Consider the following 51032-nt stretch of genomic DNA (forward strand, 5'->3'; position numbering starts at 1 on the left):
GGCTGCGACTGTGCAGAAGCGTTGCTACCGCCATGATGGTAGTTATTGCTGCCGCCACCAGCATTGTTGCTGTGGTGAGAAACCGGGCGTGATGGAACCACGGTAGAAATGGCGTGCTTGTAAACCATCTGGCTTACCGTGTTCTTCAACAAAATCACGAATTGATCGAAAGACTCAATTTGTCCCTGCAGCTTGATACCGTTGACCAAATAAATCGAAACCGGAACACGTTCACGACGCAGTGCGTTCAAAAACGGGTCTTGTAATGATTGCCCCTTAGCCATTCTATCTTTTCCTTATATGCTTGTTGTTTATTACTTGTAGAACCGAAGTCCTGAAAATACTGCGTAAAAATTTGCGCACGATAACCAGCCAATTGTACACAATCACCCATGCTTCGCACTAAGAACCTGAAGCACCTCGTTACGCGCGGATTCTGGGCTGTCGCTGTCAAGCCAGCGGACATTTTCCCAGCCGCGTAACCAGGTCATCTGGCGTTTAGCGAGCTGCCGGGTCGCGCAAATTCCTCGATAAACCATCTCGTCGTAATCGATCTCGCCAGCCAGATATGACCACATCTGACGATAACCGACACAGCGAATGGAAGGCATATCCGTATGCAAATCACCTCGTGCAAACAGGGCCCGAACCTCCGCTTCAAATCCCGACGCCAGCATCTGCTGAAAGCGCAGTGCGATACGCTGATGCAGCAGTTCACGGGTCGCGGGGGCGATGGCGAACTGATACACATCGTAGGGTAACGCTTCGCCGGATGTTTTTGTCAGTTCCGTTAAAGTTTTACCCGAAATAAAAAAAACTTCCAGTGCTCGCGAAAGTCTCTGCGGATCATTCGGATGAATACGCCCCCCGGCCACCGGGTCGATTTCACACAGCTGACGATGCAGCTCATCCCACCCTTTTTCACGCGCCATTTGCTCTATGCGCTGACGCACCTCCGGATCGGCCGAGGGGAGCGGCGACAATCCTTCCAGTAATGCCTTGAAATAGAGCATAGTTCCGCCAACAAGCAGCGGTATACGGCCGTTCTGAACGATCTCCTCCATGGCCGCCAGCGCATCGCGACGAAAGTCGGCGGCTGAATAGGCTTCCGACGGATCGCGAATGTCCAGCAGGCGATGGGGCGCCTGGGCCAGCTCTTCAGCCGAGGGTTTAGCCGTGCCGATATCCATCCCGCGATAGATTAAGGCAGAGTCAACGCTGATAAGTTCCACCGGCAGCTGCTTTCTTAATGCAATTGCCAGCGCGGTTTTGCCCGAGGCGGTTGGCCCCATCAAAAATATAGCCTTCGGTCGGCCAGCCTGGTTTTGTTCACTCATGCTTAAATGCGGCAAGCGCGCTCTCAATATCTATAGTCTGAATCAGGCCTGAAGGCGGCGATTTTAACAATTGCGGACAGAGCCTTTCGAGATCTGTCAGCAGCGCAATCGCCTGCGAGTGATTCCAGAGGGAGGTTTCCGTCTCGCAACGTCGCGCCAGCCAGTGAGCCAGCTGCGGGGCATCGCTCTCCGGCTGCTGTGCAAGGTAGCCTAACAGCTCTGGGATCAGGATTTGTAAATTTTGCGTGCGTAAGGGTAAAGGCACCGCGCGCAGCGTAACGTGATCGCCTTCCGGCTGCAGATCGATGCCCATCTCCTGCAGCAGGCCCTGCTTATCTGCGGCGATCTGGCGCTCCGGCCGGGCAACCTTCATGCGCACCGGGATCAGCAGCGGCTGCGGCTTCAATCCCGTCTCGCCTGGCTGTAGCTGCGCATGCCGTACCCAGCGCGCCGCCACCGGCAGCGAAAGCAGCTGCAGTCGCTGCTCCTGTTCCAGCAGCGCATAACGCTCCCGCACCACCGTCAATACGCGGCCGAAGCTCTGGGCATGCGACGTCAGCGGCGCGTCGACAGGCTGCGCGCGCGGCGCGACAGGCGGCGCGACAGGCGGCGCGACCGGTTCAGCCGGTGTGCGCTGGCCCGACGCCGGCGTTTTCAGCAGCTGCTGATAGACCGCGCCTTCGCGCTTGCTGTAGCTGTTCTCTTTATTTTGCCAGCCCGGCTGCGCATTTCCGCCGCCGCCTCCGCTTCCACTCCCGCTTCCGCCTTCGCTGCGGCGCGGCGCGGCGGGCTGAGAAAAGTGGTTGCCGCCTGCCGCCTGACGATTCTCCGGCTGCCAGCGCGGCGCAGGCTCTTGCGTCTCTACCGCTGGCAGGGTCGGCGCGCTGCTCGCCTGCAGGACGCTCATTACGCCCTGGAAGATAAAGTCGTGCACCAGCCGTGACTGATGAAAGCGCACCTCATGCTTGGCGGGATGGACGTTGACGTCTACCTGATGCGGATCGATTTCCAGATAGAGCACGTAAGCAGGCTGCTGGTCGGCCTGAAGCTGGGTCTGAAAAGCCTGGCGTATCGCATGGTTGATCAGCTTGTCACGCATCATACGGCCGTTGACGTAGCAATACTGAATATCGGTCAGCTGGCGCGATCCGGCCGGATCGGCCACCCAGCCGCGCAGCAGCAAATCGTCGTGCTGCCAGTCGATGCGCAGCGCATGCTGCATAAAGGTCGCGCCGCAAATCGCGCCCAGCCGCCGCTCGCGCTGCGCCTCGTCGCTGACCGCGCGGTACTGCCGCATCAGCTTGCCGTTGTGGCTGAGCGAGATCGAAACGTCAAAACGCGCCAGCGCGATACGACGGATGACCTCGTCGATATGGCCGAACTCGGTTTTCTCGGTGCGCATGAATTTTCGGCGCGCGGGCGTGTTGTAGAAGAGATCGAGCACTTCCAGCGTGGTACCGCACGGGTGCGCCGCGGGTTTAACCGTCACCTCCATCTCGCGGCCTTCGGCGTAAGCCTGCCAGGCTTCGCTCTGTGCCTGGGTGCGCGAGGTTAAGGTTAAGCGTGAAACCGAGCTGATGCTGGCGAGCGCTTCGCCGCGAAAACCCAGGCTCATAATGGCCTCAAGATCGTCGAGCGAGGCGATTTTACTGGTGGCGTGACGCGCCAGCGCCATCGCCAGCTCCTCTTTACTGATGCCGCAGCCGTTATCGCGAATGCGGATGAGTTTCGCGCCGCCTTTTTCAATATCGATGTCGATACGCGTCGCGCCGGCGTCAAGACTGTTCTCCACCAGCTCTTTTACCACCGAGGCCGGGCGCTCGACGACTTCGCCCGCCGCAATCTGGTTAGCCAGCTGCGGCGGTAAAATTTGAATGGGCATGGTGATTATCCTTGTTGAGCTGGCCCGGCGCCTGGCCGGGCTGACCGTCAGGAGGCGGGGATTTTCAGGGTTTGCCCCAACATAACATTCGAGGACTTCATATTGTTCGCCTGGATGATCGCCTGCGGGCTGACGCCGTAATGCGCGGCGATTGCCGTCAGCGAGTCGCCCCGCACCACTTTATGACGCGTCGGCGCGCGCGCGGCCACGCTGTTGCTGGCCGGCACCTTCAGGCGCTGTCCGACCCAGACCACATCGCGCTTAAGCCGGTTCATGTCGCGCAGCGTGCCCATGCTGACGCCATACTTCGCGGCGATGCCGGAGAGCGTTTCGCCGCGGGTCACCGTATGACGCTGCACCGCGCCGGTATACTGCGTGGTGCCGGTCGCCGGATTACTGGCGACGCTCACCGTCGGCGATGAGCCGAGCGGACGGTTTTCCTCCTTTGGGAGCGATTGTAGCGGGTGCGCCAGGAAATAATTGCGCAGGCCTTTGTAGATAGCCATCGCAATTTTATCCTGGTAAGCGCTACTGCCGAGCAGTCGCTCCTCCGAAGCATTACTGATAAAGCCGGTTTCTACTAACAGCGAGGGAATATCCGGCGAACGCAGCACGCCGAGGCTGGCGTGCTCCGGCAAACGTTTATGCAGCGGCGAAACGCCGCGCAGCTGTTGCAGCACCTTCACCGCGACGTCATAGCCGACGCGCTGCGAGTGGCCAAACTGGAGATCAAGCACCGCCTGGCTGAGATAGGGATCCGCCTGGCTGTTCGCCAGCAGATCCCCGGCGCCGCCCAATAGTTCGGACTGTTTCTCGCGCTGCTCCAGCCAGTTCGCCATTTCGCTGTTGGCGCGGCGGTTAGAGAGCACCCATACTGAGGCGCCGGTAGCGCTGTGGCTCGGCGCCGAGTCGGCGTGAATAGAGACCAGCAGGTTGGCATTCTCTTTACGCGCTACCTCGGAACGGCCCATCACCGAAATAAAGTAGTCGCCGTCGCGCGTCAGCACCCCTTTGAACATCGGATCGTTGTTCAGCAGCACCTTCAGCTTGCGCGCGATAGCGATAGTCACGTTCTTTTCATGCAGGCCGCGCTGTCCGGTCGCGCCGGGATCCTGGCCGCCGTGGCCCGCGTCGATCGCGACAATCACCGTATCGTTACTGGTGGGCATCGCATTGCCTGGACGCGTCGTGGTGTTGGAATTGCTGACCGCGGTGACCTGGTTGGCGTTAAACGGGTTAGCGGCGCCCTGGCGCGGCGTTACGCGGCCCGGCGTCTCCGTTGCTGCGGTCGACACGGGCGCGGCGCGGGTGACACGCTGCCTGCCCTGAATGGTAAACACCACGTTATAGCTGCTGCCGTTACGCTGGGTGACCGCGCGGGTTTTGCCCGGCTGCGTCAGTTCAAAGACCAGCCGAATGCTCTGCTTATCTTTTGGCGTGCTGGTGCGAATGCGCCTGACGATATTTTCGCCGCTGAAGTTCAGCGGCAATCCCTGAATCACGCCGCTCTGGCGAATATCCAGCACCACGCGATCCGGATTGCGCAGCGGAAAGTAGCCGTATACCGGCTGTCCGGCGAAGCTCAGGGTAACCGTCGCCTGACTGTCGCCGTTCTCCACTTTAATATCGGAAAGGCTGGCGGCCAGCGCAGGCGCCGCAGCCAGACAGAGTAGCAGCAGCAGCGCGCTTTTCATCCTTGCGATCATGCCTGCGCCACCTGCTCTGTCAGGGTCTCACCCAGCGCAGAGTGCGCTTCAAGACGCGCCTCGCGCGCAGCGCCGACGTAGCTCAGCGTCAGCGCCAGATCGGGCGGGGGCAAGACGCCAGCGCCCTGCTGCGGCCACTCGACCAGACAGATTGCGTCACCGGTGAAGTAGTCGCGGATGCCCATAAATTCCAGCTCTTCCGGATCGGCCAGCCGATAGAGATCGAAGTGATAAAGCGCGCGCTCACCGAGCTGATAGGGTTCTACCAGCGTGTAGGTCGGGCTTTTAACGTTGCCCTGGTGGCCGAGCGCCTGCAAAAATCCACGGCTGAAGGTCGTTTTACCCGCGCCCAGGTCGCCATAGAGATAGATTACCGCCGCGCCGGTACAGGCGCGGGCCAGCTGAGCGCCCAGATCGAGGGTCGCCGCCTCATCGGGCAAGGAAATAACACAGGTCTTCATGCTTTATTATTGGGTCATCTCTGGATTAACAAACTGCCAAAGCAGCTCGAATAAATCTGTTGCCAACATGCCGCGCGTACCACGTCGCGCCGCCACTGCGTCCGCTGCCGCGCCGTGCGCCACGCAGCCTGCGCAGGCCGCATCGAACAGCGCAAGCTGCTGCCCCATCATCGAGGCGATAATACCACTCAATACGTCACCCATGCCGCCGGAGGCCATGCCGGCATTGCCGACGTCGGCGAAGGCCATTTCGCCCTGCTCGCTGGCGATAATCGTGCCAGCGCCTTTTAACACCACTACCCCGCCGTAGCGCATCGTTAACTTCTGCGCGGCAAGAAGGCGATCGCTCTCGACTTCGCTGGTCTTAATACCCAGCAGTCGCGCCGCTTCGCCTGGGTGTGGCGTAATGATGCGATTCTGACGTTTCTGCGCATTTATTGCCAGCAGGTTAAGCGCATCCGCGTCCCAAAGCATCGGCTTTTCACTGGCTTCGACTGCTTTCAGCGCATTCTGTCCCCATTCGCGCTGGCCCAGTCCCGGGCCAATGGCGATAACATCCGCCCACTCCAGCCCGCTTTGCAGCGCCTCGTTGGTCAGTTCGTCCACCATGATTTCCGGACGCGCCGTCAATATCGGCGCAATATTATCGCGATGCGTCAGTACGCGCACCAGCCCCGATCCGCTGCGCAGCGCCGCTTCCGCCGTCATGCGAATTGCGCCTGCGGTGCCGGTATCGCCGCCCACTACCAGCAGACGGCCATGATTGCCTTTATGCGACGTGGGCTTTCGCGGCTTTAGCCAGTGCGACAAAAAGCTGGCGTCGAAGCGCGCCATGGGGGCGTTTTCACCGGCAAGAAAAGCGCCTAATCCGAGATCGGCATAGCGCAGCTCGCCGATAAGATCGCGCGCTTTGCCGGTAATCTGGCCAGGCTTAAGCGCAATGACGCTTAGCGTCTGCGTGGCGTTAATCGCCTCGCCCGGCGCGCAGCCGGTCGCCGCCGACAGCCCCGACGGCATATCGATCGCCAGCACTGGCGCGGCGTGCGCGTTCGCCAGCTTGATCAGACTGAGGTAAGGTTCGGCAGGCGCGCGATTAATGCCGGTGCCGAGCAGCGCATCGATAATGAGATCAACCTCTTCCGGCCAGGCGGCGTCAGCGGCATGAATATCGCCTCCCGCTTCGAGCCAGGCTTCGCGCGCGCGCTGCGCCTCATCCGGCAGCGGCTTATCGCTTTCGCACGCCAGCAGCGTCACCGCACAGCCCGCCGCCTGCGCCAGCCGCGCTACCACATAGCCATCGCCGCCGTTATTGCCGTGACCGCAGAGGATTAACCAGTTGCTCGCCTGCGGCCACTGCGCGCGCGCCAGCCCGAACGCCGCCTGCCCCGCGCGCTGCATCAGCTCGTACAGAGTAATGCCCAGCGCGTCGGCGCCATCGCGCTCCAGCTGGCGCAGAGCCTGCGCAGGCCAGACGGAATATGGTAAACTGCGGCCGTTTGCTTTCGATTCCTGGTTACTCATGTCATACCCTCTCGATCTTCATCAGCTTGCTCAACAGATTAAACAGTGGGGCAAGGATCTCGGCTTTCAGCAGGTCGGCATCACCGACACCGATCTCAGCGCGGAAGAACCGCGTCTGCAGGCGTGGCTGGACAAACAGTATCACGGCGAAATGGAGTGGATGGCGCGCCACGGCATGATGCGTGCGCGTCCACATGAACTGCTGCCCGGCACGCTGCGCGTGATCAGCGTACGCATGAACTACCTTCCGGCGAAAGCCGCCTTTGCCAGCACGCTGAAAAACCCGCAACTCGGCTATGTCAGCCGCTACGCTCTGGGACGTGATTACCACAAAGTATTGCGCAATCGTCTGAAAAAGCTCGGAGAAATGATTCAGGAAAAGTGCGGCGAGCTCAATTTTCGCCCCTTTGTCGACTCTGCGCCGGTGCTGGAACGGCCTCTGGCGGCCAAAGCGGGCCTGGGCTGGACCGGCAAACATTCGCTGATCCTGAACCGCGAAGCAGGCTCATGGTTTTTTCTCGGCGAGCTGCTGATCGATCTGCCGCTGCCGATTGACGCGCCGCAGGAAGAGCAGTGCGGCCGCTGCGTCGCCTGTATGACGATTTGCCCGACCAACGCTATCGTCGAACCCTACGTGGTAGACGCGCGCCGCTGCATCTCCTATCTCACCATTGAGCTTGAAGGGGCCATTCCGGAAGCGCTGCGTCCGCTTATGGGTAACCGTATTTACGGCTGCGACGACTGTCAGCTGATCTGCCCGTGGAATCGCTACGGGCAACTCAGCGATGAAACGGACTTCTCGCCGCGCGCTGCGCTGCATGCGCCGGAGCTGATGACGCTATTCCAGTGGGATGAAAAAACCTTTTTACGCGTGACGGAAGGCTCGGCGATACGCCGTATCGGCCATCTGCGCTGGCTGCGCAATATCGCCGTGGCGCTGGGCAATGCGCCCTGGCGTGCGGAAATCGCAGAGGTGCTGAAGAAGCGGCTGGGCGAAAACCCGCTGCTTGATGAACATATTGAGTGGGCGCTGGTTCAGCAGCAGGAGAAACGGCAGGCGCTGTCGATTGATGTGCAGCCCGCGCAGCAAAAACGGCTGGTACGCGCCATTGAGAAGGGTTTGCCGCGCGATGCATGATTAATCAATGCAAATCGTCAGCTACTTTTCCACAAGCTGTGTATAAAAATAAAAAGCTGTTGTCATTCAACTGACACAGAGCGAGTCAAGGCTGATTTTAACAAAATGAAATATACTCATTACATGATAATTCAATGAGTTAAATAGAGAATGTGTATAAATGATAATGTGGATAGCGCAGCAGAGCGCAGGGCAACTTGTGGATAACTCTGTTTAAAATAGTTTTACAGATCGCCCAGAGCAGCGGAAAAACACGGCTGAAGCGCTGTGGATAACCTGATAAGCGCAGCGTTACGCGGCGATCATCAACGGCTTAAGCTAAGCGTATGATTTTTAGCGATGTAAAATTTGGAGCGGGAAACGAGACTCGAACTCGCGACCCCGACCTTGGCAAGGTCGTGCTCTACCAACTGAGCTATTCCCGCACAGGAAAGGTACTGCTAAACACATTTTGGAGCGGGAAACGAGACTCGAACTCGCGACCCCGACCTTGGCAAGGTCGTGCTCTACCAACTGAGCTATTCCCGCTTAGGAAAGGTACTGCAAACAAATTTTGGAGCGGGAAACGAGACTCGAACTCGCGACCCCGACCTTGGCAAGGTCGTGCTCTACCAACTGAGCTATTCCCGCGCCTTGTACCGTTGCATAAATTCTTCATCGGTACGGGGTGCGCATTATACGAGAAATTATTGCTGCTGCAAGAGTCTAAAAGCAAAATTTTGCGCTTTCGATTCGTTTGCCGATTAAAGCAGCAACCTGCTGTTTTCCTGCGCACCTTTCAACGCTAAAGCTGCAAAAAGTGCTCGCGATAGTATGCCAGCTCGGCGACAGATTCGCGAATATCATCCAGCGCCTGATGCGTGCCCGCCTTTTTAAAGCCTGGCAGAATCTCCGGCTTCCAGCGACGCGCCAGCTCTTTTAAGGTGCTGACGTCCAGATAGCGATAGTGAAAATAGGCTTCCAGCTCCGGCATGTATTTGAAAAGGAAGCGGCGATCCTGACCAATGCTGTTGCCGCAAATCGGCGAACTGTTGGCGGGCACCCACTGCTTGAGAAATTCAATCGTCGCCAGTTCGGCGCGGCGATCGTCGAATTCGCTGGCCTTCACGCGCTCGACCAGCCCGCTGGCGGTATGGGTACGTACGTTCCACTCATCCATCAGCGCCAGCTGCGCGTCGGACTGATGCACTGCCATCACCGGCCCTTCCGCCAGGATATTTAAATTCGCGTCGGTCACCAGCGTGGCTATCTCAATAATGCGGTCGCGCTCCGGATCCAGCCCGGTCATCTCCAGATCGATCCAAATCAGATTATTTTCATTTCCTGTTGCCATGCTGTTTCCCGCCGTAGCCGTAGTCGTCATCAATAGTGAATAAGGTGTATCATAGACGTTTTGCCCAGCCGGGCGAAGTCTGGCGAAAGCCTGAGAGGATGCGTGAGCAAAAATAAACTGTCGAAAGGTCAACAACGTCGCGTCAGCGCTAACCATCAGCGTCGTCTGAACCCGCGCGAAGCGCCGGAAGCTGACGATAATCTGTTTGGTGAAGCGGCGGAAGGCGTAGTGATCAGCCGCTTCGGCATGCACGCAGACGTTGAAGACCGCGAGGGCGAGGTGCATCGCTGCAACCTGCGCCGCACTATCCGTTCGCTGGTTACCGGCGACCGCGTTGTCTGGCGTCCGGCGCTCGGCGGCGGCAAAGGCATTGTCGAAGCGGTTCATGAGCGCAGCAGCGTGCTGACGCGCCCTGATTACTACGACGGGCTGAAGCCTATCGCCGCTAATATCGATCAGATTATTATCGTGTCGGCGATTTTACCCGAGCTGTCGCTCAATATTATCGACCGCTATCTGGTAGCGAGCGAAACCCTGGGCATCGAACCGCTGCTGGTGCTGAACAAGACCGATCTGCTGGATGACAAGGCGCGCGCGTTCGTCGATGAGCAGATGGATATCTATCGCCGTATCGGCTATCGCGTGCTGATGGTCTCCAGCCATGCGAAAGCGGGTCTGGCGGAGCTGGAAGCTGCTCTGACCGATCGTATCAGCATTTTTGCCGGACAGTCCGGCGTCGGTAAGTCGAGCCTGTTGAACGCCCTGCTCGGCCTTGACGCGACGGCGGCAACCGCCATTGTCACCAATGATGTTTCCGACGTTTCCGGTCTGGGCCAGCACACCACTACCGCGTCGCGCCTGTACCACTTCCCTCACGGCGGCGATGTAATCGATTCGCCGGGGGTGCGCGAGTTCGGCTTATGGCATCTCGAACCGGAACAAATTACGCGCGGATTTGTCGAATTCCGTGAATTTCTCGGCAGTTGTAAGTTCCGCGACTGTAAGCATGGCAGCGATCCCGGCTGCGCCATCCGCGCCGCCGTTGAAGCGGGCCAGATAGACATTTCGCGCTTCGACAACTATCACCGTATTCTGGAGAGCATGGCGCAGGTAAAAACGCGCAAAAATTTCTCCTCCAGCGAGTGATGATCGCTTCTTATCACGGCATTGACCCTGCATCGCCTTTATAACGGAAGGGATCACGGGGAAATTCGCCATCTGACCGGGGCGCTGATATGATTCGCCCCCTTTTGATTGACGCGAAACAAAGCCAGGAGGCTAAGGTGTTTGATCGTGTAAAACTCGGCCTGAATCATGTACTGCCGAAAAAATGGTTAACGGAACTTGCGGGTTGGGGTGCCAGCCGTCGTGGCGGCTGGTTGACCAAACTGGTGATTGATATCTTCGTCTGGTTCTACAAGGTGGATATGTCGGAAGCCCGTAAGTCCGATACCGCCAGCTATCGCACCTTCAACGACTTCTTTGTCCGTCCGCTGAAGGACGACGCGCGTCCGGTCGATCCCGACGCGAATCTGATCGTGCTGCCTGCCGATGGCGCCATCAGCCAGCTGGGCCGCATCGAAGGCGACCAGATTTTCCAGGCGAAAGGCCACCATTATACGCTGGATGCGCTGCTGGCCGGTCAGGAAGAGATGGCGGCACAGTTCCGCGACGGCCATTTCGTCACCACTTACCTTGCGCCGCGCGACTACCATCGCGTGCATATGCCGTGTAACGGTATTTTGCGTGAGATGATCTATGTGCCGGGCGATCTCTACTCGGTGAACCCGCTGACGGCGCGCAATATTCCCAACCTGTTTGCGCGCAACGAACGCGTCATCTGCTATTTCGATACCGATATCGGACCGATGGTGCAGATTCTCGTGGGCGCCACCATCGTCGGCAGCATCGAAACCAGCTGGGCTGGCACCGTTACGCCGCCGCGTGAAGGGGTGATTAAACGCTGGCACTACCCGGCAGCGGAGAGTGAAGGCGCGATCGTGCTGCTGAAAGGCCAGGAGATGGGGCGCTTTAAGCTGGGCTCCACCGTTATCAATCTGTTCGCGCCGGGACGCGTCAAGCTGGCGGAGAGTCTGGAAGCCGAAAGCAAAACCCGTCTTGGCCAGCCGCTGGCGATGGCGCTGCCGCAGACTGACCCCGTCGACGTTATCGCCGACTAACCGCTGAGAGTGTTTTTGCTGTGCGATCGTTTCTCATCCTGGTGCTGAGCCTCTGGCTCAGCACCTCAGCGCTGGCGGCCACCGTGCCGGATACCAGCCAAATCAAACAGGCGCTGGACGAAGCGAAAGCGGCAAAAAGCACGCCTGCGCAGGCGGAACAGGTGCAGTCCCTTGAAGCCGCCCTCAATTATCTTTCCGAACGCGATGAGTCGCTGGAGCGCGCAAAGCAGTATCAACAGGTCATCGATGACTTTCCCCGCCTCGCGCGCGAACTGCGCCAGCAAATCACCTCAATAGACGACAACAGCAAAAGCGTACGCAGCAGCATGAGCAGCGCCCAGCTCGATCAGGAGATCCTGCAGGTCAGCAGCCAGCTGCTGGAGGAAGGCCGTCAGGCGCAGCAGGAGCAGGATCGCGCCCGCGAGATCAGCGATTCCCTGTCGCAGCTTCCGCAGCAGCAAACCGAGGCACGCCGGGCGATGACCGAAAGCGATCGCCGTCTGCAGAACGGAACCACCGCCGCTTCGCCGCAGACGCAGGCGCAGCTGTGGGCGCGCCAGGCGGAAAACGCGGTGAATAAAGCGCGCGTTGATGAGCTGGAGCTGGCGCAACTCTCTGCCAACAATCGTCAGGAGCTGGCGCGCATGCGCGCCGATCTTCATCAGCGCAAGGCGACGCAGCTCGATAATTACTTACAGGCTCTGCGCAACCAGCTCAATGAACAGCGTCAGCGCGAAGCGGAACTGGCGCTGGCGCGCACTGAGCAGCTGGCGGAAAACAGCGGCGACCTGCCGCCCGTTATCAGCAAACAGTTTCACATCAACCGCGAGCTTTCCGGCGCGTTGAACCAGCAGGCGCAGCGCATGGATCTGGTCGCCTCCCAGCAGCGGCTGGCGACCAATCAAATTATCCAGGTCCGCCAGGCGCTGGGCACGTTGCGCGAACAGTCGCAGTGGCTCGGCGCGTCGAATCTGCTCGGCGAAGCGCTGCGCGCGCAGGTGGCGCGCCTGCCTGAAATGCCTAAATCGCAGCAGATTGATAATGAGATGGCGCAGCTGCGCGTACAGCGCCTGCACTTCGAAGATCTGCTGCAAATGCAGGATACGCTGCGCAAGGAGCATCAGCCCGACGGGCAGCCTTTTACCGCGGAACAGCGCCGTATTCTGGATGCGCAGCTCAAAACCCAGCGCGAGCTGCTTAATTCGCTGATTTCCGGTTGCGATACGCTGATTCTGGAGATCACCAAACTCAAGGTCGCCAATACCCAGCTGCAGGATGCGCTGACCGACGTAAAAGATGCCACCCATCGCTATCTTTTCTGGACGGCAGATATCACGCCCATCGGCCTCAATTATCCGGTCGAAGTGGCGCGCGATCTGACGCGTCTGCTGTCGCTCAATACTCTGGGCCAGTTGGGCAAAGCGCTGGCGATGATGGTTACCAGCCGCGAGACCGTCCTGCCGCTGCTCGGCGCGGTGCTGCTGGTCGGCTTTAGCATCAGAACGCGTCGTCACTTCAACGCTTTCCTGGCGCGCTCGGCGAGCAAGGTGGGCAAAGTGACGCAGGATCGCTTCCGCCTGACGGTGCGCACCGTTTTCTGGTCGATTCTGGTGGCGCTGCCGCTGCCGGTATTATGGGCCGCGCTCGGCTATGGGCTGCAGCACGCCTGGCCCTACCCGATAGCGGTGGCCTTCGGCGACGGCATTACGGCGACACTGCCGCTGCTGTGGGCCTTTATGATCAGCGCGGCGTTCGCCCGCCCAAACGGCCTGTTTGTGGTGCATTTTCGCTGGCCGCAAACCCGCGTAGCGCGCGCAACCCGTTACTACACGCTGACTATTGGTCTGATTGTGCCGCTGATTATGCTGCTGATCGCCTTCGCCAATATGGAAGATCGCCAGTTTTCCGCTTCGCTCGGCCGGCTCTGTTTTATCTTGATCTGCGGCGCGCTGTCGATTGTCACCGTCAGCCTGAAACGCGCCGGTATCCCGCTCTATCTGGATAAAGAGGGCAACGGCGATAACCTCGTGAACCGCGTGCTGTGGAACCTGATGATCGCTATTCCGCTGGCGGCCGCCCTCGCCGCGGCGATCGGCTATCTGGCAACCGCGCAGGCGCTGCTGGCGCGGCTGGAAACCTCTGTCGCCATCTGGTTCCTGCTGCTGGTGATTTACCACATCATCCGGCGCTGGATGCTGATTCAGCGCCGCCGCATCGCCTTTGACCGCGCGCGTCAGCGCCGTGCCGATATGCTGGCGAACCGCGCGCGTCACGAAGATGAGAAAGACTCGGCCGCGCAGAACGGCGAGGTCGAGGTAGATGAGCCGATTATCGACCTCGACGCCATCAGCGCGCAGTCGCTGCGGCTGGTGCGCTCTATCCTCACCCTGATTGCGCTGGTGTCGGTGATTGTGCTCTGGTCGGAGATTCACTCCGCGTTCGGCTTCCTGGAGAACATTCGCCTGTGGGACGTCAGCACCACGGTACAGGGCGTTGAGAGCATTCAGCCGATTACGCTGGGCTCGGTACTGATTGCGATTCTGGTGCTGATTATCACCACGCAGCTGGTGCGCAATATGCCGGCGCTGCTGGAGCTGGCGCTGCTGCAGCACCTTAATCTGACGCCGGGCACCGGATACGCCATCACTACCCTGACCAAATATGTACTGATGCTGGTCGGCGGCCTGATTGGCTTCTCAATGCTCGGCATTGAATGGTCGAAGCTGCAGTGGCTGGTCGCCGCGCTTGGTGTGGGACTCGGTTTTGGCCTGCAGGAGATTTTCGCCAACTTTATCTCCGGCCTGATTATTTTGTTTGAAAAGCCGATTCGTATCGGCGATACGGTGACGATCCGCGATCTTACCGGCAGCATTACGCGCATCAATACGCGCGCTACCACCATTATCGACTGGGACCGTAAAGAGATCATTGTTCCGAACAAAGCCTTTATCACCGAACAGTTCGTCAACTGGTCGCTCTCCGACTCGGTGACACGCGTAGTATTGACGATTCCTGCGCCCGCGCATGTGGACAGCGAAGAGGTGACAACGGTACTGAGGCAGGCGTGCGAGCGCTGTAGTTATGTGCTGGATGTGCCGGCCCCGGACGTCTTCCTGGTTGATTTGCAGCAGGGTATCCAGCTGTTCGAGCTGCGTATCCATGCTGCGGAGATGGGTCACCGCATGCCGCTGCGTCATGAGCTGCACCAGCTGATCCTGAAAGGCTTTGCCGAGCACGGCATCGAAATGCCCTTCCCGCCTTTCCAGGTCCGTATGGAGACGCTGGGTAAAAAGTCGCCCGCCAGCAACGGCTCGCCGTCATCGCGTACGTTTAAATCGGGTGGGCTTTAACTGAAACGCCGCGCTACGTCATAACCGCGCGCAGTCAGGCTTATATTCTGCCCGGTAAACAGAGGCCCGCGAATGCGGGCCTCGTCAGAAGAGAAATAGCGCTAAACCGGCACGCTTACTGCTTCACAAACTCTTCGCCCTGCGCGATATCTTTTCTCAGCGTCTCCAGCATGCCGTTTAACGCCTGCTTTTCAAACTCGCTGAGCGAGCCGATAGCGCGTCGCTCCGCAATACCCTTTTTGCCCAACAGCAGCGGCTGCGAGAAGAAGCGGGCATACTCGCCATCTCCTTCTACGTAGGCGCACTCGACGATGTTCGCCTCGCCCTGTAGCGCGCGTACCAGCGATAAGCCGAAGCGCGCCGCCGCCTGGCCCATCGACAGCGTCGCGGAGCCGCCACCCGCTTTCGCCTCAACCACTTCCGTACCAGCATTCTGAATACGTTTTGTCAGGCTGGCGACCTCTTCGTCGCTGAAGCTCACCCCTTTCACCTGTGATAACAGAGGCAGGATAGTGACGCCGGAGTGACCGCCAATCACCGGCACCTCAACCTCATTCGGCTGTTTGCCTTTCAGTTCAGCGACAAAGGTATTCGCGCGGATGATATCCAGCGTTGTGACGCCGAACAGACGATTTTTGTCATACACCCCATGTTTTTTCAGCACGTCAGCCGCGATCGCCACCGTGGTGTTAACCGGGTTAGTGATAATGCCAATAAGCGCTTCAGGCGCGGTTTGTGCCACTTGCTCGATAAGGTTACGCACAATCCCTGCGTTGACGTTAAACAGATCGGCGCGATCCATGCCCGGCTTACGCGCCACGCCCGCCGAGATGAGAATGACGTCCGCGCCATGCAGCGCAGGCGTCGCATCTTCGCCGCTAAAGCCCTGGATTTTGACTGCGGTGGGGATATGGCTGAGATCTACCGCCACGCCAGGCGTTACCGGCGCGATATCATAGAGCGTGAGTTCGGAACCCGCAGGAAGCTGGGTTTTTAACAGAAGGGCGAGCGCCTGACCGATTCCGCCAGCAGCGCCAAGAACGGCAACTTTCATTCTGTACTCCTTATTAAGGTGGGGCAGAGTAGAGCCGAATTTCCATCTGTGTCCAGACCTGAATCAACTTCTCAGACGATGACAAACCCACTGTTCATTATGCGTGCCGCAGCACTTAATCTTATGGGTTGCTACTTTGTCAGCACAACGCGCCTGAATGACCGACAACGATGTCGATAGCAGATAGAGCACGGCCGCGATAGCTATACATTCAGTACACCTCAATTGTATAACAATTCCGCAACCTTCGCTTACCCCGCCCGCACCGTTTTTGGTCTGCGCAGAAAATTTTGTTATCATGAGCGCCCGCAATACGCGGCGCCTGCCTGCTTCATCGACCAATTGCATAAAAATTCATTCATATGCATAATAATTTATCTGCCGTCGGCGGGCGTTCGGCATTTTTCTTTACTGGTAGCTTATGCGAAACCCATCAAAACAAGACGAATTGATCAAAGCGTTTAAAGCCTTATTGAAACAAGAGAAATTCAGTTCTCAAGGCGAGATTGTGCAGGCGCTGCAGGAAGAAGGCTTCGACAATATCAATCAGTCGAAGGTCTCTCGTATGCTGACTAAATTCGGCGCGGTGCGCACGCGCAACGCCAAGATGGAGATGGTTTACTGTCTGCCTGCGGAACTTGGCGTGCCAACCACTACCAGCCCGTTAAAAAACCTGGTGCTGGATATCGACTATAACGATGCGCTGATCGTGATCCGCACCAGCCCTGGCGCAGCGCAGCTGATTGCTCGCCTGCTCGACTCGCTGGGCAAAGCGGAAGGCATTCTCGGCACTATCGCTGGCGACGACACGATTTTTATTACGCCAGCGCGCGCTTTTACCGTCAGGAAGCTGCATAGCGCGCTTCTGACGGTGTTTGAACAGGAACTTTAACCGCTTTACGCGACCGGCACTCCGCGCTGCTGGTCGCTTCTCTGACGACAACATCCCTCTATTCCCTGCTAATTCTGTTAGTTGCCTTATTCATTTCCCTGCTGTTTTCGCTGCTGATGTTGGTCATACCTTTTAGCCTGCTTACCCTTTCGCGCTATTTTACGCTGCTTTACACTACGCAATTAGCGGCAACGCCCAGATCCAAATCAATAACCAGCCACATTCACCACGTTCTTTCGCACAAAAAGATAAAGTCACTTACCATTATGTTTTTAAAGGAATTTAAGGCTGAAAGGCTATTTTTTATCCGTTTTTTATAACTATAAAGAATAAAAATGAGTCATAAGGATAAAGAATAACAACTAAACATTATTAGGCAGGTATTAATTTCAGGCGTTATTAGTTCTATACTTCTTTTCGTGACGCAAATCACATCAAACAAAAAGACAAAAACAGACGACGAGGAAATATATATGAACGTTAAAACTACTATCGCAACCCTGAGTATTCTATCAGCACTGTCATTCGGCGCATTTGCAGCAGAATCTGTTAACTCGCAGCAGGCGCAAAATCTGCAGTCTATCGGTTCAGTAAGCGTAAGCGGCGTAGCCGGTTCTCCTGCACAAATCAATGACGAACTGAATGCGAAAGCAGAGCAGCAGGGTGCCAGCGCGTACCGTGTTATCGAGGCCTATAACAATGGCAACTACCACGCGACTGCTGAGCTTTATAAATAAGTTCGTTAACCAGACAACGTTGTAACGGCGACCTTATTGAAGCGCGCATTGCGCATCGGGTGCCTAATCGATGAATTCAGGAGAGTAGACCATGAAAACCAAATCCATTATCGCCTTAGCAAGTTTAACTGCCGTTCTGTCGTTCGGTGCCAGTGCAGCCAGCCTGGTATCAAATCAACAGGCTGAAACGCTGCAGCCGCTGAACCAGACTATCAGCATCAGCGGCCATGACGGCGACCAGACCAATATTCGTCAGGCGCTTTCTCAGAAAGCCGATGCGCAGGGCGCCAGCCACTATCGCATCATTGAGAATAACCAGGACGATACCTATCACGTCACGGCTGAGCTTTATAAATAATTAACCGATCGGGCGCCCATGCGACGCCTGGCTATATCGACGACCCGCACTCTGATGCCAACCGCAGGTTGTTGATTGTAATGAGGAGATGAATTATGAAAATCAAAACAACCATCGCAACCGTTAGTCTGCTTTCCGTAATCGCATTTGGCGCTCAGGCAGCGCAGCTGATTACTGGCGATCAGGCGCAGACTATGCAGCCTGCGGGAACAGTGACCATCAGCGGTACAGCCGGCTCGCCGATGGATTATCGCGCGCAGCTTTCTCAGAAAGCCGATGAACAAGGCGCCAGCGCCTATAAAGTGATCGAAGCGCGCACCGGCGACAGCTACCACTTCACTGCCGAACTTTATAAGTAATTCCTCGTCAACTACTGACGAACCCCTTGGCCCCGCTTGTCGGGGCCCTTTTTCGGGTTACTTAATATTAAAGCGGAGCTGGCCTTCCAGCTCCTCTTCCGCTTCGTCAAAAAGCAGTATCAGCGCGCCATAGCGCCGCTTCTGCCCCTTTCCAAGATGAATAAATTCAATTTCCAGCGGCATCGGCAGCTCTTCGCCGGTGAGCACGTCCCATAACGCGTCCAGATCGCTGATGCGGTGCGCATTCAGAGCGAAGCGCTCGCTAAACTGACGAAAAAAATGCGACTGGTCGACAATCTCGTTAAAGTCGAAACGCTCGGTTTTCATAGTGAAGGCTCCTGTCCTTCCTTACCGGGCGGCCGGAGCCGCCCGCGCGTTAATTTTCGCTCAGGCCGCCAATATGCAGCGCTTTGACTTCCAGATACTCCTCCAGGCCAAGCACTGACCCTTCTCGTCCCAGCCCCGACTCTTTGACGCCGCCGAACGGCGCCAGCTCGGTCGATACCGCACACTCGTTGATGCCAATCATGCCGCTTTCAAGCGCGGCCGAAACGCGAAAGACGCGCTGCAGGTTTTGGGTATAGAAATAAGCCGCCAGTCCGAATTCCGTATCGTTGGCGCGGCGAATGACCTCCGCCTCATCGCTAAAACGAAAACAGGCCGCTACCGGTCCGAACGTCTCTTCCTGCGCCAGCTTCATCTCTTCGTGCGCGTCGGCAATGACCGTCGGCTGCCAGAAGTTGCCGCCCAGCGCGTGACGCTCACCGCCGGTGACGATCCGGCCGCCTTTGGCTTTCGCGTCTTTAACGTGCTCTTCAACTTTATCCACGGCGGAAGCCTCGATCAGCGGGCCTACCACCACGCCCTCTTCTGCGCCGTTGCCAACCTTAAGCTTTTTCACTTCGTCAGCCAGCTGATTCACGAATCGATCGTAAACGGCATCATGAATATAGAAGCGGTTAACGCTGACGCAGACCTGACCGGCATTGCGAAATTTATTGGCAATCGCGCCTTTCACCGCTGCGTCAATATCCGCATCGTCAAAGACGATATAGGGCGCATTGCCCCCCAGCTCCATCGATACCTTTTTCATCGTCTCGGCGGCGTTGCGCACCAGCGTCTTACCAACCTGGGTCGATCCGGTAAAGGAGATTTTCCGTACCGCCTTGCTCGCCATAATCGCATCGCTGATCGCGTGCGTATCGCCAGCCACCGCGTTAAGCACGCCATCCGGTACGCCTGCCTTTTTCGCCAGCGCCAGCAGGGCGAAGGCGCTCAGCGGAGTGTTGTTGGCTGGTTTGATAATGCCGGTGCAGCCCGCCGCCAGCGCCGGGCCGAGTTTGCGCGTTAACATCGCCATGGGGAAATTCCATGGCGTAATCGCGGCTACCACGCCGATCGGTTCGCGCGTAGCCAGGATGCGCGAGCCGGGTTTGGCGGGTGGGATAATTTCGCCGTTAGCGCGCTTCGCCTGTTCGGCAAACCACTGAATAAAGCTGGCAGCGTATTCCACTTCGCCTTCCGCCTCTTTGAGTGGCTTACCCTGCTCGGCGGTCATCAACTGCGCCAGCCAGGCTTTGTTCTCGATCATCAGTTGATACCAGCGATAAAGGATTTCCGATCGCGCTTTGGCTGTCTGCGCGCGCCAGGCGGGAAAGGCGCGTTCAGCTGCGGCAATCGCCTGCTCGGTTTCGGCTTTTCCCGCTTTCGCGACGGTGGCCAGCACCTCGCCCGTAGCCGGGTTTAACACATCAAAGGTAGCGGCGGTGCGGCGCCACTCGCCGTCGGCCAGATAGCCGGTCTGAAAAAGCTCGCTGTCGTGCAGTGGGGTCGTCATAGGTTCGCTCCTGTCAGTTCTTTTCCTGTCAGAAAAGTATAGATGGCAAAAGCAGGCGTTTTAGTGAAGGCGTGGCATTGAGAGGCCGCTGCGCCGGGCAGCGGCCAGATTCAGATTTGGATGAGGGTGTTCTGGTATTTGCTCAGCATATCGGCGAGACGCTTCACCGGCTCGGTAACGCTAAGCGGCGCGTCATACTGCACCAGCTTCTGCTGATAGACATCGAACTCCGCCAGCAGCTGTTCGAAATAGTGTCGACGTTTCTCATCGCTGCGCGCCGAAATTACCCGATCTGCCGTGTAGCGCAGCTGGCGGTGAAAGGCCGACAGGTCGGCATTGACCGGCACAGCCGCGTTACGCAGCCGCTGGTGGCCGATAATCAGCGTCAGCGCGATGCGATATTTATCGATATCGCCAGGGAACAGGTTCAGCAACATAAACAGCTGCTGATAAAGCGCAGGCAGATGGTTTTCGCGGCGGCGCGCCTGGTTGGTCGTCATCGCCGAAACGGCCGCATACATAAAGCGGTTCAGCAGCTTGCGTCCGGTACGCGCTTTCGATTTGTCGCGGATAAGCAGGATCACCATCATCGCCACGAAGCAGCCGATCACCTGCCCCAGCACGTTGTCGAGAAAAACGTTGAACTGGAATTTCATCGGGTTATCGAGCACCAGCACGTTCAGGGTGCCGATCAGCGCGCCGAGGGTACCGATCTGGCGACGCTGTACGAAAATACCGCCGACAAAACCGAGCAGCCCGATGGCGATACAGAGCAACAGCGCGCTCTGCTGCGTATTCGGCAGCACAAAGATAAAATAGAGCGCGCCGAGCGGCACCGCTACGGTCATGCCGTAGAGAAAGTCTTTTGCCATCATCAGCGGATTGGGCACGCGCATCGCCAGCGCGGTGATCACCGCCAGCATTACCATGCAGCCGCTGCCGGATGTCCAGCCGGTATAGAGCCAGAACAGCGAGCCGAGCGCAGTAGCGACAAAGGTGCGGATGCCGTTAATCATCGCGTGGTGCGTTTCAGCGGAACGCGCCTGAATCACCACTTCGCGCTCAAGAATGCCCTCTTCCAGCGACGTGATGCGGCTGTTGCTTTTAATGCCTTTCAGCAGCAATAAATATTCCGTCGCCGCGCCGACCCAGCTGGCCAGCGTCACGGGCGCTTTGCCGTCGCTGCTGGCGCCGATGACCCGTCGCATGACCTTCATGCGCCTGTGCACGTCGGCGACGTTTTCCACATCCTTTTCTATCAGCAGCCGATACTGAGGCGGAATATATTCCGGGCGCGCGTTCTGGATCAGAAAGGTTTCCGCCGCCTGGGTAATCATGGTCAGCGAAAGCGTGCTGAGCATTTGCAGGCGGCGGTTGGCGTTTTGCCAGCGCGAGGATTCCATCATCAATTGGCCGCGCATGGTGCCAAGCGCCGAGGTGCGACGCACCAGCGCGCTCCACGCCTTGTCGACTTCCTCTTTGTCCTCATGCGCAACGCAGAGCTGCAGCAGGCGGTAATGCGCGACCAGCAGCGAATCGACCTCATTGTCGATCACCTTTTTAATGGAGCGCGGCGAGAAGATCATATCAGCCAGGATGGCGCAGAGGATGCCGAGCACAATCTCGCTACAGCGCTCCACCGCAAACTGCGGCGCCAGCGTCAGCCCGCCGCTGGCGTCTGAGGTCACGACGATAATCAGCGCGGTATAGCCCGCCAGGCCCAGCGCGTAGGAGTTTTCAACTTTGATTAGCGAGGAGAGCCAGACGCAGACGCCCGCCCAGAGACAGCAGAGCAACAGCATGACTACTGGCGCGCGCACGGTGGCGATCATGATGGTCAGCGCAGCGATACAGCCAATAAAGGTGCCGATAATACGCAAAATGCCGCGGTAGCGCAGCGCGCCGGAATAGGGATCGCCGCCGGCGACAAAAGCGGTGCCGCCGGCGACGATGCCAGCGGTCATCACCGCCCAGCGGGGCGTTTCAAGGTTGAGATGAAAGCCGATCAGCAGCGCCGCTACCAGCGCGAAGGTCAGCTTGACCGGGAAACGCAGGAACTCGATCATATCGGCCCCGCTTAACCAAACTCACGCAGGCGATTAAAGAGACGCGCCATTGGCGAAGTCTGCGTATCGGCGCGGTCGTTTTGCCCGGTGATCACTACCGTTGCGGTGGTGCCCGCCGGGAAGCGGTTGCCAGGCTGCTGATCGAGACGGATGCGCACCGGCACACGCTGCGCCAGTCGTACCCACTCCAGATTAGAGTCCACGGTCGCCATGCCTTTGCTGTCGACCGAGCTGCTGCTGTTGGTCACGCCAGCCGCGACGCTGTCGACGGTGCCGCGCAGCACCACATTGCTGCCGAGCGGCGTCACTTCCGCGCGATAGCCAGGCTCGACGCCGTGCAGCTTGGTCTCTTCAAGATAGGCCAGCACATAGAAGGAGTGCTGTTGCACCAGCGCCACCGCGACCGAACCGCGCGTAATGAATTCGCCCTCATAGACGTTGAGGTTGGTCACCCAGCCATCGGATGGCGCGGTGATGGCGGTTCGATCCAGATCGATTTTCGCCAGGTCGCGCGTGGCGATCGATTTCGCCAGTTGATGTTCCGTGGTTTGCAGGTCGTTGTTCGCCTGGTCGATCGCTTCGCGCGACATCGCCGAGGTGCCCAGCTGGTTGCGGCGCGCCGCTTCACGGCGTTTCTCACTTACCAGCGCCTGATAATATTCGACATCGGCCTGCGCCTGATCCAGCGCTTTTTGATAACGCGGACGATCCACCACAAACAGGGTGTCACCCTTCTTCACCAGCTGGTTGTCATGTACAGGCACGTCAGTGATCAGGCCTGTCACATCCGGCGAGATAGCCACGACATCCGCAGCGAATTTAGCGTCACGCGTCCACGGCGACTCGGTGTAAAACACCCAGGCGCGGAAGATGATAACCACAGCGATGATGACCAGCAGGATAGTAATCGCGTAACGCGCGATTTTTCTTATTAGCGATTTCACTTAAACCTCAGACGAATAGACGGGATACCAGGTAAAACACACAGCAATAGAGCGCCGTGTTAAAAAGCGCCGGATGCCAGACGAGATCGTAAATCCCGCTCGGCGTCAACAGGCGTTTCACTAACCAGAACAGCATTAGCGAGACGATTAACTCAATGAAAATGGGCGGGAAAGAGAGCCCAAACACGACAAAAACCGGAAGCACACTCATCAGGGATCCTTAGTACGACCTTGCCGGGATGATCCTTAGCCTGCCCGGCTGCAAGCCGCAACGAGTTGGTGGCGGATGGCAGCATCCGAACCACTGCTGAGTAAATAATAGCGTATCATCGGGCAGCAACAGACGTTTTACAGCAGACCGGCTTAACCCTTCCCGGACAAAAGCGAATCACCGGGAAATACCCGGGCGCGCATATAGTAACGCGCCTGACTATACGTTTTCTACAGAATGTGAGCTAAATCACTTTTTAATCAGAGTAAACAATGGAACGACTGAAGGGCATGTCCATTTTCGCCAAAGTGGTTGAATTAGGGTCTTTTACCGCCGCCGCGCGCCAGCTTCACCTCAGCGTTTCGTCTATCAGTCAGATTGTGGCGAAACTGGAAGATGAGCTACAGGTTAAGCTGCTTAACCGCAGCACGCGCAGTATCGGCCTGACCGAGGCGGGTAAAATCTACTATCAGGGCTGTCGCCGTATGCTGGCTGAAGCCTCGCAGGTGCATGAGCAGCTCTACGCTTTCAACAACACGCCGATTGGCACGCTGCGTATCGGCAGCTCCTCGACGATGGCGCAAAACGTCCTCGCGGAGATGACCAGCAATATGCTGCGTGAGTACCCTGGTCTGAGCGTGAATCTGGTTGCGGGCATCCCGGCGCCGGATCTGATCGCCGACGGGCTGGACCTGGTCATCCGCGTCGGCGCGCTGAAAGACTCCAGCCTGTTTTCTCGCCGCCTCGGCGCGATGCCGATGGTGGTATGCGCGGCGAAAAGCTATCTGCAGCAGCACGGCACGCCGGAGAAACCGGCCGACGTCGATAACTTCGCCTGGCTTGAATATAGCGTTCGTCCGGATAATAACTTTGAGCTGATCGCGCCCGAAGGGCTGGTTACTCGCCTGTCGCCGCAGGGCCGTTTCGTCACCAACGACTCGCTGACGCTGATCCGCTGGCTGAAAGCCGGCAACGGCATCGCCTATGTGCCGATGATGTGGGTGATTGAAGAGATTAATGCGGGCGAAATCGACATCCTTTTCCCGCAGTATCAGTCCGATCCGCGTCCGGTTTATGCGCTCTATACCGAAAAAGATAAGCTGCCGCTTAAGGTACAGGTCTGTATAGACTATCTGACTGAATATTTCCAGCAGGTGGCGGAGCAGTATCAACAGCACCGCGCAAGCTGACAGCCCGCCTGATGGCAGGCTGTCAGGAGTATCAGGCGGTGCCGCCGATAGTAAGCTTATCCAGCTTCAGCGTCGGCTGGCCGACGCCAACCGGCACGCTCTGCCCCTCTTTGCCGCATACGCCGACGCCTTTATCCAGCGCCAGATCGTTGCCAACCATAGAGATTTGCTGCATCGCCTCAATGCCGGAACCGATCAGCGTGGCGCCTTTCACCGGTTTCGTCACTTTGCCGTTCTCAATCAGATAGGCTTCTGAGGTGGAGAAGACAAACTTGCCGGAGGTGATGTCCACCTGGCCGCCGCCAAAGTTAGGCGCGTAAAGGCCATACTCGACGCTTTCAATAATCTCCTGCGGCGTCGATTTGCCTGCCAGCATATAGGTGTTGGTCATACGCGGCATCGGCAGGTGCGCATAGGATTCGCGGCGGCCGTTGCCGGTCGGCGCGACGCCCATCAGACGTGCGTTGAGTTTGTCCTGCATATAGCCTTTCAACACGCCGTTTTCGATCAGTACGTTGTACTGGCCAGGAACGCCTTCATCATCCACCGCCAGCGAACCGCGCAGCCCTTCAATGGTGCCGTCATCGACTACGGTGCAAAGCTCTGACGCCACCAGCTGGCCCATTTTGCCGCTGAATACCGAGGTTTCGCGGCGGTTGAAATCGCCCTCCAGACCATGGCCTACCGCTTCGTGCAACAGCACGCCCGGCCAGCCAGCGCCCAGCACTACCGGCAACGTGCCCGCTGGCGCGGCGACGGCGGAGAGATTGACCAGCGCCATACGCACCGCTTCTTTCGCCCAGGCGTCGGCGCGCACGTCGCCATTTTCATCGGCGAGGAAGAATTCGTAGCCGACGCGCGCACCGCCGCCGCTGGCGCCGCGCTCGCGTTTGCCCTGATCCTCCACCAGCACGCTGACAGAGAGCCGCACCAGCGGGCGCACATCCGTCGCCAGCGTACCGTCGGTCGCTGCGACCAGCACCTGCTCATAGACGCCGCTCAGGCTGGCATTAACTTCCTGCACGCGCGCGTCTGCGGCGCGCGCCACTTTGTCCACGCGCTGCAGCAGGGCGATTTTATCCTCGCGCGTCAGGCTGTCGAGCGGGTTAATAGGCTGATAGAGCGCGCGATGCATTACGTTCGACAGCGTATGCGCCTTGCCGTTGCCCTGTTCGCGCACAATGCTGCGCGCCGCTTCCGCCGACTGGCGCAGCGCGTTCAGGGTGATCTGGTCGGCATAGGCGAAGCCGGTTTTTTCGCCGCTGACGGCGCGCACGCCAACGCCCTGGTCAATATGCCAGGAGCCGTCTTTGATGATTTTGTCTTCCAGCACCCAGGACTCATGGAAGCTGGACTGAAAATAGAGATCGGCATAATCCAGACGACGTTCTGAAAGCTGCCCTAACAGGGAAAACAGGTCCTGCTGATTAATATTGTTAGCAGTTAGCAACTGCTCACTTACCAGGTTCAGAGTCATCGTATCTCGCTCGTTTTATGCTCGGATAATGAGGGTGTCGCACTCATTCTGCGCCAGAGCCTTTTGGCCCTGCGCTGATAAAGTCAGATTTTACTAGCCTGCGGCAATTCCCGGACGGCGTCAAATTCACTTCTTCTCTTCTTCGCGCGGTTTGCGCAGCACTTCATTAATTTGCGGCTTATCCAGCGGGCCGTCGATGTGGTAACGCAGCAGTGAGATTTTATTCCACAGCGGCCCCAGCACTTTGCTGGCCGCGAATACCGCCGCGCCCACAACCGGATTGATGGCGAAGGCAGTCGCTACGCCTACAGAGGCGGAGATCTCCGGCGCGACGACCGCTTCCATATCGATATTGCGCTTCACTAAATCTACCTTGCCCTGCATAGCGATATCCGCTTCCAGGCCATCCACCAGCAGGTTATCTGTGCGCATCACGCCATTTTCAATCCACGCGGTGCCATTGATGGAGTCGAAATAGAAGCCGTCATTATTAAAGGTATCGCTAAAATCGAAACGCAGCTTACGCAGCAGCGCATCGAAGCTCATCAGACGCAGCAGCTGTCCCGCCGTCCCGGTATTGACGTCGGCAATCTGTCCTTTGCCGAAATGGGTTTTAAGCGTGCCGCTCATCGTCTCTTCTGAAGGCTGCCACGGTGCCGAGCGCCAGTGTAGATCGTAATCGACCCTGAACGAGGCGTCGCGCAGCGGCGTGTTGACCCCAAACCAGTTGGTGGCATTGTTGATATTGCTGCCGCTCAGCGTGCCTTTCAGCGAGGTGCGCGGGGCGTTGGGGCTGTTGACCCATTCGCCGGAGACGTTAAGACGCGAGCTGCCCGTATCGACCAGCCCGTTAGTAAGCGCTAACGTATCACCTTTCGGCGCAACCTGCGCCTGAATTCGGCCAAATTTCTGTCCGCGCAGCCAGCACTCGGCGCAGCTTAACTGCAGCGCTGGCCAGCGACTGAAATCAATTTTGCTGGCCTGCTGCTGCCGCTCCGCGCTGCTGCTGTCGCCGCTTTGCCATTCGGGGTTGTAGTAAAGGTAGTCGAGCGCCACGCGCCACGCGGCGTTTTGCGCCATCGCCAGCGTGCCGCGAATTTCGCGCCCTTTGATAGCGACGCTGCTGTTGCCGTTGACGCCTTGCTCAAGGGTAGCGTCCACGTCATGCCACTGCTGCCCCGCCAGCGTGACCGCCGGGCTGCGCAAGGTGAAGTCGCCCGGTAAGGCGACGCCGCCCATCTCGTTCGCGCCGCGTCCGTTACCGGCGCCGCCCGCCATCATCAATCCTGCCCAGGCTTCTCCGTCCAGCGCCGGCAGATTCAACACCATGCCGGCGCGATCGGGCAGCGCAGGTTTGCTGCGCGTATCGTTAAGCCAGATACCGCGATCGACACGCAGCTGCGGCTCCAGTATCCAGCGGCTGTTGAAACGATGGCGATGCGCCACGCTGCCGCTGAGTTCGAACTGTTTCAGATCGCCGCTGGCGTTAACTTCGACAGGCATCGCTGCGCCGCTCGCTTTATCAAGCGGTGCAGGTAAGCGACTGCTTACTTCTTTCGCGTCGCCTTTGAGGTTGATGTCATATCGCGCGCCGCCCTGATGCGGCAGCGTAATGTTAACGTCTCCCTGCCACGGCAGATGTCCGCTAAGCTGACTGGCGATCTGTGCAGGCACTTTCGACAGTTTCGCCGGTTGCCAGTCGCCGTCGAGTTTGATGTTAATGCCGAAGTCTTGCGGATTCTCTTTAGTGCTAAAGCTGACGTTGACCGGCTGACCGAACCAGTTCGCCTGAAGCCTGTCGCTATCCAGATTGCCGTTATTGAAGCGGAAACGCCCGGTCAGGTTCTCTAAAGTAGTACCGAGCGGCTTGATGTGCAGCCCGTTGTTGTTGAGATCCACATTGCCGCTGGCGTGCACCAGCTCGCCGTCGAGCGGAATATCAAGCTTCAGGTGTCCCTGCGTTTTTCCCTTAATCTGCAGCTGTTCCAGCGCCGCGCCCAGCGACGCTTTCAGCGGCGTATCCTGGAAATAATGTCCGATCTCATCGCCATCGCCGCTGATATCGCCGTCGATAAGCAGCTTCTCTTTCAGGTAATCCGGGATGACCGCGCTGAAGTTGCTGACATCCACATCGCTCAGCCTGAAGTGAGGCGCCTTCATCCATAGCCCGTCGTTGATGAAGTTGAGATCGATATCCAGCTGCGTCACGTCAGGCCAGTTGGGTTGAAATGCATAGGTCGCCTGACGCAGCGGCACCCATACCTGAAACATGCCGTCGTTATGGCGGAACGGGAACAGCTTTGGATTGCCGGCAAACAGCAGCGTGGCGTTATCGACCTGACCGCCTTTAATCGCGCCGCTCAGATAGTGCGTCAGCGCCTTGCCCATTAACGGCTGCGGGAAGTAGCGCCAGGCGTCCCCCGCGTTGGTAACGCGGATGCCAGCGAGAATATCGAGGCGCGGCTCGCGCCCGAGGTTTTGCTGATAGCGAAAATCGCCGCGCGCCCAGAGCGAACGCGCCTGCACATCAAGATTGCGGCCATCAAGCGTTAATCCGTTGCCATCGCGTAGCCAGCTCAGCGAGCCGTGCAGCTGATGGATCTCCAGCGGCGCATTGAACATGGCGCTATAGGGCACATCAGTGCGACCCATCTCGACGGTCAGCTGGCCGTTGCTGAGGCTGCCGCGCGCTTCGCCGCTGAGGTTGCTGACGCCTGGCAGCAGCTGCCAGGGTTGCCAGCGGAAATCGCGCCACTTTACCTGCATGCGCGTCTGATCCGGCTGCTGCAAAGGAATGTCCAGCGCCAGCCCTTCCACGGTGCCCTGCGGCTGGAGCGCGCGCCAGTTTTCAAACAGCGACGGCGACAGCGGCGCGAAGAGCGGCACCAGCGGCGCAATGCGGTTCAGCGCCAGCTGCGTCGCCCTGACGCGCACTTCGCCCTGATGATCGGGACCGAGCAGCTGTTTATCCTGCGGCGTCCAGAGCAGCGCAAAGTGGCCCGCAGGCCAGGCCTGGCCGTCGGTGCTGAGACGCGTCTGCGGCACGTTAACCATCCAGCCGTTCTGATAGCGCGAGAGATGCGCGGTCAGGCCATCTACCTGCAGATGATGCGAACCATCCTCGCCCTGCCAGTTAGCGCCGCCTTCGCGCAACAGCAGATCGCCCGCGTAGAGATCGCCGTCGCGCAGGTTGATCCAGGCCGCCAGGCTGAAGCGCGCGCTGTCGAGTCGCGTGTTGTCACGCATCCAGCGTCCCAGCCATGGCCGCACGTCGACGTCGTCCGCCTGCATCCAGATGCGTCCGTCGTTGAGCAAACCTTCGTTGTCGTTAAGATCGAGCCGCACCTGCACCACGCCGTGCTGGCCGGTAAAACTGGAAAGACTCACCTCGCCTTCTGCGCGATGACGGTTTTTTTCGTTCAGCCAGGTAAGTTTGGGAATCGCCAGTTCGGCGCGCTGGCCAGAAGGGGTGCGGAAAAAGATAGAGCTGTCGCGCAGATCGAAGTGGTCGAACTGACGCAGAAAGAGTTCGTTGATGCGTCCGGGTTTGAAACTGTTTTTCTTTTCATCGCTGGAAAAAAGCGGACGGTTGCTGTCGAGACGCAGCTGCCAGAAGGTGAGATCGCGAAACTGCCAGCGCCAGTGAAGCAGCGACTGCCAGACATCCAGCGCCAGCGTAACGCGGGCGATATCGAGCTTGCCGTTCTCCTGCATATCGATACGCAGGTCGCGGATCTGGAGCGTCGGACCAAAGGTTTCCCATCGACCGCGCACCTCTTCGCCGGTAACGCTGACGCCGATGGCGCGCGACACCGTCGCCAGAATCTCGCTGCGGTAGCTGTCGAGGTGCGGCATGACCAGACGCAGCCCGCTGACCAGCAGCGCCACAATCACAATTGCGGTCGCAACCAGCAGTAACAAAATCCTCGGCAACTGCCTCACACACCTCTCCTTGTCTTCCGTGTTTGACGGATGGTTATCTTCATACTCAACCGTCGCCAGACAATTATCGGTATGAATGCGCATTTTAACCTAAGCAAGGCCGCATTTTTAGCCCGGCGGCGAGCGATTACGCCCGAACGCGCGGGATTACATCATCACAACGTCGAATTGCTCCTGGGTATAGAGCGGTTCGATATGTACCTTGACCTGTTTGCCGACGAAAATTTCCACCTCTGCCAGCGCGTGCGACTCCTCGCTTTTCAACGCTTCGCCGACCGCAGGAGAAACATAAACCAGAAAACGATCGGCATCATAGGCGTGATGGACACGGACGATTTCACGCATGATTTCGTAGCAGACCGTCTCTACGGTTTTCAGCGTGCCGCGCCCTTTGCAGACCGGGCAATCCTCGCACAGCACATGCTCGATGCTTTCGCGCGTGCGCTTGCGCGTCATCTCCACCAGCCCGAGCGCCGAAAAGCCGTGGATGCCGGTTTTGACCCGATCTTTACTCAGCGCCGACTCCAGCGAGTGCAACACGCGGCGCCGGTGCTCTTCATTACTCATATCGATAAAGTCGATGATGATAATGCCGCCGAGGTTGCGCAGTCGCAGCTGGCGCGCAATCGCCTGCGTCGCCTCGACGTTGGTATTGAATATCGTTTCATCCAGATTGCGGTGCCCGACAAAGGCGCCGGTGTTGATGTCGATAGTGGTCATCGCTTCGGTCTGATCGATGATGAGGTAACCGCCTGATTTAAGCTCTACCTTGCGGTCCAGCGAGCGCTGTATCTCATTCTCAACATCAAAGAGATCGAAGATCGGCTGTTTGCCGGCGTAAAGCTCCAGCTTGTCGGCCATTTCTGGAATGTATTCACGCGTAAACTCCACCAGCAGTTCGCAGGTGAGGCGTGAATCGACACGGATGCGATCCAGCGCCGCGCCGGCGAAATCGCGCAGGATGCGCTGCGCCAGCGCCAGTTCGCCATAGAGCAGGCAGCGGGTCTGGTTGCGTTTTTTACGCTCGGTGACTTTGGTCCAGAGCCGTTTCAGGAAAGCGGCGTCCTGCGCCAGCTCCTCTTCACCGATGCCTTCCGCCGCGGTGCGGATAATAAAGCCGCCAAGATCGTCGCAGTAATCCGCCACTACCGCTTTCAGGCGCTCGCGCTCGCTTTCGCTCTCAATACGCTGGGAGACGCCGACGTGCGAAGCGCCAGGCATAAATACCAGATAGCGCGACGGCAGCGTAATGTCGGTGGTGAGACGCGCGCCTTTGGTGCCGAGCGGATCTTTGACCACCTGCACCATCAGATCCTGACCCTGGCGCACCAGTTCGGCGATATCGCGCACGATAAAGTTTTTCTTTTCATCGCCAGCCACGCACTCGGTGTGCGGCATAATATCGGAGGCGTGCAAAAAAGCGGCTTTCTCCAGACCGATATCGACAAAAGCCGCCTGCATGCCGGGCAGCACGCGACTGACGCGTCCTTTGTAGATATTACCGACAATACCGCGCCGCGCTTCGCGCTCGATATGGATTTCCTGCAAAATGCCGCCGTCAATATAAGCAACGCGCGTCTCGGAAGGCGTGACGTTGACCAGTAATTCAGCCGTCATGTTATCCCCTTACGGCACGCAGTGACTGAAAATGGCTGAATAACTCGCCTGTCTCAACCAACGGCAATCCGACAACCGCGTGATAGCTTCCATTAATTTTGCGGACAAAGTTTCCACCCATGCCCTGAATTCCGTATGCCCCGGCTTTATCCATCGACTCGCCGGTCGCGATATAGGCGGCGATGTCCGCCGCGCTTAACAGTCGAAACGTGACATCCGTCGTCACCAGGCAGTCGAGCGAGCGTTCGCGATCGGCAAGCGCAACGGCGGTCATCACCTGATGCGTCTGAGCGGACAGACGCGTCAGCATTGCGGCGGCATCCGCGGCGTCGCGCGGTTTTTCCAGCACGTCGCCGTTGAGCACGACGATAGTATCCGCGCCCAGCACCGGCAGGTCCTGCTCCGCCACGGCGACGCCAGCGCGCGCTTTGTCATTTGCCAGACGGCGCACATAGTTTTCCGCCGCTTCATCAGGACGGCGTTGCTCTTCAACATCGGTATGGAGACGTTCAAACTGCAGGCCAAGCTGCGTCAGCAGCTCACGTCGACGCGGTGAACCGGAAGCCAGATAGAGGGATAGCATAAAATTCCTTACTGAACAGCGAACTGACGACGAATCTTTCTCATCAATAAGAATAGCCAGGGCCAGAGAATCCCGTCGATAACGCTGCTCCAGAAAATTTCAGGCCTGAATGAAACGTTGATCACCAAAAATTCCGCCCAAAAGACAATCACGTCCACCGCCAGTGACAGCACCATAACCATTAAAGCCTGCTGCCACAACGCTAAGTTGCGGAAAAGCTGGAATTTAAAAGCGACCAGGTAAGCGATGATGCTGAGCGCCAGCGCGCGCACGCCAAGGGTGGACCCGGCAATCAGATCCATTACGCCGCCCAGCACAAAGCCGGTGCCGACGTTGACGCGGTGCGGCAGCGCCAGCACCCAGTAGACCAGGATAAGCAGGATCCATGAGGGCCGGAATATATAGAGCTGTTCCGGCCACGGCATAATCTGCAATACGAGAGCGGCAAGAAAGGACAGCCAGATGACCCAACGCCCCTGGCTGCGGTAACGACTCAAGGCTGGCCTCCGTGCCCGTTCGCAGGCGCGCTTTGCGCGCCGTTGCCGCTGCTGGTCGGCGCAGGCGGTCCCATTTGCGCGGATGGCGCAGGCGGGCCCATCTCGCCCGCTGGCGGCAACACCTGCGGCATCATTTGCATCAGGCGCTCGTTAGCGACGCGATGGACTTCATCCGGCGCCATCGGCATATCGCCGTTCTTGTCCGCGCCCCACAGCAGCAGCAGATAGCGCAGGCGTTGCAGACCGGCGGTTGGCCGCGCCTGAATCACGGTATAAGCCCGCTGCGTGTCCACCTTCACGGAAGAGACAACCGCGACCGGATAACCTTCCGGGAAACGACCGCCCAGCCCGGACGTCACCAGCATATCGCCGACGCGAATATCGGTATTGCCCGGCAGATGCTCCAGCTGCAGATCTTCGGTACAGCCGTTACCTGCCGCGATGACGCGAATGTCGTTGCGCAGCACCTGAATCGGCAGCGCGTGCGACGCATCGCAAATCAGCAGAACGCGACTGGTCACCTGGCCGACGGCGATCACCTGACCAACCACACCTTTGTCACTAATGACCGGCTGGCCTTCGTAGACACCGTTAACGCTGCCTTTGTCGATAACTACTTGATCAGTGTAGGGATCGGTGCCGGTGGAGATCACCTGCGTCACCATCTTGTGCTCATCCTGACGCAGCGGCGAGCCCAGCAGTTCGCGCAGGCGCGCGTTTTCCTGCTTATATTGCCCCAGCATCAGCAGGTCGCTGTTTTTCAGGAAAAGCTCGCGGCGCAGGGCTTTATTTTCCAGCTCAAGCTGCTGACGTGACGCCAGCGAACCGGAAATGCCGTCAAGAATCTGTCGCGGGCCGTTGGCCAGGAAATAAAACGGGCTGACCGATGTGTCCAGATAGTTGCGAATTTGGGTAAACGACCCCAGGCGGCTGTCGGCGACGATTATCGCGATGGCTACTATCACCGCCAAAAACAGGCGCAACTGCAGGGAAGGTCCCCTGCTAAAAATCGGCTTCATATATTCTGCGTGTTCCTCGACAACAGGTAAGGAAGTACGGCCATCGCCGTACTTCCCTGGGCTGGACGTCTGACGCTAACGCACACGGCGTTAGCTTCCACGCGACTCCCTGCGCATTTCGATTCAGGTCTCAGCCGATTGAGGCGATTATTCTTCGCTGAACAAATCGCCGCCATGCATGTCGATCATTTCCAGCGCTTTACCGCCACCGCGCGCCACGCAGGTCAGCGGATCTTCTGCGACGACCACCGGAATACCGGTCTCTTCCATCAGCAGACGATCCAGGTTGCGCAGCAGCGCGCCGCCGCCGGTCAGCACCATGCCGCGTTCGGAGATATCCGACGCCAGTTCCGGCGGGCATTGCTCCAGCGCGACCATTACTGCGCTCACGATGCCGGTCAGCGGCTCCTGCAGCGCTTCAAGAATTTCATTTGAGTTCAGCGTAAAGCCGCGCGGCACCCCTTCCGCAAGGTTACGACCGCGTACTTCGATTTCGCGTACTTCGTCGCCCGGATAGGCTGAGCCGATCTCATGCTTGATACGCTCCGCCGTCGCTTCGCCAATCAGCGAGCCATAGTTACGACGCACATAATTAATAATGGCTTCGTCGAAGCGGTCGCCGCCGATACGGACCGACGAGGAGTAAACCACGCCGTTCAGGGAGATGACCGCCACTTCGGTGGTACCGCCGCCGATATCGACGACCATTGAGCCGGTCGCCTCTGAAACCGGCAGGCCAGCACCGATTGCTGCCGCCATCGGCTCTTCAATCAGAAAGACTTCGCGCGCGCCCGCACCCTGCGCGGATTCACGAATAGCACGACGCTCTACCTGAGTCGCGCCGACCGGCACGCATACCAGCACGCGCGGGCTCGGACGCATAAAGCTGTTGCTGTGCACCTGTTTGATAAAGTGCTGCAGCATTTTTTCAGTAACGAAAAAATCCGCGATCACGCCATCCTTCATCGGGCGAATCGCTGCAATATTACCTGGCGTACGGCCGAGCATCTGTTTTGCATCATGGCCAACGGCCGCCACGCTCTTTGGGGACCCGGCACGGTCCTGGCGAATGGCAACCACGGAAGGCTCGTTCAGCACGATGCCTTGTCCTTTTACATAAATCAGGGTATTCGCGGTACCCAGGTCAATGGACAAGTCATTGGAAAACATGCCACGAAATTTTTTAAACATATCTAAAGGATAATCCTGCAAGCTGGGGGCGGAAAATAAAATCCGCTTACTTTACCAACCACGCGAAGCCGCCACAAGGCGCAAAAACGTTCTGCTTCGGTGAAAAAATAGACCATTTTGACTTAATACGATCGTCAGCGAGAATTAACGGGAGTAAAACAGCGGTATTCACCCGTTTTACCCGCTTTCTGCGCCGGTTCTGGCGCGCTCGTTCGACATAAAATCTAACATTTCCGCTACAGGATGTTGGCGATGCCACCGCCGCTGCCTGTCGGCAAAAGCCTGCTTTAGACGGCCGCCCTCGGAACGGGCTAAATATGATAGCGTTGTGAATACTTTTTCACATTACTGTTTACCGGCAGCGACGGCGCAAAAAGATCGCCCTGCCCGCCCGATACGCCCAGGCCGATAAGCGTCTGCCATTCAGCGTGCGTCCGCACGCCCGTCGCGAAAACCTGCGTCTGGGCGGATTTGCACACTTCCAGCAGGCTCTGCACAAACAGCTGGTTTTCGGTACGCCGATCGATATTGCGCACCAGGCCGGGATCGAGCTTGATCAAATCGATGGGGAATTGCCTGATATAGGCGCTACTCACCACGGTTAAACCGGCCTGATCGACAGCGATACGACAGCCAAACGCCTGCAGCGCGCGGAATACTGGCGCTAAGCGGTTGATGTGTTGACAAACATCTGCCTCAGCAAGTTCAAATAAAAATCGTTTTCTTTGCCCTTTCGTACACTGCAACAGCATATTCTGCAGCCAGTTGATAAAAGGACGCTGTAGCAGCGAGTCGATATTAATCGGCAGCGCCAGCGTTTCGTCAGGCCAGACATCAGATAAGGCGGCGATACGCGTGACCAGCTGGCGATCCCAGCCGTCCGCCATGCCGAACTGCAGCACCAGCGGCATAAACTCAGCCGCCAGCACCTCTTTATCGCCGTCGAAGATACGCATCAGCAGCTCGCGGTGATGGACGCTGCCGTCCAGCAGCACCGCCGGTTTCTGATAGAGACGCGGGCCGCCGCGGCTCAGGGTATTTTCCAGCAGCGTTCGCCAGCGCACGCTGCCGCGCCCGGCGTCCAGCGGATTGCCTTCGCCGTTGGACCAGTTGTTGCCGCCCAGCAGCGCCGCGCGCCGCGTCGCCATTTCTACGTTATCCATGACCTGCGACACGCTCTGGCCGCTGTGCCAGGCGCTGATGCCGATATGGATCAGATCGTCGCGGTTCACCATGCGCATCGGCGGCAGCGAATCCACCGCATTGATCAGCTGGTCCGCGATGCCGTTGGCCTCTTTCAGGCTGCGATGCGGCAGCAACACCGCAAAATCGCTGCGAAAATAGCGGGCCAGCAGCGCGCCGGGATAGCGCAGCACAAACGTAGAGAGCATATTGACCAGATCGTAGAGATACTCATCCACCAGCGTCGTGCCCAGGGTTTCATTGAGCATATCGAGATCGGGCAGGCGCACCATCATTACCACGCCGTGCGTGCCGACATCTTCCTGATCCTCCAGCAGCGTCGCCAGCTGGTTATCGAAAAAAAGCCGATTATTCAGGCCGGTGCGGCTGTCCTGCGCGGCGAAGGCGCGGATCAGCGTGTCGATGCGCAGCCGCTGCTCGCCCGCCTCCTGGAGATCGTTCAGCAGCAGATCGATAGCGCTGCTGGCGCGCGGCGGCCATTCATCGACGTCACCCTTGCGCAGCTGCGTTCGTTCGCCCGCCAGAATCGCCTCGGCGCGCTTTTCCAGTCGTTCCATGCCGCGCCACTGCCGGTTGAGCCAGCAGTGCATCATAAACAGCAGCAGGCTCATCACCAGCACCACAAAGAGAATGGCCGCCAGGGTATAGACGCCGGTAAAGGACTGGAACCAGGTTCTGGCGGGATCGAGCACGACGACGCGCAGCGTGACGCCCTGCTGATGCAGCAGCGGCACGTCAAACTGAATAAAACGGTTGGTTTCATCTTCCAGCATCGGGTTTTCATGCCGGTTAAGCCTGAACGTGACCTCCCTGCCGTTGCGCAGCTCGACCCGTTCGGCATTAATTACCGTCATGGTGTGCAGCATCCAGCTGCGCAGTGCGTCAGTGGGCTGCGTCAGCAGCGCTTGATCCACTTCGGTCGCCAGCGTTTGTACACGTTCTTCAACACGCTGGTGCGTTAGCCAGTAAACGCTAAAAGCGCAGCCCACCAGCATTAGAAACATGGCCAGTAAGCTTAAAGAGGTGATAAACGCAGATAGTTTCGTGGTTATTCGCATCCCTGTGCCTGTTCGCTGCGGTAGTGACCCGTTTGCCCGCCCTGCGCCGCGCCTGACGCAAGCGCGAGCAAAATAGCACAAATTTCGCTATGCGGCAGCGCCGCTGCGTAAGATGAGCAAGTATATCCGTACCAGACAACGGTTATTCTTCGTCGTTCACCTTTTCGGCGCATTCTCATCGGCGAGCCGGCCCAGGAAATTTCATATTTTAGCGGCGAAAGTCGCGCCGATCGGCAATAGTCATCATGCTGAAAAGCATATTCGAGCCGGGAGGTGAGCGATGAAACCCACAAAATATCTGACTGAAGCCGACGTTACGCCGGAAAGCGTCTTTAATATGCGGCGGCGCCAGGTGCTGAAAACCCTCGGCCTGAGTGCCGCCGCGCTGAGCATGCCTGGCGTAGCGCAGGCGGACGTGCTGAGCTGGTTTAAAGGTAACGATCGCCCCGCCGCGCCGGCCGGCCGCGCGCTGGATTTCAGCAAGCCGGAGAAATATCAGGCGAACCTGACGCTGACGCCGGAAGATAAAGTCGCCGGCTATAACAACTTCTACGAGTTCGGGCTTGATAAGGCCGATCCGGCCGCCAACGCCGGCACGCTGAAAACCGATCCCTGGCAGCTGACGATCGACGGCGAAGTGGCGAAGCCAATCACGCTGAACATGGATGATATTTTCAAAAAGTTCGCCATGGAGCAGCGCATCTACCGTATGCGCTGTGTGGAAGCCTGGTCGATGGTGGTGCCCTGGGTCGGTTTCGAACTCAATAAGCTGCTGAAGCTGGCTGAGCCCAACAGCAATGCGCGCTTCGTCGCCTTTCAGACCCTCTATGCGCCCGATCAGATGCCGGGCCAGAAAGACCGCTTTATCGGCGGCGGACTGGACTATCCCTATGTGGAAGGTTTGCGCCTGGATGAGGCGATGCATCCGCTGACCCTGCTCAGCACCGGCGTGTACGGCAAAGCGCTGCCGCCGCAGAACGGTGCGCCGATTCGCCTGACCGTGCCGTGGAAATATGGCTTTAAAGGTATTAAGTCGATCGTCAAAATCACCCTGACGCGCGATCGCCCACCGACGACCTGGAGCCAGATCGCGGCAAACGAATATGGCTTTTACGCCAATGTTAACCCACACGTCGACCATCCGCGCTGGTCACAGGCGACCGAACGCTTTATCGGACCGGGCGGCACCCTCAGCGTTAAGCGTCAGCCGACGCTGCTGTTTAACGGCTACGCCGATGAAGTCGCCTCGCTCTATCGCGGGCTGGATCTGCGGGAGAACTACTGAGTGCGCCTGACGCTGAAACAGATCGTCTGGCTGAAGGCGGTCCTGCATCTGGCGGCTTTTTTGCCGCTGGCTTACCTCTTTATAGCGGCGAGCCAGGGGTGGCTGAGCGCCGATCCGGCGAAGGATATTCAGCACTTCACCGGCAGAATGGCGTTGAAGCTGCTGCTGGGCACGCTGCTGGTCTCGCCGCTGACGCGCTATATGAAGCAGCCGCTGCTGATTCGCACTCGCCGCCTGCTTGGCGTCTGGACCTTTGTCTGGGCTTCTCTCCATCTGCTGAGTTACTACCTGCTGGAGCTGGGCGTCGATAACCTGGGGCTGCTGGGCCGCGAGCTGGTTTCGCGCCCCTATCTCACCCTGGGCATTCTGACCTGGCTGATTCTGCTGGCGCTGACGGTGACCTCCTTCCAGCGCGCCCAGCGCAAACTCGGCCGCCGCTGGCAAACGCTGCATAATTTTATCTATCTGGCGGCGATCCTCGCTCCCATTCACTATCTCTGGTCGGTGAAAGTTCTCTCGCCGCAGCCGCTGCTCTACGCGCTGGCGGCGCTGGTGTTGTTAGCGTGGCGTTACAAAAAGTTTCGTCACTGGCTGCCGCGCTAAGTTGTCTTCTCCCCATCATTTCTGATAAAAGGTGTGGCCTTCGGGCCACGCTGGATCAACTTCGCAGATAAGACCAGTATTTTGCTGCGAATTGCCCCGAAACGGATATAATGCCCGGCTTTGTTGCGCGCGGTGTCGCCTTTTTGGGCGCGACGGGTGACAAACGGAAGATAGCAAGGTATTTTACGCGATGCCTCAATGATTGCGGGAGATGGCAGCAAGATGGCGCATAAATTTCACATTCTGCTTTTGAATGGTCCCAACCTTAACCTGCTGGGAACCCGCGAGCCGGAAAAGTATGGGCGCACCACGCTGCAGCAGATCGTCAGCGATTTGACAGCGCAGGCGAGCCAGCTTGATGTGGAACTGAGCCATTTGCAGTCTAATGCGGAATATCAGCTGATCGATCGCATTCATGAGGCCAGAGGCAATGTGGATTACATCATTATTAATCCCGCTGCATTTACGCACACCAGCGTAGCATTGCGCGATGCCCTTCTGGCGGTAAGCATTCCTTTTATCGAGGTGCACCTCTCTAACGTGCACGCGCGTGAACCTTTCCGCCACCACTCCTATCTTTCTGACGTATCCGCCGGTGTCATTTGCGGTTTAGGCGCCGACGGCTACTCATGGGCTTTACAAACGGCAGTAAAACGCCTGTCTCACTCCAATTAAACAGAGTACGGAACCACACTCATGGATATTCGTAAAATTAAAAAACTGATCGAACTGGTTGAAGAATCCGGCATTGCTGAGCTGGAAATTTCTGAGGGCGAAGAGTCCGTTCGTATCAGCCGTGCACCTGCCAATGTGGGTTACCCTGTCATGCAGCAGGCTTTCGCCGCGCCGGCTCCGCAGCCTGCGCTGGCCACTGCCGTTGCGCCGATCGCAGCGCCGGTAGTTGAGTCCGCCAAACCTGCTGAAATCAGCGGCCATATCGTACGCTCGCCGATGGTCGGTACCTTCTATCGCACCCCAAGCCCGGATGCGAAAGCTTTTGTTGAAATCGGACAGAAAGTCAACGCCGGCGACACGCTCTGCATCGTTGAAGCGATGAAGATGATGAACCAGATCGAAGCCGACAAATCTGGCATCGTAAAAGCCATTCTGGTCGAAAGCGGCCAGCCGGTTGAATTTGACGAGCCGCTGGTCGTCATCGAATAACGAGGCGAACCATGCTGGATAAAATTGTCATTGCTAACCGCGGTGAAATCGCGCTGCGTATTCTCCGCGCCTGTAAAGAGCTGGGCATCAAGACCGTGGCGGTGCACTCCACTGCAGATCGCGATCTGAAGCATGTGCTGCTGGCGGACGAAACCGTCTGCATCGGCCCCGCTCAGTCAGTGAAAAGCTACCTCAACATCCCTGCCCTGATCTCCGCCGCCGAGATCACCGGCGCGGTCGCCATCCATCCCGGCTACGGCTTCCTTTCTGAGAACGCCGATTTTGCCGAGCAGGTTGAGCGTTCCGGCTTTATCTTTATCGGCCCGAAAGCGGACACCATTCGCCTGATGGGTGACAAAGTTTCCGCCATTAACGCGATGAAGAAAGCGGGCGTACCGACCGTACCCGGTTCCGACGGTTCGCTGGGTGACGACATGGAGAAAAACCGCGCTATCGCTAAGCGTATCGGTTATCCGGTCATCATCAAGGCGTCTGGCGGCGGCGGCGGTCGCGGTATGCGCGTCGTGCGCAGCGACAAAGAGCTCGAGCAGTCCATCAACATGACGAAAGCGGAAGCCAAAGCGGCCTTCAGCAACGACATGGTGTACATGGAGAAGTATCTCGAGAATCCGCGTCATATCGAGATTCAGGTGCTGGCCGACGGCCAGGGCAACGCCATCTATCTGGCTGAGCGCGACTGCTCTATGCAGCGTCGCCACCAGAAAGTGGTCGAAGAAGCACCAGCGCCGGGCATTACGCCGGAACTGCGTCGCTATATCGGCGAACGCTGCTCTAACGCCTGTATCGAAATCGGCTACCGCGGCGCAGGCACCTTCGAGTTCCTGTATGAAAACGGCGAGTTCTACTTTATCGAGATGAACACCCGTATTCAGGTTGAGCATCCGGTTACCGAGATGATCACCGGCGTGGATCTGATTAAAGAGCAGCTGCGTATCGCTGCCGGTCAGCCGCTCTCAATCAAGCAGGAAGATGTGGTGATCCGCGGCCATGCGGTCGAGTGCCGTATCAACGCGGAAGATCCGAATACCTTCCTGCCGAGCCCGGGCAAAATCACCCGTTTCCACGCGCCGGGCGGCTTTGGCGTCCGCTGGGAATCGCATATTTACGCCGGCTACAGCGTGCCGCCGTACTATGACTCCATGATCGGCAAGCTGATCTGCTATGGCGAAACCCGCGACGTGGCGATTGCCCGCATGAAGAACGCGCTGGCTGAGCTGATCATCGACGGCATCAAGACCAACATTGAGCTGCAGATGCGCATCATGTCCGACGAATACTTCCAGCAGGGTGGCACCAACATCCACTATCTGGAGAAGAAACTCGGCCTGTACGATAAGTAAGCACAGCGCTGACTAATAGCGAGGCCGGTGATACCGGCCTTTTTCATTTTTGTCGCCGTAGAGGTTGCATAATGGACTGGCGTTTTCTGCAAGCGAATAAAGAGGCGCGCTGGGCGCTTTACCTGACGCTGGCCTATCTGGCCGTCTGGGGCCTCTCAGCGTGGCTGGGTGGCGATGAAACCGGCGTCACCGGCCTGCCGCGCTGGTTTGAACTCTCCTGCGTTTTTGCCCCGCTGCTGTTTATCGTGTTGTGCTGGCTGATGGTACGTCTGGTATTCCGCGATATGCCGCTGGAGGATAACGATGGAAAATGAAATCATTCTTCCACTGCTGGCTTACCTGGTGCTGATCGCCGGGCTGTCGGTTTTTGCCATGCGCAAACAGCGTCAGGGCAATTTTCTCACTGAATACTTTCTTGGCAGCCGATCCATGGGCGGTTTCGTCCTGGCGATGACCATTACCACCACCTATATCAGCGCCAGCTCTTTTATCGGCGGTCCCGGCGCGGCCTATAAATATGGTCTCGGCTGGGTATTGCTGGCGATGATCCAGGTGCCGGCGGTCTGGCTGTCGCTCGGCGTATTAGGGAAAAAGTTCGCTATTCTGGCGCGCCGCTATAACGCGGTGACGCTGAACGATATGCTTTACGCCCGCTACCGCAGCACGCTGCTGATCTGGCTGGCGAGCGTTAGCCTGCTGGTGGCCTTTATCGGCGCGATGACGGTGCAGTTTATTGGCGGCGCGCGTCTGCTGGAGACCGCCGCCGGTATTCCCTACGATACCGGCCTGCTGATTTTCGGCGGCACCATCGCGCTCTATACCGCCTTCGGCGGCTTTCGCGCCAGCGTGCTCAACGACGCCATGCAGGGCCTGGTGATGCTGGTCGGCACCTTTCTGCTGCTGTTCGCCGTGATCCATCAGGCGGGTGGGCTCGGCACCGCGGTAGATAAACTGCGCGCTATCGATCCGCAGCTGGTCACGCCGGAAGGCGTCGGTAACGTGATCAATCCGACCTTTCTCAGCTCCTTCGCGGTGCTGGTCTGTTTCGGCGTGATTGGCCTGCCGCATACCGCCGTGCGCTGTATCTCCTATAAAGACAGCAAAGCGATGCATCGGGGCATTATCCTCGGCACGATCGTAGTCGTCGTGCTCATGCTCGGTATGCATCTGGCCGGCGCGCTCGGCCGGGCGATCCTGCCGGATCTGGCAATTCCCGATCGTGTGATCCCGACGCTGATGATTACCGTTCTGCCACCGATGGCCGCGGGCGTGTTTCTCGCCGCGCCGATGGCAGCGATCATGTCGACGATCAACGCGCAGCTGCTGCAGGCCTCCGCTACGCTGATCAAAGATCTCTATTTGCGCATCGCGCCGCGCCAGAGCGCAAACGAAAAGCGTCTGCGTATGTTGTCCGGCACCATCACCTTTGTGCTAGGCGCGCTGCTGCTGCTGGCGGCATGGAATCCGCCGGATATGATTATCTGGCTTAACCTGCTCGCCTTCGGCGGTCTGGAGGCCGTCTTTCTCTGGCCGCTGGTGCTCGGCCTTTACTGGTCGCGCGCCAATGCCGCGGGCGCCATTTCCGGTATGCTGGTGGGCGCGGGAAGTTACACGCTGCTTGCCAGCCTGAATATTCAATGGGGTGGCTTCCACCCTATCGTTCCGTCATTGACCTTAAGCCTGCTGGCTTTTCTGGTCGGTAATCTGTTTGGCCGCGCGCCTGATGCTGCGCTGGAATAAAGAGAAACGCTATGCCATGGATTCAAATCAAAATTAACAGCACCGGCGAACACGCCGAAACGCTCAGCGATGCCCTGATGGAGAGCGGCGCAGTCTCCGTGACCTTTCAGGATACGCACGATAACCCGGTCTATGAGCCGCTTCCTGGCGAAACCCGCCTGTGGGGCGATACCGATGTCATCGGCCTCTTTGACGCAGAAACGGACATGGATGATGTAGTGGCGGAGCTGAGCCAGCATCCGCTGCTGGGATCCGGCTTCCGCCATAAGATCGAACAGATCGAAGATAAAGACTGGGAGCGCGAATGGATGGATAATTTCCATCCCATGCGCTTCGGCGAGCGGCTGTGGATCTGCCCAAGCTGGCGTGACGTGCCGGATCCTGACGCCGTTAACGTCATGCTCGATCCGGGCATGGCGTTCGGCACCGGCACCCATCCGACGACCTCGCTCTGTCTGAGCTGGCTTGACGGGCTGGATCTGGCGGGTAAAACGGTGATCGATTTCGGCTGCGGATCCGGCATTCTGGCAATTGCGGCGCTGAAGCTGGGCGCGGCGCAGGCGATTGGCATCGATATCGATCCGCAGGCGATCCAGGCGAGCCGCGATAATGCGGAACGCAACGGCGTCGCCGATCGTCTGTCGCTCTATCTGCCGCACCAGCAGCCAGAGAACCTGCAGGCTGACGTAGTGGTCGCCAACATTCTTGCCGGTCCGCTGCGCGAGCTGGCGCCGCTGATTAGCGTACTGCCGAAAACAGGCGGACATCTGGGGCTATCAGGCGTGCTGGCCAGCCAGGCGGATGGGGTTTGCGAGGCCTATGCCGATTGTTTCACTCTCGATCCGGTGGCGGAAAAAGAGGAGTGGTGCCGCATTACCGGCGTACGTCGTTAAGCGGGCTGACAGGCCAGTTGCCGCTGGCCTGCTATCAGGCGGAGCACGCGACATGACGGTATAAAGCGAGGTAATTACGTTCAGGCCGCAACGATGTTAGCGCAATAAAGCGCCATCTGGGCGTCATATCTCTGGTTAATTACCTGATGTGGCGCTTTTTATGTTGTGATTTACGGCATGGTTTAAGAAAAATTTTTGTTCACAATTTCAGCGTATTTTTTTAATGCATTGAATTTTAATGGAAATTAAAAAATTGGCCGCTGTTTGACCTGCTTTCTTCCATTATTTACGGCGAATTGTTCAAAGTTTGGCCTTTCATCTTCGGTAAAAAATGCGTAATATACGCCGCCTTGCGAACAGTTACGGTCACTTCTTCTTCATGCGCATTGGACACCACCAGCTTCGTAATCGACTCATTGCTGCGCCGATGGCCGGGATCACCGATAAGCCATTCCGCACCCTCTGTTTTGAGAACGGCGCCGGTATGGCGGTCTCCGAGATGCTGTCATCTAACCCTGAAGTCTGGGCGAGTGACAAATCCCGTTTGCGTATGGTGCACAGTGACGAGCCCGGTGTTCGCGCCGTGCAGATTGCAGGTTGCGATCCTGATGATATGGCCGCCGCCGCGCGCATTAATGTGGCGTCTGGCGCGCAGATCATCGATATCAACATGGGCTGCCCGGCCAAGAAAGTGAATCGTAAGATGGCAGGCTCAGCGCTGCTGCAGTATCCCGAGCTGGTGAAGTCTATTCTCACCGCCGTGGTTAACGCAGTGGATGTGCCCGTTACGCTGAAGATTCGCACCGGCTGGGATCCGGAAAACCGTAACTGTGTAGAGATTGCCCAATTGGCTGAACGCTGTGGCGTTCAGGCCCTGACGATACATGGACGCACTCGTGCCTGCCTGTTCAACGGGGAAGCTGAATACGACAGCATTCGGACAGTTAAGCAGAGTGTCACCATTCCCGTTATCGCGAATGGCGACATAACTGACCCGCATAAAGCCAGAGCCGTGCTTGACTATACGGGGGCGGATGCCCTGATGATAGGCCGCGCGGCTCAGGGAAGACCGTGGATCTTCCGGGAAATCCAGCATTATCTGGACACTGGGGAGCTGCTTGCGCCGCTGCCGCTGGCAGAGGTGAAGCGTATGCTCGTTACGCATATACGTGAGCTGCACGACTTTTATGGTCCAGGCAAGGGATACCGTATAGCGCGAAAGCACGTCTCCTGGTATTTGCAGGAGCATGCCCCTAATGACCAGTTTCGGCGCACATTCAACGCCATAGAGGATGCCAGCGAACAGCTGGAGGCGTTGGAGGCATACTTCGAAAATCTTGCGTAAACGAAATAAAGAGCTGAAAGAACTATGTTCGAACAACGCGTAAATTCTGACGTACTGACCGTTTCTACCGTTAACTCACAGGATCAGGTGACGCAAAAGCCACTGCGTGATTCGGTTAAACAGGCACTGAAGAACTATTTTGCTCAACTGAACGGTCAGGATGTTAATGACCTCTATGAGCTGGTACTGGCTGAAGTCGAGCAGCCACTGTTGGACATGGTGATGCAGTATACCCGTGGCAACCAGACCCGTGCTGCGCTGATGATGGGTATCAACCGTGGTACTCTGCGTAAGAAACTGAAAAAATACGGCATGAACTGATTTTTAGTTGATGCGGTAAATGACGCCAGCCTGAGTGCTGGCGTTTTTATTGGTACAGGTTTTGCGGTAGCGCCTGAAGCGGTGAAACAAATGCCGCAGGATGGTAACCTTAGTTGCAATCGCGCCAGTGAAAATTACCCGCGTATTTATTCCCTCTTATTTCTCCGATAGCCTGCTTTTTCTCCGGCCTCCTTTGCCGCCACGCCAGCGCTGACGCCAGCCCAGTGATCTGCGTTCGCGAAAAACGTAACGTGTTTCTGGCTTACATTCTGTCCTGAGCTTTGGCTCACATTGCTTCCATATAGTGAAACTATTTGCACTAATTGTGATCGAGGCGACTCGCTTTGCTTCCTTTTGGTGCGCGATAGTAGCGCTGCTCTCCCACTACTTCAGATTAATAAGAGATCTCTCAAGCCCACTCGAGTTTCTGCAAACCTGGCACCAGCTTTGCAGAGCTATGCGTGGCTGACCGCCACAGACAGGTAATAGCGCGCTGCAGAGTGCGCATCAAACATAACAAAATAATTACGCCACACAGGATGCTTTATGAAAAAGATGATGCTCTCTACGCTGGTCGCCGCCGCTGCGCTCTTCGCGGTAACTCAGCAGGCGCACGCCGGCACCACGCTGGATGCAATTAAGAAGAAAGGTTTTGTGCAGTGCGGTATCAGCGATGGGCTGCCGGGCTTCTCCTACGCCGACGCCAGCGGCAAATTCTCCGGCATTGACGTCGACGTTTGCCGCGCGGCCGCGGCCGCTGTTTTCGGCGACGCCAGTAAGGTGAAATATACGCCGCTGACCGCGAAAGAGCGTTTCACCGCACTGCAGTCAGGCGAAGTAGACATCCTGTCACGCAACACTACCTGGACCTCGTCGCGCGACGGCGGAATGGGCTTCCTGTTCGCCGGCGTGAATTACTATGACGGCATCGGCTTTTTGACTCACCAGAAAGCAGGCCTGAAGAGCGCGAAAGAGCTGGACGGCGCGACCGTCTGTATTCAGGCGGGCACCGATACGGAACTTAACGTGGCTGACTTTTTCAAAGCCAACAAGATGCAATATACCCCGGTGACTTTCGACCGCTCTGATGAATCCGCCAAAGCGCTGGACAGCGGCCGCTGCGATACCCTGGCTTCCGATCAGTCTCAGCTCTATGCGCTGCGCATCAAACTCGGTAAGCCGGATGATTTTATCGTTCTGCCGGAAGTCATCTCGAAAGAACCGCTGGGCCCGGTCGTACGTCGCGGCGACGATGACTGGTTCACCATTGTTAAGTGGTCGCTCTACGCCATGCTGAACGCTGAAGAGATGGGCATCAACTCGAAGAACGTCGACCAGATGACGGCTAAGCCAACCACGCCGGATATGGCACACCTGCTGGGCGCGGAAGGCGACTTTGGCAAAGACCTGAAGCTCGACAACAAGTGGGCTTATAACATCATTAAGCAGGTCGGCAACTACCAGGAAGTCTTCGACCGCAACGTGGGCAAAGATAGCGCGCTGAAGATCGCGCGCGGTCAGAATGCGTTGTGGAATCAGGGCGGCATTCAGTACGCCCCGCCGGTCCGCTAATCAACGATGTTAACGGGACGCCGCGCCGCGCGGCGTCCTGCCTGCGTTTTGTCTCTGAGGTTTCAACATGTCACAACGCCCAAGCGTGAAAAGGGACATTTCATTCGGTAATCCCGCGGTTCGCGCCTGGCTTTACCAGATTATCGCCGTCGTCGCGGTAGTGGCCGTGGTGGGTTATCTGATCCACAACACGATAATCAACCTTGCCAGCCGCGGCATCACGTCCGGATTTGGCTTTCTTGAACGCAGCGCCGGTTTCGGCATTATTCAGCATCTGATCGACTACACCGAAGGCGATACCTACGCACGCGTCTTCCTGGTTGGCCTGACCAACACCCTGCTGGTTTCTGCGCTCTGCATCGTTTTCGCTTCGCTGCTGGGTTTTTTTATTGGCCTGGCGCGTCTGTCGGATAACTGGCTGTTGCGCAAGCTTTCAACTATCTATATCGAAACGTTCCGCAATATTCCGCCGCTGCTGCAGATCTTCTTCTGGTACTTCGCGGTATTACGTAACCTTCCCGGCCCGCGTCAGGCGTTAAGCGCGTTCGATCTCGCCTTTATCAGCAATCGCGGCCTCTACGTCCCCTGCCCGCAATATGCGCCCGGCTCCTGGCCGTTTATCATCGCGCTGGCGCTGGCGGCCGCAGGCAGCTATGCGCTGTTCCGCTATCACCGCCGGTATCAGCTCAAGACCGGCCAGCTGCGCCGTACCTGGCCTGCGGCTATCGCTATGCTGGTGCTGTTTCCTGCTGTGGCGCATCTGGGTTTTGGCGCGGCCACGCACTGGGACCTGCCGACGCTGCACGGTTTTAACTTCCGCGGCGGCTTCGTGATGATCCCTGAGCTGGCGGCGCTTACCCTGGCGCTTTCTGTCTATACCTCCTCGTTTATCGCTGAGGTGATCCGCGCCGGCATCCAGTCCGTGCCGCACGGCCAGCACGAAGCCGCTCGCTCGCTGGGGCTGCCTAATCCGGTAACGCTGCGCCAGGTCATTATCCCGCAGGCGATGCGCGTTATTATTCCGCCGCTTACCAGCCAGTATCTCAATATCGTGAAAAACTCCTCGCTGGCCGCGGCCATCGGCTATCCCGATATGGTGTCGCTGTTTGCCGGTACGGTGCTGAACCAGACCGGCCAGGCGATCGAAACCATTGCCATCACCATGGGGGTCTATCTGGTGATTAGCCTGGTAATTTCACTGCTGATGAATATCTATAACCGCAAAATTGCGCTGGTTGAGCGCTAAGAGAACGGGATGACGATGTCTGTTACCACACACGAAACCTCGCCGGTTGCTACGTCGCCGCTGAGACGCGCCTGGGGCTGGGCGCGTAAAAATCTTTTTTCCAGCTGGTTCAATACGCTGCTGACGTTGTTCTGCCTCTGGCTGATGTGGCAGGTGATCCCGCCCGCGCTGGAGTGGCTGGTGTTCCAGGCGAACTGGGTGGGTGAGACGCGTGCCGACTGCACCAAAGAGGGCGCATGCTGGGTATTTATCCATGCGCGTTTCGGCCAGTTTATGTATGGACTCTATCCGCACGAGCTGCGATGGCGTATTAATCTGGCGCTGATAGCTGGCGTAGCCTCTCTTATCCCAATGTTTATGAAATCTCTGCCGCAACGTGGCCGCTACATTGCCTGCTGGGCGGTGCTTTATCCTCTCACCGTCTGGGTGCTGATGTCTGGCGGCCTTCTGGGGCTGGAGCATGTCGAAACACGCCAGTGGGGCGGACTGACATTAACGCTGATTATCGCCGCCGTCGGGATCGCCGGCGCATTGCCGCTGGGTATTCTGCTGGCGCTGGGACGCCGCTCGCGGATGCCGGTAGTGCGAACGCTATCGATCATTTTTATTGAGTTCTGGCGCGGCGTGCCGCTGATTACCGTGCTGTTTATGTCATCGGTCATGCTGCCGCTGTTTATGTCGGAAGGAACCAGTATCGATAAGCTGGTGCGCGCGCTGGTTGGGGTGATTCTGTTCCAGTCGGCCTACGTGGCCGAAGTGGTACGCGGCGGCTTACAGGCGTTGCCGAAAGGCCAGTATGAGGCGGCGGAATCGCTGGCGCTTGGCTACTGGAAAACCCAGGTGCTGGTGATTTTACCGCAGGCGTTGAAGCTCACTATTCCTGGCCTGGTGAACACCATTATTGCGTTGTTTAAGGATACCAGCCTGGTGATCATCATCGGTCTGTTCGACCTTTTCAGCAGCGTGCAGCAGGCCACTGTCGATCCCGCCTGGCTGGGCATGTCGACGGAAGGCTATGTTTTTGCCGCGCTGGTCTACTGGATTTTCTGTTTTAGCATGTCGCGCTATAGCCAGCATCTGGAGAAGCGCTTTCACACCGGGCGTAAATCGCACTGAGGTTTTCCATGACACAAAATTTGCATCACGATTCAGCTTTAATGATTTCGCTCGAGAACGTGAATAAGTGGTACGGGCAGTTTCATGTTCTGAAAGACATTAACCTGCAGGTGAAACCGCGAGAACGCATCGTACTATGCGGTCCTTCCGGTTCCGGTAAGTCCACGACGATTCGCTGTATCAACCATCTGGAAGAGCATCAGCAAGGACGTATCGTGGTCGACGGCATCCATCTTAATGATGATGTGCGTAATATTGAGCGCGTACGGACTGAAGTCGGTATGGTGTTTCAGCATTTTAATCTTTTCCCACATCTGACCGTTTTACAGAACTGTACTCTGGCCCCCATCTGGGTGCGCAAGACAGCGAAAAAAGAGGCTGAAGAGCTGGCGATGCATTATCTGCAGCGCGTGCGAATTGCAGAACATGCGCATAAGTTTCCGGGGCAGCTCTCCGGTGGACAGCAACAGCGCGTGGCGATCGCGCGCTCGCTCTGTATGAAGCCGAAAATTATGCTGTTTGATGAGCCAACCTCAGCGCTGGATCCGGAGATGGTTAAAGAGGTGCTGGATACCATGATAGGGCTGGCGGAAGATGGCATGACGATGCTGTGCGTTACTCATGAGATGGGCTTTGCCCGCACCGTCGCTGATCGCGTGATCTTTATGGATCGCGGCGAGATCGTGGAAATGGCGCCGCCGCAGACCTTTTTCTCAAACCCTGTGTCCGAGCGTACGCGTGCGTTTTTATCGCAGGTTATTCATTAACGACGGCCAACAGATCGACGCCCCGGACAGGTTCCGGGGTTTTTTATGCGCGCAAACGGTGAATTGCAGAAAAGAAAAAAGCCCTTTGCGTATGCAAAGGGCTTTTTCTTGTTTGATGCCTGGCAGTTCCCTACTCTCGCATGGGGAGACCCCACACTACCATCGGCGCTACGGCGTTTCACTTCTGAGTTCGGCATGGGGTCAGGTGGGACCGGTCAGGTGGGACCGCCGCGCTAAAGCCGCCAGGCAAATTCTTTATTCGCCGAACTCTTACGTAACTGGTGCTGATACCCAGAGTCGAACTGGGGACCTCACCCTTACCAAGGGTGCGCTCTACCAACTGAGCCATATCAGCACACTGTATTTGGATGCCTGGCAGTTCCCTACTCTCGCATGGGGAGACCCCACACTACCATCGGCGCTACGGCGTTTCACTTCTGAGTTCGGCATGGGGTCAGGTGGGACCGCCGCGCTAA

The 51032-nt window shown here is 57.7% G+C and carries 44 protein-coding genes, 4 tRNA genes and 2 rRNA genes (1 of these 50 cut by a window edge); 23 read left to right on the forward strand and 27 right to left on the reverse strand.

Translation table 11 applies throughout. The annotated features are described in order from the left end of the window. The 6 genes from hfq to nnr form a co-directional block, all read right to left on the reverse strand. On the reverse strand, positions 1–284 hold the 5' portion of the coding sequence (gene hfq, locus D7S44_RS11715; protein WP_081140747.1) for an RNA chaperone Hfq. 28 nt of this gene lie to the left of the window's left edge; only the first 284 of its 312 coding nucleotides appear in the window; the start codon lies at positions 282–284; the stop codon falls past the left edge of the window. A 102-nt stretch (positions 285–386) separates the two neighbouring features. Then, positions 387–1337 (reverse strand): tRNA (adenosine(37)-N6)-dimethylallyltransferase MiaA, encoded by a 951-nt coding sequence (miaA, locus tag D7S44_RS11720; RefSeq protein ID WP_120455031.1) that lies wholly within the window; start codon positions 1335–1337, stop codon positions 387–389. Next, positions 1330–3219 (reverse strand): DNA mismatch repair endonuclease MutL, encoded by a 1890-nt coding sequence (gene mutL / locus D7S44_RS11725; protein ID WP_120455033.1) that lies wholly within the window; start codon positions 3217–3219, stop codon positions 1330–1332. The genes miaA and mutL overlap by 8 nt, the downstream gene beginning before the upstream one ends. A 47-nt stretch (positions 3220–3266) precedes the next feature. Next, positions 3267–4925 (reverse strand): N-acetylmuramoyl-L-alanine amidase AmiB, encoded by a 1659-nt coding sequence (gene amiB / locus D7S44_RS11730; RefSeq protein ID WP_120455034.1) that lies wholly within the window; start codon positions 4923–4925, stop codon positions 3267–3269. Then, positions 4922–5386, reverse strand: a complete 465-nt coding sequence (gene tsaE, locus D7S44_RS11735; RefSeq protein WP_120455036.1) for a tRNA (adenosine(37)-N6)-threonylcarbamoyltransferase complex ATPase subunit type 1 TsaE — start codon at positions 5384–5386, stop codon at positions 4922–4924. The genes amiB and tsaE overlap by 4 nt, the downstream gene beginning before the upstream one ends. Before the next feature lie 6 nt (positions 5387–5392). Continuing rightward, positions 5393–6907, reverse strand: coding sequence for a bifunctional ADP-dependent NAD(P)H-hydrate dehydratase/NAD(P)H-hydrate epimerase (nnr, locus tag D7S44_RS11740; protein WP_120455038.1), 1515 nt, complete (start codon positions 6905–6907; stop codon positions 5393–5395). On the opposite strand from nnr, the gene queG reads away from it, so the two are divergent. Beyond that, positions 6906–8045: a tRNA epoxyqueuosine(34) reductase QueG gene (queG, locus tag D7S44_RS11745; RefSeq protein WP_120455040.1), complete on the forward strand. Its 1140-nt coding sequence runs from the start codon at positions 6906–6908 to the stop codon at positions 8043–8045. The genes nnr and queG overlap by 2 nt on opposite strands. 349 nt (positions 8046–8394) lie before the next feature. On the opposite strand, the gene D7S44_RS11750 is transcribed toward queG, so the two are convergent. The 4 genes from D7S44_RS11750 to orn form a co-directional block, all read right to left on the reverse strand. Further along, a tRNA-Gly gene (locus tag D7S44_RS11750) sits at positions 8395–8470 on the reverse strand. Between the two features lie 27 nt (positions 8471–8497). After that, a tRNA-Gly gene (locus tag D7S44_RS11755) sits at positions 8498–8573 on the reverse strand. Between the two features lie 26 nt (positions 8574–8599). Beyond that, positions 8600–8675 (reverse strand) — tRNA-Gly (locus tag D7S44_RS11760). Between the two features lie 154 nt (positions 8676–8829). After that, positions 8830–9378 (reverse strand): oligoribonuclease, encoded by a 549-nt coding sequence (gene orn / locus D7S44_RS11765; protein WP_033754827.1) that lies wholly within the window; start codon positions 9376–9378, stop codon positions 8830–8832. Between the two features lie 102 nt (positions 9379–9480). On the opposite strand from orn, the gene rsgA reads away from it, so the two are divergent. From rsgA to mscM, 3 genes are all read left to right on the forward strand, one after another. Next, positions 9481–10524: a small ribosomal subunit biogenesis GTPase RsgA gene (gene rsgA / locus D7S44_RS11770; RefSeq protein WP_120455042.1), complete on the forward strand. Its 1044-nt coding sequence runs from the start codon at positions 9481–9483 to the stop codon at positions 10522–10524. Between the two features lie 137 nt (positions 10525–10661). Further along, entirely contained in the window at positions 10662–11558 is an 897-nt protein-coding gene (gene asd, locus D7S44_RS11775) for an archaetidylserine decarboxylase (RefSeq protein WP_120455044.1), read from the forward strand. A gap of 20 nt (positions 11559–11578) precedes the next feature. Further along, a complete protein-coding gene (gene mscM / locus D7S44_RS11780; protein ID WP_120455046.1) occupies positions 11579–14908 on the forward strand; it encodes a miniconductance mechanosensitive channel MscM in 3330 nt (1109 codons plus the stop codon). 115 nt (positions 14909–15023) lie between these two features. Here mscM and mdh read toward each other — a convergent pair whose 3' ends face one another. Then, positions 15024–15962 carry a malate dehydrogenase gene (gene mdh / locus D7S44_RS11785; protein WP_120455048.1) on the reverse strand — a complete coding sequence of 313 codons (939 nt, stop codon included), beginning with the start codon at positions 15960–15962 and terminating at the stop codon, positions 15024–15026. A gap of 421 nt (positions 15963–16383) precedes the next feature. On the opposite strand from mdh, the gene argR reads away from it, so the two are divergent. The 4 genes from argR to yhcN (D7S44_RS11805) all read left to right on the forward strand — a co-directional run bounded on the left by argR (position 16384) and on the right by yhcN (D7S44_RS11805) (position 18308). Next, positions 16384–16854 (forward strand): transcriptional regulator ArgR, encoded by a 471-nt coding sequence (argR, locus tag D7S44_RS11790; protein WP_103794479.1) that lies wholly within the window; start codon positions 16384–16386, stop codon positions 16852–16854. Positions 16855–17327: 473 nt separating this feature from the next. Then, the gene (gene yhcN, locus D7S44_RS11795) at positions 17328–17591 is read left to right on the forward strand and encodes a peroxide/acid stress response protein YhcN (protein ID WP_120455050.1); all 264 of its coding nucleotides are present in this window, start codon (positions 17328–17330) and stop codon (positions 17589–17591) included. Positions 17592–17682: 91 nt separating this feature from the next. Further along, positions 17683–17949 (forward strand): YdgH/BhsA/McbA-like domain containing protein, encoded by a 267-nt coding sequence (locus D7S44_RS11800; RefSeq protein WP_120455051.1) that lies wholly within the window; start codon positions 17683–17685, stop codon positions 17947–17949. Positions 17950–18044: 95 nt separating this feature from the next. After that, positions 18045–18308, forward strand: coding sequence for a peroxide/acid stress response protein YhcN (gene yhcN, locus D7S44_RS11805; protein ID WP_120455053.1), 264 nt, complete (start codon positions 18045–18047; stop codon positions 18306–18308). Between the two features lie 57 nt (positions 18309–18365). On the opposite strand, the gene D7S44_RS11810 is transcribed toward yhcN (D7S44_RS11805), so the two are convergent. The 5 genes from D7S44_RS11810 to aaeX form a co-directional block, all read right to left on the reverse strand. Further along, positions 18366–18635 (reverse strand): barstar family protein, encoded by a 270-nt coding sequence (locus tag D7S44_RS11810; RefSeq protein ID WP_120455055.1) that lies wholly within the window; start codon positions 18633–18635, stop codon positions 18366–18368. 49 nt (positions 18636–18684) lie between these two features. Beyond that, the gene (locus D7S44_RS11815) at positions 18685–20145 is read right to left on the reverse strand and encodes an NAD-dependent succinate-semialdehyde dehydrogenase (RefSeq protein WP_120455057.1); all 1461 of its coding nucleotides are present in this window, start codon (positions 20143–20145) and stop codon (positions 18685–18687) included. 110 nt (positions 20146–20255) lie between these two features. Next, entirely contained in the window at positions 20256–22211 is a 1956-nt protein-coding gene (gene aaeB / locus D7S44_RS11820; protein WP_120455059.1) for a p-hydroxybenzoic acid efflux pump subunit AaeB, read from the reverse strand. An 11-nt stretch (positions 22212–22222) separates the two neighbouring features. Further along, complete coding sequence (gene aaeA / locus D7S44_RS11825; protein WP_120455060.1) at positions 22223–23155, reverse strand: p-hydroxybenzoic acid efflux pump subunit AaeA; 933 nt, start codon at positions 23153–23155, stop codon at positions 22223–22225. A gap of 7 nt (positions 23156–23162) precedes the next feature. Further along, a complete protein-coding gene (gene aaeX / locus D7S44_RS11830) occupies positions 23163–23366 on the reverse strand; it encodes a p-hydroxybenzoic acid efflux pump operon protein AaeX (RefSeq protein WP_033754795.1) in 204 nt (67 codons plus the stop codon). A gap of 272 nt (positions 23367–23638) precedes the next feature. Here aaeX and aaeR point away from each other — a divergent pair, with 272 nt between their 5' ends. Continuing rightward, positions 23639–24556, forward strand: coding sequence for an HTH-type transcriptional activator AaeR (aaeR, locus tag D7S44_RS11835; RefSeq protein ID WP_120455062.1), 918 nt, complete (start codon positions 23639–23641; stop codon positions 24554–24556). A gap of 31 nt (positions 24557–24587) precedes the next feature. On the opposite strand, the gene tldD is transcribed toward aaeR, so the two are convergent. The 8 genes from tldD to csrD form a co-directional block, all read right to left on the reverse strand. Beyond that, the gene (tldD, locus tag D7S44_RS11840) at positions 24588–26033 is read right to left on the reverse strand and encodes a metalloprotease TldD (RefSeq protein WP_120455064.1); all 1446 of its coding nucleotides are present in this window, start codon (positions 26031–26033) and stop codon (positions 24588–24590) included. Positions 26034–26159: 126 nt separating this feature from the next. Further along, a complete protein-coding gene (gene yhdP / locus D7S44_RS11845) occupies positions 26160–29975 on the reverse strand; it encodes an AsmA2 domain-containing protein YhdP (protein WP_120455066.1) in 3816 nt (1271 codons plus the stop codon). Between the two features lie 147 nt (positions 29976–30122). Beyond that, positions 30123–31592 carry a ribonuclease G gene (gene rng, locus D7S44_RS11850; protein ID WP_120455068.1) on the reverse strand — a complete coding sequence of 490 codons (1470 nt, stop codon included), beginning with the start codon at positions 31590–31592 and terminating at the stop codon, positions 30123–30125. A gap of 1 nt (position 31593) precedes the next feature. Beyond that, positions 31594–32175 (reverse strand): Maf family protein, encoded by a 582-nt coding sequence (locus tag D7S44_RS11855; RefSeq protein ID WP_120455069.1) that lies wholly within the window; start codon positions 32173–32175, stop codon positions 31594–31596. Between the two features lie 8 nt (positions 32176–32183). After that, the gene (mreD, locus tag D7S44_RS11860) at positions 32184–32672 is read right to left on the reverse strand and encodes a rod shape-determining protein MreD (RefSeq protein ID WP_120455071.1); all 489 of its coding nucleotides are present in this window, start codon (positions 32670–32672) and stop codon (positions 32184–32186) included. Further along, positions 32669–33691, reverse strand: a complete 1023-nt coding sequence (gene mreC, locus D7S44_RS11865) for a rod shape-determining protein MreC (RefSeq protein WP_120455073.1) — start codon at positions 33689–33691, stop codon at positions 32669–32671. The genes mreD and mreC overlap by 4 nt, the downstream gene beginning before the upstream one ends. A gap of 147 nt (positions 33692–33838) precedes the next feature. Further along, the gene (mreB, locus tag D7S44_RS11870; protein ID WP_003855260.1) at positions 33839–34882 is read right to left on the reverse strand and encodes a rod shape-determining protein MreB; all 1044 of its coding nucleotides are present in this window, start codon (positions 34880–34882) and stop codon (positions 33839–33841) included. A gap of 311 nt (positions 34883–35193) precedes the next feature. After that, entirely contained in the window at positions 35194–37143 is a 1950-nt protein-coding gene (gene csrD, locus D7S44_RS11875; protein ID WP_120455075.1) for an RNase E specificity factor CsrD, read from the reverse strand. Positions 37144–37423: 280 nt separating this feature from the next. Between csrD and msrP the strand changes: the two genes are divergently transcribed. The 14 genes from msrP (at position 37424) to D7S44_RS11945 (ending at position 50556) form a co-directional block, all read left to right on the forward strand. Continuing rightward, entirely contained in the window at positions 37424–38428 is a 1005-nt protein-coding gene (gene msrP / locus D7S44_RS11880; RefSeq protein WP_120455076.1) for a protein-methionine-sulfoxide reductase catalytic subunit MsrP, read from the forward strand. Further along, positions 38429–39031: a protein-methionine-sulfoxide reductase heme-binding subunit MsrQ gene (gene msrQ / locus D7S44_RS11885; RefSeq protein WP_120455078.1), complete on the forward strand. Its 603-nt coding sequence runs from the start codon at positions 38429–38431 to the stop codon at positions 39029–39031. Positions 39032–39253: 222 nt separating this feature from the next. Further along, positions 39254–39706 (forward strand): type II 3-dehydroquinate dehydratase, encoded by a 453-nt coding sequence (gene aroQ / locus D7S44_RS11890; RefSeq protein ID WP_120455129.1) that lies wholly within the window; start codon positions 39254–39256, stop codon positions 39704–39706. A 21-nt stretch (positions 39707–39727) separates the two neighbouring features. Then, positions 39728–40195: an acetyl-CoA carboxylase biotin carboxyl carrier protein gene (gene accB, locus D7S44_RS11895; protein WP_120455079.1), complete on the forward strand. Its 468-nt coding sequence runs from the start codon at positions 39728–39730 to the stop codon at positions 40193–40195. An 11-nt stretch (positions 40196–40206) separates the two neighbouring features. After that, the gene (gene accC, locus D7S44_RS11900) at positions 40207–41556 is read left to right on the forward strand and encodes an acetyl-CoA carboxylase biotin carboxylase subunit (RefSeq protein ID WP_120455081.1); all 1350 of its coding nucleotides are present in this window, start codon (positions 40207–40209) and stop codon (positions 41554–41556) included. 71 nt (positions 41557–41627) lie between these two features. Next, entirely contained in the window at positions 41628–41870 is a 243-nt protein-coding gene (locus tag D7S44_RS11905) for a YhdT family protein (RefSeq protein ID WP_103794461.1), read from the forward strand. Continuing rightward, complete coding sequence (panF, locus tag D7S44_RS11910) at positions 41860–43296, forward strand: sodium/pantothenate symporter (protein WP_120455083.1); 1437 nt, start codon at positions 41860–41862, stop codon at positions 43294–43296. Before D7S44_RS11905 ends, panF begins: the two co-directional genes overlap by 11 nt. A gap of 11 nt (positions 43297–43307) precedes the next feature. Continuing rightward, on the forward strand, positions 43308–44189 hold the full coding sequence (gene prmA, locus D7S44_RS11915) for a 50S ribosomal protein L11 methyltransferase (protein WP_120455085.1): 882 nt from the start codon (positions 43308–43310) through the stop codon (positions 44187–44189). Positions 44190–44568: 379 nt separating this feature from the next. Continuing rightward, on the forward strand, positions 44569–45534 hold the full coding sequence (gene dusB / locus D7S44_RS11920) for a tRNA dihydrouridine synthase DusB (RefSeq protein WP_120455088.1): 966 nt from the start codon (positions 44569–44571) through the stop codon (positions 45532–45534). A 24-nt stretch (positions 45535–45558) separates the two neighbouring features. Further along, positions 45559–45855 (forward strand): DNA-binding transcriptional regulator Fis, encoded by a 297-nt coding sequence (gene fis / locus D7S44_RS11925; protein ID WP_000462905.1) that lies wholly within the window; start codon positions 45559–45561, stop codon positions 45853–45855. 546 nt (positions 45856–46401) lie between these two features. Continuing rightward, positions 46402–47427 (forward strand): amino acid ABC transporter substrate-binding protein, encoded by a 1026-nt coding sequence (locus D7S44_RS11930; protein WP_120455090.1) that lies wholly within the window; start codon positions 46402–46404, stop codon positions 47425–47427. Positions 47428–47494: 67 nt separating this feature from the next. Continuing rightward, positions 47495–48673, forward strand: coding sequence for an amino acid ABC transporter permease (locus D7S44_RS11935; RefSeq protein WP_120455091.1), 1179 nt, complete (start codon positions 47495–47497; stop codon positions 48671–48673). 15 nt (positions 48674–48688) lie between these two features. Further along, positions 48689–49789 (forward strand): amino acid ABC transporter permease, encoded by a 1101-nt coding sequence (locus tag D7S44_RS11940; protein WP_120455093.1) that lies wholly within the window; start codon positions 48689–48691, stop codon positions 49787–49789. A gap of 8 nt (positions 49790–49797) precedes the next feature. Next, a complete protein-coding gene (locus tag D7S44_RS11945; protein ID WP_120455095.1) occupies positions 49798–50556 on the forward strand; it encodes an amino acid ABC transporter ATP-binding protein in 759 nt (252 codons plus the stop codon). A 117-nt stretch (positions 50557–50673) separates the two neighbouring features. On the opposite strand, the gene rrf (D7S44_RS11950) is transcribed toward D7S44_RS11945, so the two are convergent. The 3 genes from rrf (D7S44_RS11950) to rrf (D7S44_RS11960) form a co-directional block, all read right to left on the reverse strand. Then, positions 50674–50803 (reverse strand): 5S ribosomal RNA (gene rrf, locus D7S44_RS11950). Positions 50804–50835: 32 nt separating this feature from the next. Next, positions 50836–50911: transfer RNA gene (locus D7S44_RS11955), tRNA-Thr, on the reverse strand. A gap of 15 nt (positions 50912–50926) precedes the next feature. Then, positions 50927–51032: ribosomal RNA gene (gene rrf / locus D7S44_RS11960) — 5S ribosomal RNA — on the reverse strand.

It is taken from the genome of Pantoea piersonii (genome assembly GCF_003612015.1).
GTDB lineage: Bacteria > Pseudomonadota > Gammaproteobacteria > Enterobacterales > Enterobacteriaceae > Pantoea > Pantoea piersonii.

Excerpts from the sequence above, each read along its gene's own strand:
- miaA (WP_120455031.1), bottom strand. The coding sequence starts at position 1,337 with ATGAGTGAACAAAACCAGGCTGGCCGACCGAAGGCTATATTTTTGATG.
- mutL (WP_120455033.1), bottom strand. The coding sequence starts at position 3,219 with ATGCCCATTCAAATTTTACCGCCGCAGCTGGCTAACCAGATTGCGGCG.
- amiB (WP_120455034.1), bottom strand. The coding sequence starts at position 4,925 with ATGATCGCAAGGATGAAAAGCGCGCTGCTGCTGCTACTCTGTCTGGCT.
- tsaE (WP_120455036.1), bottom strand. The coding sequence starts at position 5,386 with ATGAAGACCTGTGTTATTTCCTTGCCCGATGAGGCGGCGACCCTCGAT.
- queG (WP_120455040.1), top strand. The coding sequence starts at position 6,906 with ATGTCATACCCTCTCGATCTTCATCAGCTTGCTCAACAGATTAAACAG.
- nnr (WP_120455038.1), bottom strand. The coding sequence starts at position 6,907 with ATGAGTAACCAGGAATCGAAAGCAAACGGCCGCAGTTTACCATATTCC.
- orn (WP_033754827.1), bottom strand. The coding sequence starts at position 9,378 with ATGGCAACAGGAAATGAAAATAATCTGATTTGGATCGATCTGGAGATG.
- mdh (WP_120455048.1), bottom strand. The coding sequence starts at position 15,962 with ATGAAAGTTGCCGTTCTTGGCGCTGCTGGCGGAATCGGTCAGGCGCTC.
- argR (WP_103794479.1), top strand. The coding sequence starts at position 16,384 with ATGCGAAACCCATCAAAACAAGACGAATTGATCAAAGCGTTTAAAGCC.
- yhcN (WP_120455050.1), top strand. The coding sequence starts at position 17,328 with ATGAACGTTAAAACTACTATCGCAACCCTGAGTATTCTATCAGCACTG.
- D7S44_RS11800 (WP_120455051.1), top strand. The coding sequence starts at position 17,683 with ATGAAAACCAAATCCATTATCGCCTTAGCAAGTTTAACTGCCGTTCTG.
- yhcN (WP_120455053.1), top strand. The coding sequence starts at position 18,045 with ATGAAAATCAAAACAACCATCGCAACCGTTAGTCTGCTTTCCGTAATC.
- D7S44_RS11810 (WP_120455055.1), bottom strand. The coding sequence starts at position 18,635 with ATGAAAACCGAGCGTTTCGACTTTAACGAGATTGTCGACCAGTCGCAT.
- D7S44_RS11815 (WP_120455057.1), bottom strand. The coding sequence starts at position 20,145 with ATGACGACCCCACTGCACGACAGCGAGCTTTTTCAGACCGGCTATCTG.
- aaeB (WP_120455059.1), bottom strand. The coding sequence starts at position 22,211 with ATGATCGAGTTCCTGCGTTTCCCGGTCAAGCTGACCTTCGCGCTGGTA.
- aaeX (WP_033754795.1), bottom strand. The coding sequence starts at position 23,366 with ATGAGTGTGCTTCCGGTTTTTGTCGTGTTTGGGCTCTCTTTCCCGCCC.
- aaeR (WP_120455062.1), top strand. The coding sequence starts at position 23,639 with ATGGAACGACTGAAGGGCATGTCCATTTTCGCCAAAGTGGTTGAATTA.
- tldD (WP_120455064.1), bottom strand. The coding sequence starts at position 26,033 with ATGACTCTGAACCTGGTAAGTGAGCAGTTGCTAACTGCTAACAATATT.
- rng (WP_120455068.1), bottom strand. The coding sequence starts at position 31,592 with ATGACGGCTGAATTACTGGTCAACGTCACGCCTTCCGAGACGCGCGTT.
- D7S44_RS11855 (WP_120455069.1), bottom strand. The coding sequence starts at position 32,175 with ATGCTATCCCTCTATCTGGCTTCCGGTTCACCGCGTCGACGTGAGCTG.
- mreC (WP_120455073.1), bottom strand. The coding sequence starts at position 33,691 with ATGAAGCCGATTTTTAGCAGGGGACCTTCCCTGCAGTTGCGCCTGTTT.
- mreB (WP_003855260.1), bottom strand. The coding sequence starts at position 34,882 with ATGTTTAAAAAATTTCGTGGCATGTTTTCCAATGACTTGTCCATTGAC.
- csrD (WP_120455075.1), bottom strand. The coding sequence starts at position 37,143 with ATGCGAATAACCACGAAACTATCTGCGTTTATCACCTCTTTAAGCTTA.
- msrP (WP_120455076.1), top strand. The coding sequence starts at position 37,424 with ATGAAACCCACAAAATATCTGACTGAAGCCGACGTTACGCCGGAAAGC.
- aroQ (WP_120455129.1), top strand. The coding sequence starts at position 39,254 with ATGGCGCATAAATTTCACATTCTGCTTTTGAATGGTCCCAACCTTAAC.
- accB (WP_120455079.1), top strand. The coding sequence starts at position 39,728 with ATGGATATTCGTAAAATTAAAAAACTGATCGAACTGGTTGAAGAATCC.
- accC (WP_120455081.1), top strand. The coding sequence starts at position 40,207 with ATGCTGGATAAAATTGTCATTGCTAACCGCGGTGAAATCGCGCTGCGT.
- D7S44_RS11905 (WP_103794461.1), top strand. The coding sequence starts at position 41,628 with ATGGACTGGCGTTTTCTGCAAGCGAATAAAGAGGCGCGCTGGGCGCTT.
- panF (WP_120455083.1), top strand. The coding sequence starts at position 41,860 with ATGGAAAATGAAATCATTCTTCCACTGCTGGCTTACCTGGTGCTGATC.
- prmA (WP_120455085.1), top strand. The coding sequence starts at position 43,308 with ATGCCATGGATTCAAATCAAAATTAACAGCACCGGCGAACACGCCGAA.
- dusB (WP_120455088.1), top strand. The coding sequence starts at position 44,569 with ATGCGCATTGGACACCACCAGCTTCGTAATCGACTCATTGCTGCGCCG.
- fis (WP_000462905.1), top strand. The coding sequence starts at position 45,559 with ATGTTCGAACAACGCGTAAATTCTGACGTACTGACCGTTTCTACCGTT.
- D7S44_RS11930 (WP_120455090.1), top strand. The coding sequence starts at position 46,402 with ATGAAAAAGATGATGCTCTCTACGCTGGTCGCCGCCGCTGCGCTCTTC.
- D7S44_RS11935 (WP_120455091.1), top strand. The coding sequence starts at position 47,495 with ATGTCACAACGCCCAAGCGTGAAAAGGGACATTTCATTCGGTAATCCC.
- D7S44_RS11940 (WP_120455093.1), top strand. The coding sequence starts at position 48,689 with ATGTCTGTTACCACACACGAAACCTCGCCGGTTGCTACGTCGCCGCTG.
- D7S44_RS11945 (WP_120455095.1), top strand. The coding sequence starts at position 49,798 with ATGACACAAAATTTGCATCACGATTCAGCTTTAATGATTTCGCTCGAG.